Consider the following 55475-nt stretch of genomic DNA (forward strand, 5'->3'; position numbering starts at 1 on the left):
ACTCAATTCGCAAGAGCGGCAAAGCCGCGCCTTGCCGCTTCCCAGGCCAAACCGCCGGCGCACACGAGCGCGCGGCGATGTTCCTGCTGGCCCCGTGCGCAACTCCGCTCCTTTCGTCCTGCACGCCTTCATCCGAGCGGCCGGGTGAATGCCGGCAATAGAGGACTTCGGCATTGCCGGCTCCTTCGTCCGGCCTTATTGCTAGGTTTCGTCCAGATTTCAGGCCGCTCACACATTGGGGCGTATCCCGCCAAATCTGAATTGGATTTGGCGACAAGGATATGCTCAAGATATTGATCCTGGAGCGATTTCTCATCACGAAAGCGGCCCCGCTTTCGTGGAAAGCGCTCTGGCTGCGCGTGCTCCGCGAGGCTTCCATGCCCTTCTTTCGTTTCGTGGTCGAAAACTTCCGCTGGCTTGCGGCCGGTCTGCTGCTGACCTTCTTCTCGAGCTTCGGCCAGACCTTCTTCATCTCGCTCTTCGCCGGTGAGATCCGCGCCGAGTTCTCGCTGTCGCACGGCGATTTCGGCGGCATCTACATGGCCGCGACGCTGTTTTCGGCCGGCACGCTGACGGTGATCGGCAAGGTGGTGGACGACCATACGATCGCCGCCGTGGCCGTCGGCGTGATCCTGGGGCTCACCGCCTTCTGCATCGCCATGGCGAACGTCGCCAATGTGTGGATGCTGTTTGCCGTCATCTACGGCTTGCGGCTGTTCGGCCAGGGCATGATGACCCATACCGCCTTCACTGCGATGGGCCGCTGGTATTCCGCCCAGCGCGGGCGTGCCGTCTCGGTCGCGACGCTCGGTCATCAGGTGGGGGAGGCGCTGCTGCCGATCCTCTTCGTCGCGCTGATCGGTCTCGTCGGCTGGCGGGCGGGCTGGTGGATCGCCGCTTCTGCCCTGTTCCTCGGTGCGCTGCCGGCAATCCTGTGGCTGCTGCAGGTCGAGCGCACGCCACGGGCGCGCAAGGTGACGGGCGCGCCGGAAACCGGCCGGCAGTGGACGCGGGGCGAGGTGTTGCGCGATCCGGCCTTCTGGATCATCTCCTGCGGCACGCTGGCGCCGCCCTTCATCGGCACGACGATCTTCTTCCATCAGGTCTATCTGGTGGAACTCAGGGGCTGGACGCGCGAGCTGTTCGCCGCCGCCTTCATCGCCATGTCGAGCATGACGGTGGTCTTCGCGCTGGCAACCGGATTGGCGATCGACCGCTATTCGGCGCTGAAGATGCTGCCGTTCTTCCTGCTGCCCCTGTCGCTCGCCTGCCTGGTGCTGGCCGGCGTGACGCATCCGGCCGCGGCTTTTATCTTCATGATGCTGCTGGGGGCGAGCTACGGCATTTCATCGACGCTGTTCGGTGCCCTGTGGCCGGAGGTCTACGGCACCAGGCATCTGGGTGCGATTCGATCGGTCGTCGTCGCGCTGATGGTGCTGTCCTCGGCACTGGGGCCGGGCGTGACCGGCTGGCTGATCGATCTCGGCGTCGCATACGAGTATCAGATGGTGGCGATGGCCGGCTATTGCATGGTGATGATCGCGCTGATGACGGTCGTCTCCGGTTCCGTCTCGCGGCGGCTTGCCGGTGCGGCCGGGTTCTAGTAGGGACTCGCCCATGACCGTTACCGTTCGCTTCGCTCCTTCGCCGACTGGCTATCTCCATATCGGCAATGCCCGTCCGGCGCTGATGAACTGGCTGTTTGCCCTGAAGAACAGCGGCCAGTTCATCCTGCGCTACGACGATACCGACATCGAGCGCTCCAGGGCGGAATATGCCGCCGCGATCGCCGAGGATCTCGCCTGGCTCGGCATCAAGCCGCACCGGGTGGAGCGGCAATCGGACCGCGTGGCGCGCTACGAAGCGGCGGCGGAAGGGCTGCGCGAGCAAGGCCTGCTCTACGCCTGCTACGAGACGCCGGACGAGCTGGAGCGCCGCCGCAACCGGGCGCGCGCACTCGGAAGACCGCCGGTCTACGACCGTGCCGCGCTGAAGCTCTCGGCCGAGGAAAAGGCGGCCTTCGAAGCGCAGGGACGCAAGCCGCACTGGCGCTTCCTGCTCCCCAATTTCGACGGCGATCCCTTCGCCACGAGACGCACGGAAGTGCAGTGGGACGACTTGTGCCGGGGGCCGGAAACGGTCGATCTCGCCTCGCTTTCCGATCCGGTGCTGGTGCGCGAGGACGGCAGCTTCCTCTATACGCTTTGTTCGATCCTCGACGACATCGAGATGGGCGTCAGCCATATCATTCGCGGGGAAGACCACATCGCCAATACCGGCGTGCAGATCGCGATTTTCCGCGCGCTTGGCGCCGAGCCGCCCGTCTTCGGCCATTTGAACCTGCTGACGACGATCCACGGCGAAGGCCTTTCCAAGCGCACCGGTGCGCTGTCGCTGCGCTCGCTGCGCGAAGCGGGCCTGGAACCGATGGCGGTCGCTTCGCTCGCCGTGCTGACGGGCACCAGTCATGCGATCGAGCCGGCGGCATCGCTGGAAGCGCTGGCTGACATGGTGGATCTTGCTTCGGTTTCCAAGTCGGCAGCGAAATTCGATCCGGCCGACCTGAAGCCTCTGAACGCCAGGCTCGTCCATGCCATGCCCTTCGAAGCGGTGCGGGAGCGGCTTGCGGCACAGGGCATCAGTGGCGACGAGGCCTTCTGGCTGGCGATCCGCGAGAATTGCGGGACGGTAAGCGATGCCGCCGACTGGTGGCATGTGGTGCAGGGCCCGATCTCGGCGGCAATCGACGCGCAAGACCGGGAGTATATCGCCGAAGCACGCGCCCTGCTGCCGGATGAGCCCTGGAGCGAGGCGACGTGGGGGGACTGGGCATCCGCGTTGAAGGAAAAGACCGGGCGCAAGGGCAAGAACCTGTTCCTGCCGCTGCGCCGGGCTCTGACCGGGCTCGATCACGGACCGGACATGAAAGTCCTGCTTCCGGTCATTGGGCGACGTAATACCTTGGCCCGACTATCCTGACTGCCCGTTTTTCGGCGGGAATCTGCGGCTCGGCCGCCGGCTGGGCCTCGTTCTTGCGGTCTTCGCCGCCGATGACGCCGAGCGTGGCGATGGACGGCGAGCCGCGCTGCGGCGCGTAGCCGAGCGTGAGGTTCAGTTCCGTGTCCGGGTCCGAGCCATCGGGAACCTCGATTGCGGGAGGGTCTATCGTGTCGCGCAGGCTCGTCGACAGGATGTTCGGTTCCAGCGTATCGGAGCGCAGGTAGCTGCCGGCCTCAGCCTCGCCGCTGCGGATGAGGCTGGTGATCGTCTGCCGCGCGCCCGGATCGCCCTGGCAGGTGCAGTTTTCGACGAACTGGGTGCGGAAGAGATTGGCGTTCGGCATTTCGCCATAGGGCTCGCCCCCGAGCGAGACGAGGGCATCGATCGTCTCTCCGGGATTGCGATGCACATAGAGCTGGGTCTCCGCCGCCGGGCACATGGAGCGGCAGACCGCCTCGTCACGGCCGAAACCGTATTTGGTCGTCGAGAAACTGACCGGGAAATAGAAGCCGTCGCAGGTGCGCACGCACAGCGTACGGTACTGGCCGGGGCCGAAGCGGGCCGAAACGAGCCCGTCGTCGGCATCCGGATCGCCGTATTGCACCCGCTGCACATATTGGACGCGCGACCGGCTGCCGTTGTCGTCGCCGTGGCGGGAGGATGCGGTGATGGGTGCGGATTGCGGCTGTGCTTGCGCCTGCCGCTCGCGCCCGAAGCCTAGGAAGGAGAGAAGGCCGCCACCTGAGGGGCGCACGCTTTCCCGCACCGCCGCGTGGGCTTCGCCGCCGCAGTTCTTGGCGCGCATTTCGGCGCGAATCTGTAGGGCACGGCCCGACTTGCCGAGCCGGTCGCGCTTCGCCTCGATCTTGGCGAGATTGGCGCGCATGCGCTTGATCTTGTCCGGAAGGCCGGCGCAGGAAGCCGAAGCCGGGGAACCGCCGCAACCAAGCAGCGAGGCGTCGCGCTCCGCGGCTTTCAATGCACCTGCCTGGCGTCTGGCGGCGTCATCCCACTTGCGGTATTCGGAATTGCCGGAGGCAAGCGAAGCAAGTTCCGCGCGGAGATCGCCGCAAGTTGCCGCAAGCGCTCCGGAAGGCAATGCGAACGCAATGCCCGCCAGAAGCGCGGCGGCGGCAGCTTTCCCTGCGGGCGTCCTGCGGTCCATGCCTGTCATCCGGCTTTGTTGCCGGCCCTGTCGCCAGCGGGTTATTCTGCGTCCCGCATCTTCTCGACGGGCGTGTGATGTTCGACGGAGGGTCGAGTATCGAAGTATTTGAATTATTTCAGTTGGGCCTGCCGATCTCAAGCAAGAGTGGTGGAGGTGGTAAACCGAACGACAATCAAAGATCGCCTTAACACTTTGGAAAGATGCGAAGATTCCTGAATTAATCAGATTTTATGAAATTTTCCGCAAGGGCAATCGAGCGGTCCGTCAAGCGTGTCAGGATGATTTCGAGTGCCGCCTTTTCGTCCGCATCCAGCGCATCGAGCAGCGCGTCGGAAAAGGCGAGGGCATCCGGCGCAAGAGCCTTGTAGACGTCCTCGCCGCGCGGGGTGAGCTGCAGGAACGCCTCGCGCATGTCTTCGTCATTCGGCGTACGGGCAAGCAGGCCCTTGGCCTCCAGCGCGGCAACGGCGCGGCTTACCTTTGTCTTGTGCATGTGGCTGTGGGCGCCAATTTCCTTGGCGGTCATGCGCCGATACTGGCCGAGCGTCGCCACGATCCGCCATTCGGGAATTGCGATGCCGAAGCGGCTTTCGTACAAGCGCGACAAGGACTGGCTGACGACTTCCGCCAGCACGTTGAGTCGATAGGGCAGGAATTTCTCAAGCTCCAGCCGTTCGCTCGCGCTGCTGCCTGTGGTCTTCGCCATCCGGTATTCCTCGTCGCCGGCCGGCTGTTCATCCGGCCCGTTTCGAAGGTAGCAAGTCCGGCATTACGGGTGAAGTTGGCTGTAGGTGAAATCAGTCGATGCGTGACAGAATAAACAGGAAAGTCGGGTCTTCGAACGATCGTCGGACGGCTGCGAAAAATACCCCTGTCAGTCCGATTTTCTTCTGGTTGGTACTTGCTCAAATATTCATTCTACCCCTTTCAGGCTTCCTGATACCTGTGATTTTTACGAAAGTCTTTGCAATTTCAGCAGAATTGCAGAAGATAACTATTTATGCCGTTACGTTAGGTTTAGCCAGCCTATCAATTGCCTTGCATGCCTGGCTTTGGCGGATGGCACGGGCAGGGGGGCATACGGCTCTTCAGGCAGTGGTCCTGGGTCTTGGAGCGGCGAGCCTTGTCTGTCTCGCGCTTTTCGGCCGGGTGGCACCGCTTGGCGTTGCAGCGGGTCTGCTGGCGCGTCTCATCTGAGCGCCCGCCGCCGGATACCCGCCGCATGACGGAGGGTAGGTAATGGGCGAGAGTTTCGCATCCGTCGGGGATACCGAAGAAAGAAGTACGAACTTCCGGGAAGTCGGCAGGGATTGCTACGCCTATACGGCGGTCGGCGATCCCAGCAGCGGCGTCGTGGTCGGCGAAAAGGAGGTTGTCGTCATCGACACCCAGCCGACGCCGGCCCGCGCAGAGATATTGCTGGCGCGTATTCGTGAGATCGCGGATGTGCCGGTCCGGCGAGTGGTTCTGACCCATTTCCATGCGACGCGTACGCTTGGCGCGACTGTCTTCGGTGCTTCGGAAATCCTGTGTTCCGACCTGACAAGGCATTTGATCAGCGAGCGCGGCAAGCAGGATCTTGAAAGCGAGGCGGGCCGGTTTCCCCGCCTCTTTCGTGATGCGAAGACGATACCCGGCCTGACCTGGCCGACGACGACATTCTCCTCCTCGCTGACAATGTGGCTCGGCAACCGGGAAGTGCGCCTGATGAATCTCGGGCGCGGGCATACGATGGGCGATATCGTCTGCTTCGTGCCGGATGCCGGCGTGCTCTATGCCGGAGATCTCGTCGAGAACGCTTCGGCGCCCTATTGCGGCGATGGGCATATCGCCGACTGGCTGCGAACGCTTGAGCGGCTGAGGGCGTTCAAGGCGGAGGCGCTGGTGCCGGGAAGGGGAGAGCCGATCCGCGGAACGGAGGCGGTCCACGAGGCGATCGACCTCACGCGCGACTATCTTGAAACGCTGCAGGAGACGGTGAAGGGCGCTGTCGAGCGCAAGTTTTCGCTGGAAGATACCTATCGCGCCGCTGAGCAGGTGATGGGACCGGACTTTTCGGGATTGGCACTTTTCGGCCATCGGTTGCCCTTCAATGTTGCGCGGGCCTATGACGAGGCGAAGAAGATAGGGCACCCGAGAATCTGGACCGCAGAGCGCGATCGCGAGATCTGGCACCTCTTCCAGACGGTAGCGGCGATGGACGATGTCGTCCCGGAAGAGGACTACGAAGTGACAGGCGAGGAAGCGGGAAATACGCAGGGTCGAGACGACAAGAGCGAGAAAGCCCTGAAGGCGCTTGAGGAGGAATTCGAGGAGGACGCCCGCGAAGCGGTCGATTGAGGCGCCGCATGCAGATACGGGGTCGCATAGCAGAGACAGGTTTCCTATATCGCGATTGAACGCCATTCATGCCCAGTCCTCGCGGGAGATCTCCATGCGCCTTCGACATTGCCTTCTGCCGGCCCTTGTCTTGGCGGCTGCCTTTGTTGCAGCGCCAGTCCTGGCGGCGGATGAGCCGGACCTGATCTTCAAGAAGTCGACCGTGTGGAAATTCCTCACCCCCGACCACAAGCTGGCGACCTATGCGGTGGACGATCCGCTGGTGGAGGGCGTTGCCTGCCATTTCACGGTGCCGGAAAAAGGCGGCATCAGCGGCTGGGTCGGCGTGGCGGAGGAAGTCTCCGACATATCGCTGGCCTGCCGGCAGGTTGGCCCCGTGGTCTTCAAGGAAAAATTCGAGCAGGGGGACGAGATGTTCCGCCAGCGCCGCTCTTTCCTGTTCAAGAAGATGCGGATCGTGCGCGGCTGCGACATCAAGCGCAACGTGCTGGTCTATCTGGTCTATTCCGACAAGATCATCGAGGGCAGCCCCAAGAACTCCACCTCCACAGTGCCGATCATGCCTTGGGGCACATCAGAGGCACCGCGCTGCGCGGACTGGCTGGACGAGTGAAGCGTCAGTCGGCCGCCATCGACGCGGCGGCCGGCGCCTTGAGCAGTTCCGGCGGGCAGAAATGCCGCTGCAGGAGCTGCAGAACCTCGCGCGCAACCTCGCTGGCCAGGCGATAATAGATCGTCGTCCCGTCGCGCCTTGTGGCCACAAGGCCCTGGGCACGCAGAAGCGCGAGTTGCTGGGATACAGTGGGCATGCGCATGCCGGTCAGCTGGGCAAGTTCGCTCACGCTGATTTCCTGGTCGGTCATATGGCAGATCAGCATCAGCCGCGGCCCGGAGGCCAGCATCTTGAGGAATGCCGCGGCTTCTTCCGCATTCTGCTCAAGCGTATTCACTGCCAGTTCTCCTATCCGTCCCATAGGATGCGTCCTTGGCGCTTGCAGAGCTCGGCTGATTTCCGGCGGCCGCCCATCCTCTAGTCAGGCCGAATCCGAAAAACTACGCATTTCCAGCAATAGCCCTTCGGACTTGATAGGAAAAGCTTGTTTTAGCCGCGACGTCAGCTGAGGCGAGAAAGGTACCTCAATTCACGCGCCACGCAAAGGAAGGGCCTGTCATGGAGGCCGCGCAAGTCGTACCGGCGCAGGCGAGGCTGGCGCTCGTATCGCCTCTGGCCTGCGCGGAAAGGAGCACCGTGACGCCCGCGAGCAGGAAGGGGCCGAGCAGGATGGCAAGCACCAGAAGGCGGCAGGCGAAGCGGAGGCAGAAGGGGCGCATGGGACTTCCTCGAAACGCGCGATACTCAGGATGGAAGCACTTTGCATCCTGCGCCTTGAATGCGGCCTGAGGCCCGGGTTCAGCCTGCGTTCAGGAAGGTAAACGCCGTTTACGGCTTGACCGGAAAGCCCAATCGCGTCAGAAGCTATGTCCCATGACAACGGCGACGCGGAAAATCATTCCGGTTCAGATTATTTGCAGCTAGCGACACCGCTGGCTGTGGCCGTTCCCCTCATGCGCAAGCACCCCCAAGGGATCTGAGACGAACGCCCCGGCCAAGCGGCCAGAGCGCTTTCCACGAAAGCGGAATCGCTTTCGTGGTTAGAAATCGCTCCAGGATCAATATCTTGAGCATATCCTTGTCGCCAAATCCGATTCAGATTTGGCGGGGTATGCTCCAGGAGAGGCATAGGCGCATGGACAGGTTCCCGGCGGACAAACCGACGCTGCGGCTGACGAACACGCTCAGCAGGCAGAAAGAAGACTTCGTGCCCGAAGATCCGGCCAACGTGCGCATGTATGTCTGCGGTCCGACCGTCTACGACTATGCCCATATCGGCAATGCGCGGCCCGTCGTCGTTTTCGACGTGCTCTATCGGCTGCTGCGGCACCTCTATGGTGCCGAACACGTCAAATACGTTCGCAACATCACCGACGTGGACGACAAGATCAACGCGCGGGCCGCAGCCGAAGGCATCTCCATCCGCGAGCTGACGGAAAAGACGGCGGCGCAGTTCCACGCCGACATGCGCGCGCTGGGCGCGCTCGATCCGGATATCGAGCCGCGCGCCACCGAGCATATCGGCGAGATGAAGGAATTGATCGAGACGCTGGTGGAAAAGGGCCACGCTTATGTGGCCGAGGACCACGTGCTCTTCGATGTCGGTTCGATGGAGGATTACGGCAAGCTCTCCGGCCGGTCGCTGGAGGACATGCAGGCCGGTGCTCGCGTCGAGGTGGCTCCCTACAAGAAGGGGCCGATGGATTTCGTGCTCTGGAAGCCTTCGGCCGGAAACGAGCCGGGCTGGCCGAGTCCCTGCAGCATCGAAAGGTCAGGACGCCCCGGCTGGCATATCGAATGCTCGGCGATGGCCGGCAAGCATCTGGGCAAGACCTTCGACATCCATGGCGGTGGCGTCGACCTCGTTTTCCCGCACCATGAGAACGAAGTAGCGCAATCGCGTTGCAGCCACGATGCGCCCTTAATGGCACATTACTGGCTGCATAACGGTTTCCTGCAGGTCGAAGGTGAGAAGATGTCGAAGTCGCTCGGCAACTTCGTCACCGTGCACGAATTGCTGGAGACGCAGAAGATCGGAGGACGAGCCTGGGACGGACGGACGATCCGTCTTGTGCTGCTGATGACCCAGTATCGGCAACCGCTCGATTTCACCGAGAAATCGCTTCAGGAAGCCGACCGGCTGCTCGACCGCTGGGCGGAACTGATTGCGGCGAACGAATCCGAATGCGGTCCGGCGAACGATCTGCCGGTCGAGGTGGTGGAAGCGCTGTGCGACGATCTCAATACGCCGCGCGCGATCGCCGCATTGCACGGCTTTGCCCGCGAAGGTCGACAAGGAGACGCGCTCGCCGTTCGCAGGCTTGCGGCGAGCCTTGCCTTCCTTGGCTTCGAGACTGAAGCGATGCTGACCCGTGCCGCGAAGGGCGAAGAAGCAAAGCAGGCAGACCCGGAACTTGCTATCCGGGTCGAGGGCAGGATCGCCGACCGCCTCGCCGCGCGCGCGGCCAGGAACTGGGCGGAAGCCGATCGCATTCGTGATGAGCTTGCAGGCGAAGGAATTGTCCTAAAGGATTACAAGGACGGAGATACCGGTGAGATCCGGACGTCCTGGGAGGTCAAGCGGTGAGCGAGAGCGACGACATCCATACCGGCGGCTGCCAGTGCGGCGCGATCCGGTTTCGCGTCGAAGGACAACTCGGCACGGCTTCCATCTGCCATTGCCGCATGTGCCAGAAGGCGTTCGGCAACTACTTCGCTCCGCTCGTCTCCGTGCCCGCTGGCGGCTTCACCTGGACGCGGGGCATGCCGCGCCGCTTCCAGAGTTCCAATCACGTCGCGCGGGGCTTCTGCGCCGATTGCGGCACGCCACTGACCTACGAGGCGCCGAACGACGACGTGGCGATCGCGATCGGGGCCTTCGATCATCCGGAGGAGATCGCACCGGTGATCCAGTTCGGCACCGAAGGGCGGATGCCGTACTTCCAGGCACTTGCCGCCCTGCCTGAGCGACGCACCGAGGAGGACGTGGCGAGCGCGGAATTCCTGCTGTCGATCCGCTCCTATCAGCATCCCGACCACGATACGCCGGCCTGGCCCGCCAAGGACTCCGCGAAATGACCCGTGAACGCCTCTATCTCTTCGACACCACCCTGCGCGATGGGCAGCAGACGAACGGTATCGACTTCTCGGTGGACGAGAAGATCGCCATCGTGGAACTGCTGGAACGGCTGGGTGTCGACTATGTCGAGGGCGGCTATCCGGGCGCCAATCCCACCGACACGGCCTTTTTCTCCGAAAAGCGCACGAAGAGCGCCGTCTTCACCGCGTTCGGCATGACCAAGCGTGCGGGGCGCTCGGTCTCCAACGATCCGGGTGTGCAGGCGCTGCTCGACGCGCGTTCCGATGCGATCTGCTTCGTCGCCAAGGCCTGGGACTATCACGTCCGCGTGGCGCTGGAGACGACGAACGAGGAAAACCTCGTCTCGATCAGCGAAAGCGTCGAGGCGGCAACCGCGGCCGGGCGCGAGGCGCTCGTCGATTGCGAGCACTTCTTCGACGGCTACAAGGCCAACCGGGACTATGCGCTGGCCTGCGCCAAGGCCGCCTACGACGCCGGCGCGCGCTGGGTGGTGTTGTGCGACACCAATGGCGGCACGCTGCCGAACGAGGTGCGCGAGATCGTCGCCGACGTGGCGCGCGTGGTGCCGGGCGACCATCTCGGCATCCATGCCCATGACGACACGGGGCAGGCGGTGGCCAATTCGCTGGCGGCGGTGGAGGCGGGCTGCCGCCACATCCAGGGCACGCTGAACGGCATCGGCGAGCGCTGCGGCAACGCCAACCTGACGACGCTGATCCCCACGCTGCTGCTGAAGCCAGCCTATGCGGAACGCTTCGAGACCGGCGTCGGCGAGGCCGCGCTCAAGGACGTCACCGCGATCTCCCGCGCCTTCGACGAGATCGTCAACCGGACGCCGGATATTCACGCGCCTTACGTCGGTGCGAGCGCCTTCGCCACCAAGGCCGGAATCCATGCCTCGGCGCTGCTGAAGGATCCGCAGACCTATGAACACGTTGCGCCGGAAACGGTGGGCAACCGCCGCCGGGTGCTGGTATCCGACCAGGCAGGAAAGTCGAACCTGATCGGCGAGCTGAAGCGGCTCGGCATCGAGGTCGACCGCAAGGATCCGCGGCTCGATACCCTGCTTGCCGATGTCAAGGAGCGCGAGGCGCTGGGGTACGCCTATGAGGCGGCCGATGCTTCGTTCGAACTGCTCGCGCGGCGCCGGCTTGGCGAGGTCGCCGGCTATTTCGACGTGAAATCCTTCCGCGTCATGGTGGAGCGGCGCTTCAACGCCATCGGCGAACTCGTGACGGTTTCCGAAGCGGTGGTGAAGGTCGATATCGACGGCGAGACGCGCATGTCGGTCGCCGAGGGCAACGGCCCGGTCAACGCCCTCGACATCGCCCTGCGCAAGGACCTTGGCAAGTATCAGTCCATCATCGACGAGATGGAGTTGATCGACTATAAGGTGCGCATCCTGAACGGAGGCACCGATGCGGTGACGCGGGTTCTGATCGAAAGCCAGAACAAGCGCACGCACAAGCGCTGGTTCACGATCGGCGTGTCGGGAAACATCGTCGATGCCTCATTCCAGGCGCTGATCGATTCCGTTACCTATACCCTGCTGAAAGCCGGCATCTGACAGGACGCCCGCACGGCTTGTTGATCGCGGCGCATTTTGCCGCGCGAAGGAGTTCGCATGGCAGATAGTGCCGCGCCAGATGCCGCCCCTGATGTCGCATCGACCGCGCAGGCGGAATTCCGCCTTGGGCTGACGGCGGGGATTTCAGCCTATCTGCTGTGGGGTTTTCTGCCGCTCTACTACACGCTGACCGATGGCGTGCCGGCCTACATGGTCGTCGCGCACCGCATCATCTGGTCGGTGCTGTCGGTCGGCTTGTTCCTGGTGATCGTGCGTCGCATGGGCGAGGTCAAGGCGATTCTGAAAAGCCGCAAGCCCTTGACGCTGCTTTTTCTTTCGGCGGCGTTGATCTCGGTGAACTGGCTCGTCTTCATCTGGGCGATCGAGGTCGGACGGGTGCTGGAGGTCAGCTTTGGCTATTTCATCAACCCGCTGGTGAACATCGTCATCGGCCTCGTGCTTCTCGGCGAAAAGCTGACCAGGGCACAGACCATTGCGGCCGGGTTGACGGTCGTCGCCATTGCCTCGCAGGGGATATTGCTCGGCAGCCTGCCCTGGGTGTCGCTGGTGCTGGCCTTTTCCTTCGCAGCCTATGGCTATGTCCGCAAGATGACGCCGGTGGGCGCGACGCCCGGCCTGTTCATCGAAACCTTGCTGATGACGCCGTTTTCGCTTGGCTTCATGATCTGGCTTGCTTCCCATGGCGGGACGGTGCTGCCGACCGGAGATCCGGGCCTGCTTGTCGCGCTTCTGGGCACAGGCATCGTGACGGCGCTGCCGCTGATCCTGTTTGCCACCAGTGCCAGGCGTCTGCCGCTGAGCCTCGTCGGCTTCCTGCAGTATATCGCACCGTCGATCCAGTTCCTGCTGGCGATCAGCTACTGGGGCGAACCGCTGTCGACGGTGAAACTCGCCAGCTTCGTGCTGATCTGGATCTCGCTGGCGATCGTGTCCGTCGATGCCATCCGCAGGCGGGAGCGGCGACCGGCCCGGGCCTGATACCCAAAATGCCTAAAGCTTCTCGACGTCGGTGACGCCGGCGCCCTCGTCGCGACCGGCCAGGGCGGCCTCGCGGCAGGCGCGCTGCAGTGCGGGCACGACTTCCGCGATCCGATCGCACATGTGATAGTCGACCTCGAAACCCGGACGGATGAACGCCTCGTCCTGCATATGCTGCAGGAGGCGCTCCAGCGGGTTCCAGAAATCGCCGATATTGGCGAGAATCACCGGGCGTCGGTGGCGGCCGAGTTGGCCCCAGGTCATCATCTCGACGACCTCCTCCAGCGTGCCGATGCCGCCGGGCAATGCCACGAAGGCGTCAGCCCGCTCGAACATGATCCGCTTGCGCTCGTGCATGTCTTCCGTGACGACCAGCTCGGTTACTCGTTCCATCATCACCTCGCGCTCCTTCAGGAAACGCGGGATGACACCGGTGACATGGCCGCCACTCTGAAGCGCGGCGCCAGCGACCGCACCCATCAGCCCGATGGAGCCGCCGCCATAGACGAGCTTGAGCCCGGCACGGGCTATTTCCCGGCCAAGTTCGACGGCGGCCGTTTCATAGGCCGGGTTCTTGCCCGTGCCGGAGCCGCAATAAACGCAGACTGTCTTCAGATCGGTCATGGCAAAGATGTGGCATTGTGGCTTGCGCCCGGTCAAGCATCGATGCGCCTTATCCATGATTACGGGTTTGCTTGCCGCAATGCGCATTCCGGTATAACCATGCGCGGACAAAACAAGACCGCCGCCTGAGGGATTCCGTGATATTCACGGGCGGACGGTCGGGGCAGGCGGGTGGTCCGGCAACAGGCTTTGAGCGCAACGCCGCGAAGCGCCGGACGAAGGAGTTGGGCTGGAATGACGAAGAAGGGTTTGGGAAGGCTGGTCGGCGCCGCTGCGGTGGTTGGTCTGATCGTGCTGGCGTTAGCCTTCTACGAGCGCTCGCAAGAAGCGAAAGCGCCAGGTGATGCCGCTCCGTCGACAGCGCAGGTCGAACCGAAGTCCGGGCCTGATCAACAGCCTGCGCCCGAGGTGAACCAGCCGGAGCAGTCCGCCCCTTCCCAGACGACCGTGGCGGAGAAGTCCACGGATACGAACACGGCTGCTGACCGCATCCAGCCAACCTTCGATATCTTCCGCGTGGAGCCGACGGGCGACGCCGTCGTTGCCGGTCGCTCGGAAGCCGGCGCAATCATCGCTCTGCTTGCCAATGGCGAAGTGGTCGGAAAGGGCATCGCGAACGAATCGGGCGAATTCGCCATCGTGCTGGAAAAGCCGCTGGCGCCCGGTACCCACGACGTGACGATCGAAGCCAAGGTCGGTGACGCCGAACCCGTCATCTCCAATGAAAGCATAGCGGTTTCGGTGCCGGAAAGCGGGCAGGGCGAGGTTCTCGTCGTGCTGAACAAGCCGGGCGAGGCGACTGAAGTGCTGCAGAAGCCGGAGGAAGTCGCCACCGCGGCGCCTGCCGAGCCGAAGCCCGAGGAAACCGTGGTTGCCGCGGCGGAGCCGCAGAGGCCGTCCGAACCTGAAGCCCCGACCCCGGCGCCGGCGACCTCGCAACCCGCTCCTCAGCCGGTCGCGGAAACCCCCGCCGCCGATCCATCCGCGCCGGTGGCGGCAGAGCCGGTTGAACCCGTGAAGACGGAAGAGCAGAAGGTTGCCTCGGCTCCAGCCACGGCAGAACCCGCTCCTGCTCAAGCGCCGGAGACGACGGCGACTGACACCACACCTGCCGGGGAGGCGGCCGATGCGGCCTCCATCACGGTGGATGCGGTGGAGACGGAAAAGGACAAGGTCTTCGTTGCCGGTGCAAGCGAAGCCAACAAGGAAGTGCGCGTCTATGTCGACAACGAACTGATCGGCAAGACGAAGAGCGACGACAAGGGGCGCTGGCTGCTGGAAACGAACAAGGCCATCGAGCCGGGCAGCGTGAATGTGCGCGCCGACCAGGTCGAGGGTGAAGAAGGCAAGGTAGCCGGCCGGGCCGAAGTGACCTTCGAGAAGGTGGCGGAAGCCGTTCAGCTTCGCCCCGTTTCGGTGACGGCCACCGGCTCCGGCACGCAGGGTGCGACTGCGGAAGCCGAGGACGCAGCCATTCCGAACGTCATCATCCGCCGCGGCGACAATCTGTGGACGATTTCCCGCCGTCTCTACGGTCACGGCATCCGCTATACGACGATCTACCAGGCGAACCAGGGCCAGATCCGCAATCCCGACCTGATCTATCCGGGCCAGGTCTTCGTGCTGCCGATCCGCGACGAGAACTGGGAGAAAACCGCCAACTAGAACGGCTTCTGGAGCGGCGCAGTTTCAAAAGCGAAGAATCTTACGCTGCGAAAATTCCAGGCCGGCCTTGCGGTGCGGAAATCCATCGGTTAATTACGATGAATGCCCCGACAAACTCCGCCAGGCGTCGACGACGCAGCTTGCGAGCATCATTGCGACCTGGCCTCCCTGTTCAAGGCGCTCGGCCATCCGGTACGTCTGGAAATCCTGCGCGCGCTCGCTGCCGGGGACGACGCTTGCTGCGGCAAGATCGTCAATTCGCTCCCGCTGGCCCAATCGACGGTTTCGCAGCACCTGGCGGTACTGAAATCCGCCGGTCTCGTCCGCTGTGAAGTGGTGGGCCGCTGCTGCCACTACTCGATCGACCGAAAGGCGATTGCGGCATTCGGGGCAAGCGTCGCCGGTTTCCTGGATAAGCTTCGGCCCTCCCCAACCAGCGTGTCGGAACTCCTGCCGGTCCACGATAACAGCATTCTCAAGGACGTTTCATGACCAGCCGCCGCTCGGGCATCCCGGCTCCGCTTTCGCCGACGGTATCGGCGGAAGAGGGCGACACGCTGAGGACGCTGCAAAATCTCTGGCCCTATATCTGGCCGTCCGACCGCCCCGACCTGAAGGGCAGGGTGCTGCTTGCAATCGCCGCCCTGGTCGTCGCCAAGGTCGTCACGGTCTTCTCGCCCTATTTCTTCAAGTGGGCGACCGACGCGCTGAGCGGCGGGCCGGACGCGATCGTCCCGGCATTTCTGGCCGCACCCGTCATGCTGGTCGTCGCCTATAATGCCGCGCGGGTGACATTCGTCGGCCTGAACCAGCTCCGTGACGCGCTGTTTGCGCGCGTCGGCCAGCATGCGGTGCGCCAGCTCGCATTGATCACGTTCCAGCATCTGCATGCATTGTCGTTGCGCTTTCACCTGATGCGGCGCACGGGCGGTCTTTCGCGGGTGATCGAGCGCGGCGTGAAGGGTATTGAGAATATCGTCCGCTTCACGATCCTCAACGGCGTCCCGACGATCTTTGAGTTCGCCATCATGGCGGGCGTGATCTGGTATCAGTTCGGATTCGGCTACGTCGTCGTCGTGGCCGTGATGATCGTCGCCTATGTCTGGTTCACGGTGAAGACGTCGAACTGGCGCATCGGCATCCGCCGCGAGATGAACGAAAGCGACACGGAAGCCAATTCCAAGGCGGTGGACAGCCTGCTCAATTTCGAGACGGTCAAGTATTTCGGCAACGAGCGCTTGGAAGTAAGCAGGTTCGACAAGTCGATGGCCGGTTACGAGCGGGCGGCGACGAAGACCTGGACCTCGCTGGCCTGGCTGAATTTCGGCCAGTCCTTCATCCTCGGCATCGGCACCGCCATCTGCATGATCCTTTCGGCCCGCGCGGTGATCGCCGGCACGCAGACCATCGGCGATTTCGTGATGATCAATGCGCTGCTGATCCAGCTCGCGATCCCGCTGAATTTCATCGGTTTCCTGTATCGCGAGATTCGCCAGGGCCTCGCCGACATCGAGGCGATGTTCACGCTTCTTGCCGTGCCGGCCGAAATTACCGACAAGCCCGGCGCGCCGGATCTGGCTGTGAAGACGGGCGTCATCCGTTTCGAGGACGTTGCCTTCCACTACGACCATGATCGACCGATCCTGCGGGGCATCAGCTTCGAGGTGCCGGCGGGCGCGACGGTTGCCATCGTCGGCCCGTCCGGGGCGGGCAAGTCCACCATCTCGCGCCTGCTTTTCCGCTTCTACGATGCGACCAGCGGCCGGGTGACGATCGACGGACAGGATCTGCGCGATGTCACGCAGGCAAGCGTGCGCGCGGCGATCGGCATGGTGCCGCAGGACACGGTGCTGTTCAACGAGACGATCGCCTACAACATCCGTTACGGCCGCCCTGACGCGAGTGACGAGGAAGTGCGGGAAGCAGCCCGCATGGCTCAGATCGGCGATTTCATCGCGTCATTGCCGAAGGGCTTCGACACCGAAGTCGGCGAGCGGGGCCTGAAGCTCTCCGGCGGTGAAAAGCAGCGTGTCGCCATCGCGCGTACTATTTTGAAGGCGCCGCCGATCCTCATCCTCGACGAGGCGACGTCGGCGCTCGACACCCATACCGAGCGCGAGATCCAGTCGGCGCTCGATCAGGTGTCGCGGAACCGCACGACGCTGGTGATCGCGCACCGACTTTCCACGGTGGTCAATGCGCGCATCATCCTGGTGCTGGAAAAGGGCCGCATCGTCGAGCGCGGCACCCATGCCGAACTGCTGGCGATGGACGGCCTCTACGCCTCGATGTGGGCCCGTCAGCAGGAGGCGAGCGAGGCCGAAGAGAGGCTGCGCGCCGCGACCGCCGACGAGGAGGGCTATGTGATGCGTGGCCCGCGCGCCGGGGAGGTGGAGCCGGCACAGTAGGACGCATCCGCGCAATTTAGCCGAAAGGATTGATTTTGCGCGTGGCTCTGGTGCAAATGGGGCGCCTGCCGGACCATCAGGCAGGCCCTGTTGCACGAATGACCGAAAGGCTCCCATGTCGCTTGCCGATACGATCTCGAAGACCCTCGTCCCGATCCATCGCGAGGGGTGGCCGTTCATCGCCATCGCCGGCGCGGCGACGCTCATCCTTGGCTGGTTCTTCGATCCGCTGTTCTGGATAGGCCTCTTCCTGACCGGTTGGGTCTGCTACTTCTTCCGCGATCCGGCGCGCGTGACGCCCGTGGTCGAGGGGCTCGTGATTTCGCCGGCCGACGGGACGGTTTCCCAGGTCGGCATGGCGCGCCCGCCCGTCGAGCTTGCCCTTGGCGACGAGCCGATGATGCGTGTCTGCGTCTTCATGAACGTGTTCAATTGCCATGTGAACCGTGCGCCGATCGGCGGCCGCGTGGTCCGCGTCGCCTACAAGGCCGGCAAGTTCCTCAATGCCGATCTCGACAAGGCGAGCGAGGACAACGAACGCAACGGTCTTGTCATCGAAAACGGCGACGTGAAGATCGGCGTGGTGCAGATTGCCGGCCTCGTGGCGCGGCGTATCGTCTGTTTCGTGCGCGAGGGCGAGAATGTCGGCATGGGCGAGCGGTTCGGCCTGATCCGCTTCGGTTCGCGCCTCGACGTCTACCTGCCGGAAGGCATCGTGCCGCGAGTGGCCGTGGGCCAGACGATGATCGCCGGCGAAAGCATCATCGCCGATCTCAGGGGTGACCAGACGGCGGCGCCCGTGACCCGGGTCGGCTGAAGAACCGAAAGGTAGAAGACCTTGTCCGCTCCCTTTGCGCCTTACGATCCCGGCCCGACGACACGGCGTAAGGGAAGAGCACCGCGCTTTCGCCGGGTGCCTTTGCGGCTCGTACTGCCGAATCTCGTCACACTGCTGGCACTGTGCGCCGGCCTGACCGCAATCCGCATGGCGCTGGAAGCACGCTGGGAAATGGCGATCGGCGCCATCGTGCTCGCCGCTTTCCTGGATGCAATGGACGGGCGTCTTGCGCGGCTCCTGAAGGGGACGTCGAAATTCGGCGCGGAACTGGATTCGCTCGCCGACTTCGTCAATTTCGGCGTGGCGCCGGCGCTGATTCTCTATTCCTGGCTGCTGCACGAGGTGCGCTCGCTGGGCTGGATCGCCGCGCTGGTCTTCTCGATCTCGGCGGCCCTCCGGCTGGCCCGCTTCAACGTATCGATCGACGATCCGGACAAGCCCGCCTGGTCGGTGAACTTCTTCACCGGGGTGCCGGCGCCCGCGGGGGCGCTGACCGCTCTGTTGCCGGTCTACATGGAGTTCGTCGGGGTCCTGCCGCATTGGGAAGAATTCGCGCCGGTGGTCGCGGTATACGTCGTGGTGGTCGGCCTGCTGATGGTCAGCCGGCTGCCGACCTTTTCCGGCAAGAAGCTCGGCACCCGCATTCGCCGCGATCTCGTGCTGCCGCTCTTCGTGCTGGCGGTGCTCTTCGTGGCCCTGCTCGTCAGCTATCCGTTCGAGGTGCTGATGGTGGGCAGCATCGCCTATCTCGTCTCGATCATTTTCGCCTGGAGAAGCTATCAGCGCTATCTGAAAGGCGATGCGGCAGGCGCGCAGGCGGGCGAGAGTTAGTACACCTACCCTGCGGATTGCCGCGATCCATGCTGCGCTGACGGGTGCGTGAGCCTGAACGGCGGGGTCGCTAACAGGCCCCGCCGTGCTTTCGTCTACTCCGCCGCCTCGGGCAGCGGGCGTTTGTCGCCGTCGACCTTAACGGCAGACTTCTTTGGCAGGGCAACCACCTCTCCGGACGCAGGGGCTTCCGCAGCCGATGCGGCAGGTTCGGCAATCGCTTCCCCGGACTTCGAGAACCTCGCCACGAACGGCCGTGCCAGACGCGATGCCGTCGACGACCACACGCTGGGAAGCGCAAGCATCGTCGGGATGACGACGAGTGTCAGCAGCGTCGAGAAGGCGAGGCCTGCAATGACGGCCGTGGAGAGCTGGATCCACCAGATGGCCGTGATCGAGCCGACCGAGATGACGCGGCCGAAGAAGTCGAAATTGACCTGCGTCGCCATCGGGATGAGGCCGGCAATCGTGGTGACCGTCGTCAGCATGATCGGACGGATGCGCTGCGCCGATGTCTTCAGCGCTGCATCGAGCGGCTCGATGCCGTCCTCGCGGAAGCGATTGTAGGTGTCGATCAGCACGATCGAGTTGTTCACCACGATGCCCGCGAGCGCGACGATGCCGGTACCCGTCATGATGATGGAGAATTTCTGGCCCGTGATCATCATGCCGAGCAGCACGCCCATGACCGACATCACCACCGTCGAGAGCGTCAGGAAGGTCTGGTAGAACGAGTTGAACTGCGTCAGCAGAATGATGAACATCAGGAAGAGCGATGCGATCATCGCCTTCATCAGGAACTCGCCCGACTCCTTCTGATCCTCGTCGGCGCCGCGGAACTTGAAGAGGATGTTGGAAGGCCAACTGCGCTCCTTCAGCCAGACGTCCAGTTCCGTCACCTTGTCGTCGGCCAGCAATCCGCTGTCCGGCTTTACATTGGCCTTCAGCATCATGGAATAGAGGCCGTCGCGTCGGGTGATGGAAGAGACCTTGGGTTGCGGCGTGCGCTCGACGAAATTGGCGAGCGGCACCAGTCCGAGCGGCGTCTGCAGGCGCAACTGGTCGAAGCGGTCGAGCGTGCGCTCGCCTTCCGGCAGTCGGACACGGATGTCCACCTCGTCGTCGGAATCCGTCGGCCGGTATTTGCCGATCAGCACGCCGTTGGTGACGAGCTGCACCATGGAGCCGACCGAGGCGATGCCTGCCTGGTAGCGCCCGGCCTGCTCGCGGTCGATGCCGATCTGCCATTCGATGCCGGGCAGGGGACGGTCGTCCTCCACGTCGATCAGCGTATCGTCGCCATTGAGATGGGCGCGGATATCGGCAACCGTCGCGACCAGCGTGCCGTAGTCGGTAGACTTGACCTCAAGCTGCAGGTCCTTGCCCGAAGGCGGGCCGCCCTCGATCTTGCGAACCTCCACCTTGATGCCGGCAAGGTTGGCCGTGCGGTCGCGGATCTCCTGGAAAATCGCGGTCGCCTTGCGCCGGCAGCAATAGTCGGCAAGCTCGATCTGCAACTCGCCGATCACGTCGGCAGGCTTGTCCTGGACGCCGCCGATGAAGTCGGGACCGCCGCCGCCACCCGGCGAAAAGGCGGCGGTGACGACATTCTCAACGCCCTTGACGCGCAGCACCTCGTGCTCGACTTCGCCGACAAGCGCCAATGCCTCCCGCGAGGAAAGATTGCCGCGGCCGGAGACGAGCACCACCGCCTGGTCCGGTTCCTCGTCGACGAAGAACTCGACGCCGGCATTGTTGGAGCCATAGGCAATGAAAATCGTGCCGCAAATAGCGATCACACCGACGATGACGACGAGGTTGCCAACCACGTTGCCGGCGAGAAGCTTGAGCAACCGCACGTAGAGGCCGGTGGCGCCCCTGATCTTGCGGGCGTCGAAGGCTTCAGCGCCAGAAAGCAGGCGCGCCTGGGCCTGATCCTCTTCCGCGCGCCTTGCCGCCGCCTGCCTGGAGCGGCGGACGATCGGCCTGAGCGCAAGGAAGGAGAGAATGGCGGTTGCGGCAAATGCAAACGCGGCAAGGGCCGAGAGCGCGCCAGCCAGGTTGTCGGCGCCAATGAGCGGGGTGAGGGCGGCCGCAAGCGGCGGCGCCTTCATGACGATCGTGGCCGCAAGCGTTGCGAAGAGCAGCGCCAGGAGGCCGGCCGCGTGGCGGCCGGTCCAGGACGAGATGGAGGCGAAAATGGCACCGGTAACCGGCAGGAACACCATCGCGGTGACCAGAGAGGCCGACAGCACGATGATGACCATGATCGGCAGGTAGCTCATGAACTCGCCCGCCACGCCCGGCCACAGGAGCATGGGCAGGAAGGCGGCGAGCGTCGTCGCCGTGGAGGAGACGATCGGCCAGAACATCAGCTTGGCGGCGCGGATATAGGCCTCGCGCTGTTCCATGCCTTCATGGATCTTGCGGTCGGCATATTCCACGACGACGATAGCGCCGTCGACCAGCATGCCGACGGTGAGCACCAGGCCGAACATCACCATGATGTTGACCGTCATGCCGAGCCCGCCGAGCAGCAGGAAGCCGATCATGAAGGAGGTCGGGATCGCAAGTCCGACCAGCAAGGCGGATTTCAGGCCGAGGGCGGCGATCACCAGCACCATGACAAGGAAGATCGCCGACAGGATCGACGATTGCAGCGAGCCGAGCGTCTCGTTGATGTTGCTCGACATGTCGATCATGAAGTCGACCTTGATCGTCTCCGGCCAGTCCTTCGTGGCATCGGCGACGACGGCGCGCACGGCCTCGTTGTTCTCGATGATGTTGGTGCCGATGCGCTTGGTCACCTTGAGCGCGATCGCCGGCTTGCCGTTGACGCGGGTGAAGCCGGTCGGATCCTTGAAGGTGCGGCGGATTTCCGCGACATCGGTGAGCGTGACGACGCCCTCGCCGCTTTGCTTGATCGGCAGCGAATAGACGTCCTCGGCATTTTCGACGAGGCCCGGCACCTTGACGTTGAAACGTCCGTGGCCGCCGTCGATGAAACCGGCGGGCACAAGCTGGTTATTGCGTGTCAGGGAATCGAGCAGTTCCTGCTGGGTGATTGCGTAGGATTCGAGCTTCAGCGTGTCGATGAGGACTTCCAGCAGCTCTTCCCGGTGGCCGGACAGATCGGCGGAGCGCACGGTGTCGATCGACTCGATTGAATCCTTCAGCCGCCGGGCATGACGGTAGAGCGTGCGTTCGGGAACGTCGCCGGACAGGGCTACCGTGATCGTCGGCAGCAGGGCGAAGTTGGTCTCCTGGATGACCGGTTCCTCGGCCTCCTCGGGCAACTCGCTCTTCGCCTGGTCGACCTTGTCGCGCACGTCGGCAAGGGCTTCGTCCTTGTCGAAGGAGATGTCGAATTCCAGAATGATGCCGGCATGGCCTTCCGAGGCGATCGCCGTGATCTCCTTCAGCCCGTCCAGACCGCGCAGGGTGGTCTCCATCGGCCGTACGAGCAGGCGCTCGGCATCTTCCGGCGACACACCCTGCTGGGCGATCGATACGTAGAAAACCGGCACGTCGATATCGGGGCTGTCTTCCTTCGGGATCGCGATGTAGGTGGCGACGCCGGCGACGACGAGCGCCACCATCAACACGAAGACCGTTTTCGGCCGTCGAAGGATGCCTTCGAGCATGGCTATCATTGGGCGACCTCAGCGGTATCGAGCACAGGTTCGACGGTTTCGCCTTCACTGACGTAGTCCTGGCCGACGACAATGACGCGGGCCTTGTCCGGCAGGCCGTCCACCCACACGCCGTCGGTCTCGCCGCCAAGCACGGTGACGGGTGCGAAAGCGACGCGGTTCTCGTCGTCGACGAGCCGCAGGCCGACGCGGCCTTCGTCGTTGAGCGTCAGCGCTGCCGGGCTGATCTTGTGCGCATGGCCTTCGTTCAGCGGCAGCCGGGTGAGGGCGGTGGTGCCGTCCAGCAGCTTGCCGTCGGCATTGGGCAGTTCGACTTCGATGCGGAAGGTGCGGGTGTCGGCGTCGGCGGAAGGGGCGATGTAGCGCACCTTGCCTTCGGCGGTCGTACCGGTCACCAGTTCCACCCTGGCCGGCTGCCCGAGCGAGGTCTTGGCGATGTCGCGCTCCGATACCTGGCCGATCGCCAGCATCGGGTTGGTGTCGACGATGGTGGCGCAGGCGTCGCCCTTGTCGAGCGTGGTGCCGACCTCCGCCATCGGGCTTTCGACGCGGCCGGCGACGGGCGCCTTGATGACCGTGCGCTCAAGCTCCAGCTCCGCCTCGCTGAGGCGCGCCTTGGCGGCATCGCGCTGCGCCTTCAGCGCGGCGACGCGGGTCTCGGCGGCGAAGCCCTTGGTGTTGAGGCTCGAGGACGCCTGGAAATCCAGTTCCGCCTGCGCGAGAAGTGCCTTCGCCTCCAGAACCTGGGCCTCGCGCACGCCCCGGTCGAGGACGCAAAGCACGGCGCCGGGTTCGACAAGCGCGCCTTCGGTCACGGGGCGCTCGACGATCCGCGCGTCCGTTTCCGCGCGCACCACGACCCTGGCTTCGGCTTCGGTCCGGCCGCGGATCTCCAGGACGGCGCGGCGTGTCTGCGCCTCGACAAGCTTCACCCTGACGGCGAAGGGCTTCTGCGCCGCTTCGGGCGCGCGCTCGGCCGGGGGCGGCGTTGCGCCCTCCGCATCGGCGCGGCCGGCTACGATCACCTTGCCTTCGGCCATCCACAGCGCGACGGCAGCCGTCAGGCCGATGGCAAGGACGTAAGAAAACTTGATACGCATTCAAATTGCTCCGCTGAATTATTGGGCCGTCACTCGGCGGCCTGCGGCAGCCCGGCATCCGCGCCGGAAGCGATCCGGATAAGCCGCTCGCCCTCCCGCTCCAGGAAGGCGAGGTCGTTGGTCATGCAGTTCAACCCGTATTCCACGATGAAGCCGGTGCCGGGATGGCTGGTGGCGTCGCGGATCGCGGTGAGCTTGGCGATTTCGGCCTTCAGGTTGCAGATACGCTCATCGAGCGCCTGGCGGATGACATCCGGGCCGGCAAGTTCGGCCCACATGGCAACCAGCAGGAAAGGCGAGCGGAACGTATCGGGTCCCGGCGGTTCGGCAAGCGCCTCGCGAAAGGCGGCGCGGCCGGCGTCGGTGATGGAATAAACCTTGCGGGCAGGCTTGCCCGGCTGCGGCTCTTCGCGCACCGTGACGAGGCCTTCGGTCTCCAGGCGTGCGAGCGTGGGGTATATCGAGCCGTAGCTCGCATCCTCGAAATAGCAGAAGTCCCCCTCCGTCAGATGCTTGCGGATCTCGTAGCCGGTGGTGTCACCGCAATTCAGGATCGCCAGGCAAAGGGTCTTGACGCTCATGGCCGCTCCGCAAACCTCGTGGCTAGCTCGAAAGATCAAGAAGTTTCAGGCTTTCGAAACCTGCAATATATCGAACCGATATATGACGCATCTATATATCGAGCGACGGCTTGTCAAGAATTCTCACGTAACGGAATTTTTTCATGCGGCTGCGCCATCGCGCCGCGTCGACCTTGACCCGGGCATTTGCGAGATTAGTTTCGGTAAGGGGAATGTTGCATTGCATGCGCATCCCGCAAGCGGGCAGGAGGTTTGAATGGCCGCTCCAGACAAGGCTAGCGCATCCATCTCGAACAAGACCGAAGCCGGCGTCCCGGCGGCGATCCGGCATCTCGCCCGCGAGCCGCTCTTTCGCCTGCTGGCCATCAACTGGCTGATCGGAGCCTTCGCGGCGTTGATCGTCACCGTGGGACTGCTCGCCCTCGACACGGCGGGCCTGCGGACGCTGATGGCGCATACGGAACATCCCGTGCTGCCGGCCGTCGTGCTGTTCTGCGGTCTTCTGATTACCTTCTGTTCGGCTGCTATGGGAGCGGCGATCATGGCGATGCCGAAGGGCGAGGACCAAGACAGGGGCAGGGGATCTCGCCTGCCGGCAGTGCCGCAGATGCTCGAATTGCAGCCGGCGCTTGCGCCTGCGAGGGCCCGCCCGCGCCGCTGATATCCTTTGCTACACTCTATCTTGCGTGCAATTCGGCAGGACGGCGTTGCAACAGGCCGTCCGCTGGGGTTCCATGATGGAAACTCATTGCTTCCAGCAGGATTCGCAGCATGACAGAGACCTATCCCCGTGACCTGATCGGCTACGGACGCGATATTCCCGATCCGAAATGGCCGGGCGGGGCCAATGTCGCCGTGCAGTTCGTCGTGAATTACGAAGAGGGCGGCGAAAACAACATCCTCCATGGCGACAGCCATTCGGAGGCCTTCCTTTCGGAAATCGTCGGCGCGCAGCCCTGGCATCGCCAGCGTCACATGAACATGGAGTCGATCTACGAATACGGCTCGCGTGCCGGTTTCTGGCGGTTGTGGCGTACCTTCACCGGCCGGTCGATCCCGGTCACGGTTTATGGCGTGGCGACGGCCCTTGCCCGCAATCCCGAAGCGGTCGCGGCGATGAAGGAAGCGGACTGGGAGATCGCCTCGCACGGGCTGAAGTGGATCGAGTACAAGGATTTCCCGAAGGAGGAGGAACGCCGCCACATGCAGGAGGCGATCCGCATCCACGAGGAGGTGACGGGCTCCCGTCCGCTCGGCTGGTATACGGGCCGGTCGTCGGAGTTCACCCGGTCGCTTGTGATGGAGGAGGGGGGCTTCCTCTACGATTCCGACAGCTATGCCGACGATCTGCCCTACTGGGTCGACGGCCCGAGCGGGCCGCATCTCGTCATTCCCTATACGCTCGACGCCAACGACATGCGCTTCGCGACGCCGCAGGGCTTCAATTCCGGCGATCAGTTCTTCGCCTACCTGAAGGACAGTTTCGACACGCTCTATGCGGAGGGCGAGGCCGGGAGCCCGAAGATGATGTCGGTGGGCCTGCATTGCCGCCTCGCGGGACGGCCTGGACGGGCCGCGGCCCTGGCGCGCTTTCTCGATTACGTCACCTCGCACGAAAAGGTATGGCTGCCCAGGCGCATCGATATCGCCTGGCACTGGCACGCCCACCACGCGCGCTGACAAAGGGATTCTGAAAGGGTTTTGGGGGCATGGGGGACTGCGTTCGCGCGATCGACAGGCTGGTGGACAGCCTCCATGCCAAGCCGCCCGTCCGGGCCTGGTCGCTGATTGCGACATTCTATGGCGACGCCATCGCGCCGCGTGGCGGGGAAGTCTGGCTGGGCACCATCACCGAACTGATGGCGGCCTTGCGTGTCGACGAGCGCGCCGTGCGGGCTGCGATGTCCCGGCTTGCCCGCGACGGCTGGCTGGAGCGCGCCAAGATCGGCCGCTTGAGCTATTACGGCCTGTCGGAAACCGGCCACGCAACCTTCGCCGAAGCCACGGAACGGATCTACAAGAGCGGACGAAAGACGGACGCGGAGGGCTGGCGGCTCGTACTGCTCGTCGATGGCGACGTGCGTGCCGGACAAAAGGAGCGGCTCGCCCGATCCGGTTTCGGTCAGTTCGCCCCGAATGTGATGATCGGCGCCGCTTCCACGCCGCTTCCTTCCGGCTTCGAAGGGCAGGGAGCGGCCGTACTGCTCGGCAAGCTGGAACTCGGCGACGAAGGCGATCTCGTCGGTCGGGCTTTCGACCTGATCCCGCTTTCGGTGCGCTATCAGGCCTTCCTGGACCGCTACCGGCCGCTGGTGAAGGCTCTGGAGCGTTCGGACCCGCCGGAAGGGCTTGAAGCGATGGTGGCCCGAACCCTGCTCATTCACGACTATCGCCGCATCGTGCTGCGCGATCCGCGCCTGCCGGCCCGGCTCCTCCCGGCGGACTGGCGCGGACACGAGGCGGAAGCGCTTTGCGCCGCGCTTTACAAGCGGTTGCTTGCGCCGTCCGATGCCTGGCTGAAATCGGCGGCTTCCAGCCGGAAAGGGCGCTTGCCCGCTCCCAATCGTGACTACGACAAGCGCTTTTCCTCCTGAAAAATCTATCCTTTTCGACAAGGCGAAACCGGTGCGGCGAGGCTGCGTTCTAATATGTGACGGAAAATCATTGCATATTATAAATACTGTCACTTATAATTATTCCAGGCTGGCAGGCGGTGGACGGCCGTTTGCGGCCAATCAATGCTCCGCGTCGTTCGTTGTGGCAGATGAGGAGCACGCCATCATTCAGGGGCGGCGCGAAGGAGGGAGGCGCGGATGTACACTCAGGCGCTCAACACGGTCGATACGGCGTCGACGGTCGAGGATGCCGAGCGGGAGGCGGCCTTTCAGGGACGCATCGACGCGGAAGAAAAGATCGAGCCCAACGACTGGATGCCTGAGGCCTACCGCAAGACGCTGGTCCGCCAGATTTCCCAGCACGCCCATTCCGAGATCGTCGGCATGCTGCCGGAAGGCAACTGGATCACGCGCGCGCCGACGCTGAAGCGCAAGGCGGCCCTTCTTGCCAAGGTGCAGGACGAAGGGGGCCATGGCCTCTATCTTTATTCCGCCGCAGAAACGCTCGGCGTATCGCGCGAGGAACTGACCGAGCAGCTTCTGTCGGGCAAGGCCAAATACTCGTCGATCTTCAACTATCCGACGCTGACCTGGGCGGATATCGGCGCGATCGGCTGGCTCGTCGACGGGGCAGCGATCATGAACCAGATCCCGCTCTGCCGCTGCTCCTTCGGCCCCTATTCGCGCGCGATGATCCGCATCTGCAAGGAAGAGAGCTTCCACCAGCGCCAGGGCTACGAACTGCTGCTGACCATGTGCCGCTCCTCCGAGGAACAGAAGGCGATGGTGCAGGACGCGCTGAACCGCTGGTGGTGGCCGTCGCTGATGATGTTCGGCCCGTCCGACAAGGACTCGCTGCATTCGGCCCAGTCAATGGCATGGAAGATCAAGCGCTTCACCAATGACGAGCTCAGGCAGAAATTCGTGGATGCGACGGTGCCCCAGGCGCACTTTCTTGGCCTGACGATCCCGGACGAGGATCTGAAGCTCAACGAGGAAACCGGCCATTGGGAGTATGGCGAGATCGACTGGTCGGAATTCGCCCGCGTACTCAAGGGTGATGGCCCCTGCAACAGGCAGCGCATGAAGGCGCGGCGCAAGGCGCATGCGGAAGGCGGATGGGTGCGCGAAGCCGCACTTGCCTATGCCGAGAAACGCGCGGCGCGTCGTGCGGCGAAATCGGCCGCGGCCTGAGCGAACCAGAGTCAAATCAAGGCGCTGCAACAAGGCGCTGAACCGAATTTCGAGGAACGTCCAATGAGCGAGAAAGCAACGCCGCTTTGGGAAGTCTTCATCCGCTCGCGCACCGGCATGGCGCATCGCCATGTCGGCTCCGTCCATGCGGCGGACCCGGAAATGGCGCTTCAGGCGGCGCGCGACGTCTATACGCGGCGCGGCGAGGGGCTATCCGTCTGGGTCGTGCCCTCCAGTGCCATCGTGGCTTCCGATCCGGACGAGAAGGGCATGATGTTCGAGCCCACGGGCACGAAGATCTACCGCCATCCGACCTTCTACGAGATCCCGGACGAAGTCGGCAACATGTGAACCTGCGGGTTGCTTCCGACAATTCCGAAGGACAGGAAACGACCGATGAAGGATCAGCTCTTCGCTTATGTCTTGCGCCTTGCCGACGACGCGGCGATCCTCGGACAGCGCCTTGGCGAGTGGTGCGGCCACGCGCCGACGCTTGAGGAGGATATCGGTCTGGCCAATATCGGCCTCGACTATATCGGGCAGGCGCGCGCGCTTTACACCTATGCAGGCGAGATCGAGGGCAAGGGCCGCGACGAGGACCAGCTTTGCTTTCTCAGGCATGAGCGGGAGTTTTCCAACTGCCTGCTGGTCGAGCAGCCGAACGGCGATTTCGCCGAGACGATTGCCCGGGAGTTCTTCTTTGCCGCCTTCATGCTGCCTTTCTGGACGCGGCTGAAGGCGTCGCGCGACGAGACGCTGGCGGCGATTGCCGCGAAGGCGGAGAAGGAAGCCGCCTATCACCTGCGCCACTCCGCCGAATGGGTGATCCGCCTTGGCGACGGCACCGGGGAAAGCCACGAGCGCATGCAGGACGCCGTCGAGGCGCTGTGGATCTATACGGGCGAGCTTTTCGAGGTCGACGATACGCTCGCCACACTGATCGCGGACGGTATTGCCGTCGATCCGGAGCCGATCCGCACGGAATGGCGCGAAACCGTTGCCAGAGTATTGAGCGAGGCGACGCTTGCCATACCGGAAGAAGGCTACGCGCAGACCGGCGGGCGTTCCGGCATCCATACCGAGCATTTCGGCCATCTGCTGTCAGAGATGCAGTACATGCAGCGGGCCTATCCTGGCCTGAAGTGGTGAGCGCCATGTCCGCAACGGCCAAGTTTCGCGAGAATGTCGAGGGTCTGCGCCGCATCGCCTGGGATGTCGCGGCAAAGGTGGTCGATCCGGAAGTGCCGGTGCTGACCATCGAGGATCTTGGCGTGTTGCGCGACGTGCGTATCGCGGATGACGGTGTGGTCGAGGTCGACATCACGCCGACCTATACCGGCTGCCCGGCGATGGGCGTGTTCACCATGGATATCGAGACGGAACTTGCCAAGGCGGGCTTCGGAGAGGTGCGCATCAACACGGTGCTTTCGCCGGCCTGGACGACGGACTGGCTCTCCGAGGAAGCGCGCGAAAAGCTGCGCGACTACGGCATCGCTCCGCCGGCCGGCAAGGCTTCGCGCCGCGCGCTGTTCGGCGACGACGAGGTGACCTGCCCCCGTTGCGGCTCGAAGAACACCGAAAAGGTCTCCGAGTTCGGCTCCACCGCCTGCAAGGCGCTCTGGCGCTGCTGCGACTGCGCGGAGCCTTTCGACTATTTCAAATGCATCTAGGGTCTGTTGGGGATCGAACCGAATGTCGCCTCGCTTTCACACGCTGAAGATCAAGGATGTCCGCCGCGAGACGCAGGATGCCGTGACGGTCTCCTTCGATGTGCCTGAAGGATTGAGGGAAGACTACCGGTTTTCCGCCGGTCAGTACCTGACGTTGAAGACCCTGATCCAAGGCAGCGAAGTGCGGCGCTCCTATTCGATCTGCGCGGGAGAAGGCGACGGCGAACTGCGCGTTGCGATCAAGAAGATCGACGGCGGACTGTTCTCGAATTTCGCCAACGAGAACCTGGCGCCCGGCGCGGAGATCGAGGTGATGAGCCCGTCCGGCCGCTTCGCCGTTCCGGCAGGCGAGGGCGGACCGCGCACGCTGGTGGCGATTGCCGCCGGATCCGGTATCACGCCGATCCTTGCAATGATCCGCACCGTGATGGCGCGCGAGCCGGAGACGCAATTCTTCCTCTTCTACGGCAACCGCACCTCGCAATCGATCATCTTCAAGGGAGAGCTCGAGGATCTGAAGGACCGCTACCCGACGAGGCTTGCCGTCTATCACGTGCTGTCGCGCGAGGCGCAGGACGTGTCGCTGCTCTCGGGCCGGCTCGACGCGGAGAAGCTGCGGACGCTGTTGACCAGCATCGTGCCGGCTGCCGACGTCGATCACTTCTTTCTTTGCGGACCGGGCGAGTTGATCGAGATGGCAAGGACGAGCCTTTCTACGCTCGGCGTTCCGGTTGAGAAGGTCCACCAGGAATTCTTCACCCCGGCCGACGGCACCGCGCCGCATGCGCCGAAGCCGGCTCACAAGGGCGCCCATGTCGATCACGCGGCGCTGGCCGAACTCGTCATCGATGGCGCGCGCTATTCCGTTCCGGTCGCGGCGGGCGAGACGATCATCGACGCGGCGGCGCGTGCGGGCGTCGAGGCGCCGTTCTCCTGCAAGGGCGGCATGTGCTGCACCTGCCGGGCAAAGGTGGTCGAGGGCGAGGTGGATATGGCCGTGAATTACTCGCTCGAACCTTGGGAACTGGAAGCCGGCTTCGTGCTTTCCTGCCAGTCGCGGCCCGTCAGCGAACGGGTGGTGCTGGATTACGACGAGATTTGAGCGAGTCCGCAATCACCCTGCCAAACTTCTTGCCCCGTTGAGCAGGATCGTCGTTGCGATGTCGGCATAGTCGTCGCGGCTGACAGGGCCACCTTCGCGAAACCAGAGGTAATGCCAGTTGACCATGCCAAAGAGGCTCATGGTCACCGGCTTCAGGAGCAGCGAGCCGGAGCCGAGTTCCGGCACCGCTTTTGCGATCGCATCGGCGAAGAGGCGCACGAGGTGGCGTTCGCGCGCCTTCAGCTCTTCCTGCTGGTCGGGGGGCAGGCGCTTCATCTCGTTGATCTGGATCTTGTGCTCCGCATTGGCGTCGCGATAGGCCTCCAGCAGGGCGGCCACATAATCGCGCAGTAGCGCTTCGGCCGGCTTTGAAGTGTCGACTGCCAGCTCCACGCCCTGGATCAGTTCGTCTAGGTGGTCACGGATGATGTCGAAGAGAAGCTGATCCTTGTTGGTATAGTAGTGGTAGAGCAGCGCCTTGGAGACGCCGCAGCCCTGCGCGATCTGGCTCATCGAGGCACGGTCGAAGCCATGTTCGGCGAAGAGCTCCGCCGACGTCTTCAGAATGGCCTTGCGTTTCTCGTCGTAATCTTCCGCGCGCGGCCGCGCCATCGTGCTCTCCTGTCGTCCGCTGCTTCCATTCGATCCTGAATCAGCCGAAGCGCCGCCCGGATATCAGTCTTTCGGCCGCCGGTCGACCACGCGCTTCGCCTTGCCCATCGACCGCTCGATGGATTGCGGGGCGGCCACGACGACCTTCACCGAAATGCCGATAGTGTCCTTGATGTGCTTCCTGAGTTCTGCCGCGCTCGCCTCGCGGCCGGCCGCATCCGCCGAGGAGGGCGCCGCTTCCACATGCACGGCCATGTCGTCCATGCGGCCCTCGCGGGTGAGCTCCACGTAGTAATGCGGCGACAGGCCCGGCGAGCGCAGGATCTGCTCCTCGATCTGGGTCGGGAAGACGTTCACGCCGCGCACGATCATCATGTCGTCGGAGCGGCCGGTCACCTTTTCCATCCGCCGCATGGAGCGGGCGGTGCCCGGCAACAGCCGCGTCAGGTCGCGCGTGCGATAGCGGATGACGGGCATCGCTTCCTTGCTCAGCGAGGTGAAGACCAGTTCGCCCTTCTCGCCGTCCGGCAGCACGTCGCCGGTCACCGGGTCGATCACCTCCGGATAGAAATGATCTTCCCAGATGTGCAGGCCGTCCTTGGTCTCCACGCATTCGTTGGCGACGCCCGGGCCGATCACTTCCGACAGGCCGTAGATGTCGACCGCGTGCATGTCGAAATCCTGCTCGATCTCTTCGCGCATGGCGTTGGTCCACGGCTCGGCACCGAAAATGCCGACCTTCAGCGAGGTCGTGCGCGGATCGATGCCGCGATGGCGGAATTCGTCGAGGATCGCCAGCATATAGGAAGGCGTCACCATGATGATGTCGGGCTGGAAGTCCTGGATCAGCGACACCTGGCGCTCCGTCATGCCGCCGGACATCGGGATGACCGTGCAGCCGAGTTCCTCCGCGCCGTAATGGGCGCCGAGGCCGCCGGTGAAGAGGCCGTAGCCATAGGCCACGTGCACCTTCATGCCGGGCCGGCCGCCGGAGGCGCGAATGGAGCGGGCGACGACCTCGGCCCAGACCTGGATGTCCTTCTTGGTATAGCCGACCACGGTGGGCTTGCCGGTGGTGCCGGAAGACGCATGGACGCGGGCGATCCTGTCGTGCGGCACGGCGAACATGCCGAAGGGATAGTTTTCGCGCAGGGTCTGCTTTGACGTGAAGGGGAAGTGGCGCAGGTCCGCCAGTCCCTTCAGGTCGCCCGGGTGCACGCCCTTCTCGTCGAAGGCCTTGCGGTAGTGCGGCACGTTTTCATAGGCGTGCGAGAGCGTCCATTTCAGCCGCTGCAGCTGTAGGGCCGCTATTTCATCGCGCGATGCGGTTTCGATCGCCGACAGGTCTCCGGGGCGGGGAGAAAGGTCGAGCATCTGGGCATTCCTCCGCGTTTTTCCGATCCGGCCTTATGCGGCCGATTTGTCATTCCGGCACTTCGACGAGCGTTCCGCCGATCGTCCGCGAATTGCCGCGGAACTCCGCGACAATCTCGCCCGCCTCTGTGGCGACGGTCACGTCCGTAATACCCGAGCGGCCCTTGCGGAAGCGCTCCACAGCTTTGGCGATCAGGCGTTCGCCAAGCCGGGCGGGGCGCAGGAACGAGACAGCGCAATGACTTGCAACCGTATTTTCATTGCCGCCGTTGCAGGCGAAGGCGAAGGCGCTGTCCGCCAGCGTGAAGATCAACCCGCCATGGCAGATGTCATGACCGTTGACCATGCTCTCGCGGACGGTCATCGCCAGCGTCGCGCGGCCCGGCCCGACCTCGACGATTTCCATGCCGAGCGCCTGGCTCGCCCGGTCGTTCTTCCACATGGCCTCGGCGCAGGCCCTTGCGAGATCGTCAGGCGTCATCCGGTCTTCTCCGTTGGCTCCTTGCCGGTAAAGGCGGGTGTGCGCTTTTCCATGAAGGCGCGCACGCCCTCGGCATAGTCGGGCGAAAAGCCGGCTTTCTGCTGCAGGTCGCGCTCGAGATCGAGCTGGGTGTCGAGATCGGCGGTCGCGGATGCCTCCAGCGCCTGCTTGATGAGGCCGAGACCATAGGTCGGCGCCCTGGCGAGAGCGGCAGCGAGTTTCCGCGCCGTCGGCATCAGATCGGCATCGGGCAGAGCTTGCCAGATCATACCCCAGTCTGCGGCCTGCCGGGCCGAAACGGGTTCGGCGAGCATTGCAAGCGCCTTGGCCCGCGCCATGCCGACGAGGCGGGGCAGGGCCCAGGTGCCGCCTGAATCCGGCAGGAGGCCGATCCTGGCGAAGGCCTGGATGAATTTCGCGCTTTCCGCAGCAAGCACGATATCGCAGGCAAGCGCGATATTTGCGCCGGCGCCGGCCGCAACGCCGTTCACCGCCGCGACGACGGGCTTGGGCAGCGCCTTGATGCGGCGTATGAGCGGATTGTAGTAACTCTCTATGGTAACGGCGAGATCGGGTGGGGTGCCATCCTTCGGCGTAACGCGATCCGACAAGTCCTGGCCGGCGGAAAATGCACGTCCGGCTCCCGTAATCAGCACAGCCCTGATACCATCGTCCCGTTCGGCCCGTTCAAAGGCGTCGGCGAGGCGTTCATGCATGGCAACGGTGAAGGAATTCAGCTTGTCGGGCCGGTTCAGCGTTATCGTCAACACGCCGTCCGCAACCTGGGAAAGCACGACTTCGCTCTCCATCGTCCAGATCTCCTCCCTTTCGACCGCTGGCGATCCGCGTTGAGCGTTCGTTACGTCAATTTGACCGGCCATGTGTTTTTTCTCTTGACTGACCGTCCGGTCGGTTAATTATTATGACCTGACAAATGGCGCTGTCAATCGCGCCGATAAACGGAAAACGAAGAGGCGCGAAGACGCCCGTCGGCAGGGATGCCGGCCTTTGCAGGCCAACGGCTGTCTGCTGGCAAATGGGAGGAGAATTTCCATGGCCGATTTCTTCCCGGCGCATAAGGCGACGCTCGAAAAGGCGCTGGAGACGATCCGCAGTCGCGAATACTGGTCGGCCTATCCGGAGATGCCGTCCGGCAAGATCTATGGCGAGACGGCGAAGGATGATCAGCAGGCGGCCTTTGACGGGCTGCTCGGCAAGCCCTTCGATCTGGATCAGCCTTCGGACGCCGGCAGGATTGGCGGCGAAAGGAGCCCGTTCGGGCCTGTGCTGGGCGTGACCTATCCGGCGGCAAAGCCGGCGACGCTCGTCGCCACAGCGAAGGCGGCGATGAAGAGCTGGGCGAAGGCGAGCCCCGAGGCGCGAGCGGGCGTCTGCCTCGAAATCCTGTCGCGGCTGAACAGGCAGAGTTTCCTGATCGCCAATGCGGTGATGCACACGTCCGGTCAGGCCTTCATGATGGCCTTCCAGGCGGGCGGGCCGCATGCCCAGGATCGCGGCCTCGAGGCGGTTGCCTATGCCTATGACGAGATGAGCCGGGTGCCATCGCATGTGCGCTGGCAAAAGCCGCAGGGTCCCAAGGATCCGCTTGTCCTGGACAAGACCTTCCGCATTGTGCCGCGCGGAGTGGCGCTGGTGATCGGTTGCGCGACCTTCCCGACCTGGAATTCCTATCCGGGCTTCTTCGCCAGCCTTGCGACCGGCAACGCGGTGATCGCCAAGCCGCATCCGGGTGCGATCCTGCCGCTCGCGATTACCGTCAAGATCGCCCGCGAGGTGCTGAAGGAAGCCGGTTTCGATCCGAATACCGTGTTGCTGGCTCCTGACAGCGCCGAGAACCCGATCACCAAGGACCTCGTTACCCATCCGGACGTGGCGATCATCGATTTCACCGGATCGCCTGCCTTCGGCGGCTGGGTGCGTGCGCATGGCGCCGGCAAGCTGGTCTATACGGAGGAGGCCGGGGTCAATTCGATCGTCGTCCATTCGACCGATGACCTGCGCGGCATGACCGGCAACATCGCCTTCTCGCTGTCGCTCTACACCGGCCAGATGTGCACCGCGCCGCAGAACATCTTCGTTCCGCGCTCAGGCATCGAGACCGACCAGGGGCACAAGTCCTTCGACGAGGTGGCCGACGCGATCCGCGTGGCGATCGACAAGCTGCTCGGCGATCCGCAGCGCGCAGCCGCGATCCTGGGGGCCGTGCAGAACGACGCCACGATCAAGCGCATCGATGCGGCGCGCAAGCTCGGTAAGGTCGTCCGCGACAGCGGTCCGGTGGAGGGCATGGAAGGCGCGCGCAGCGCAACGCCGCTTGTCGTGGCCGTCGACGGCAAGGACGAAAGCGCCTATCTGGAAGAACGCTTCGGCCCGGTCAGCTTCATCATCGCCACGGACGGCATAGAGGACGCGATCGCGCGCGCCTCGCGTTCCGCAAGGGAGAAGGGTGCGATCACCGCGTCGCTGTATGCGACCGACGAGGCCGTCATCGAGGCGGCGGCTGATGCCTTTGCCGAGGCCGGCGTCTCGCTCTCGGTCAATCTGACCGGCGGCATCTTCGTCAATCAGAGCGCCGCCTTTTCCGACTATCACGTCAGCGGCGCCAATCCGTCCGGCAATGCGAGCCTTTGCGACAGCGCCTTCGTGGCGAACCGCTTCCGCGTGGCCGGCATGCGCCGCACCGCGGCCTGAGGGGGAACGGGCAGGGGGACAGAACTTCGCTTTGAGAGGAAGCAGCCGGAGCAAGGGAAGAGGTGATCCGGCCGCGCTGCATCGTCCGAAAAGGACGTTTCTGGGAGGAAGCCATGCAGAAAAGCAGGAAGTGGATTGGCGGCGTAGCCGCGGCAACCCTGGCGCTCGGCGCCTTCGCCGGCGGCGCCGGCGCGGCCGACACGATCAAGATCGGCGCATCGCTGTCGGTGACCGGCCCCGCCGCCTTTCTCGGCGATCCGGAAGCCAGGACGCTCAAGATGTATGTCGACGACATCAATGCCGCCGGCGGTGTGAACGGCAAGCAGCTTGAGCTGGTGGTCTATGACGATGCGGGCGACGCCAACAATGCGCGCACCTTCGCGACCCGCCTCGTGGAAGACGACGGCGTCATCGCGGTCGTCGGCGGCTCCACCACCGGCACGACCATGGCGATGGTGCCAGTCTACGAGGAAGCCGGGATACCCTTCATCTCGCTCGCCGGCGCGGTGGTGATCATCGACCCGGTGAAGGAGTTCGTCTTCAAGACGCCGCATACCGACAAGATGGCCTGCGAGAAGATCTTCGAGGATATGAAAGGCCGCGGCATTTCGAAGATCGGCATGATCTCGGGCTCCGGCGGCTTCGACAAGTCGATGCGCGAACAGTGCCTCGGCGTCGCCGGCAATTACGGCATCGAGGTCGTGGCCGACGAGACTTACGGTCCGAAGGACGCCGACATGACGCCCCAGCTCACCAAGATCAAGGGCACGGACGGCGTCCAAGCCGTGGTCAATCCGGGCTTCGGCCAGGGGCCGGCGATCGTTACCCGCAACTATCGCCAGCTCGGCATCGACGTGCCGCTCTACCAGAGCCACGGCGTTGCCTCGAAGTCGTTCATCGATCTTGCCGGCGAGGCCGCCGAAGGCGTGCGTCTGCCGGCAGCCGCGCTACTGGTCGGCGACAAGCTCCCCAACAGCGATCCGCAGAAGGCGGTCGTGACCGGCTACAAGTCGAAATACGAGGAGACCACCGGCCAGCCCGTCTCCACCTTCGGCGGTCACGCCTATGACGGCCTGATGATCCTGGTCGAGGCGATGAAGCGGGCGGGCTCGGAAGATCCGGCGGCTATCCGCGACGAGATCGAGAAGACCACGGGCTTCATCGGCACCGGCGGCGAGGTCAACATGTCGGCGACCGACCATCTCGGCCTCGATCTTTCCGCCTTCAAGATGCTGGAAATCAAGGACGGCGACTGGACGATCGTCCAGTAGTCGGAATGCGCGGGGTGAGGGGATGGAAGAGCGCTTCTAATTCCCGGCTGTTCCCCTCACCCTAACCCTCTCCCTGCGGGGAGAGGGAATTATGCCGTGCCATTGGCCAGCCTGTTCGGCGCCCGATTGCGCGTGCAGGCGGTTTGGACCAGGACGGCGGCATGCTCCACCTCTCCCTGAGGGAGAGGTCGGCGCGGAACGCGCCGGGTGAGGGGATGAAGAAGCATTTCGAAGTTCTTCGGCTGTTCCACTCATTCTGGCCCTTTCCCTCAAGGGAGAGGGAACATTGCGGTGCGAATGTCTTATGCGGATGCATCTAAGCCGAATTTCGCAATGGCAACCGAAAAACTCATGCAGGGCACCGGAGCAATTGATTCGGCGAACGACGGAAAAGACCAAGGATTGACATGGCCGAATTCCTGCAATTCTGCGCATCGGGACTGACGGTGGGTGCCGTCTACGCGCTGGTCGCGCTTGGCTTCACGATCATCTACAACGCGTCGGATGTGGTGAACTTCGCGCAGGGCGAGTTCGTCATGATCGGCGGCATGACGACCGTCTTCGCCACCGCCGCCGGCGTGCCGATGCCGCTTGCGATCCTCATCGCCATCGCCGCCGCGATGATCATCGGCCTGCTGCTGCATCGCCTGGCAATCGAGCCGGCGCGCGGCGCATCGCCCGTGACGCTGATCATCATCACAATCGGCGCGTCGATCTTCCTTCGCGGACTGGCGGCGATCGTCTTCGACAAGCAGTTCCATTCGCTGCCGGCCTTTTCCGGCGACACCCCGGTGCTGTTCGGCGGTGCGGCGATCCTGCCGCAAAGCTTCTGGGTGATCGGCGGCGCGCTGGTCATCGTCGTGCTGCTGTGGACGTTCTTCAACCGTACGCTCACCGGCAAGGCAATCCTGGCGACGGCGGCCAATCGGCTCGCAGCGCGGCTTGTCGGCGTCAACACCTCCTTCGTGATCGGCTTGTCCTTCGTCCTCTCGGCCGCCATCGGCGCGATTGCCGGAATTCTGGTCACGCCGATCACGCTGACGAGTTACGACGTCGGCACGCTACTGGCGCTGAAGGGTTTCGCAGCAGCGATGCTGGGCGGCATGGGTAACCCGATCGGTGCAATCCTCGGCGGCCTGCTCGTCGGGTTGCTGGAGGCATTTGGCGCCGGATACCTGTCATCCACCTACAAGGATGCAGTTGCCTTCATCGTCATTCTGGCCGTTCTCTTCGTGATGCCGGGCGGCCTGCTCGGGCGCGCCAGCGTGGAGCGGGTGTGATGATGCGGCGCCTGATGTCCAATCGCCTGGCGGTTCCGGCAATCCTGTCGCTCCTCGTCGTCGGGCTGTTCTTCGTCATGCCGTCGAGTTTCTATCTCAGGGTCGCGGCTCTGGTGTGGATCTCCGCGCTGGCGGTCATCGGGCTGAACCTGCTGATGGGCTATGCCGGACAGGTCAGCCTCGGCCATGCCGGGTTCTTCGGCGTTGGCGCCTATTCCGTTGCGATCCTGCCGGCGCAGTTCGGCCTGCATCCGCTCGTCTCGCTGATAGTCGGAGCGCTGGCGGCGGCGCTGCTGGCCTTTCTCGTCGGGCGGCCGATCCTCAAGCTCAAGGGCCACTACCTGGCCGTGGCGACGCTCGGCTTCGGCATCCTCGTGTTCATGGTGATCGGCAACGAGGCCTGGTTGACCGGAGGGCCGGACGGCATGCCGGTGCCGCGGCTGGTGCTCGGCGACTGGCGGGTGAGGGGCGGGGAAGCGTGGTACTGGATAACCGGCGCCCTGATGGTTGTCGGCAGCTGGATTGCCGTCAATCTGGTCGCGAGCCCGACCGGACGGGCACTGAGGGCCCTGCACGATTCCGAGGTGGCCGCGCGCGTCGTCGGTGTCGACGTCGCCCGCTACAAGCTGATCGTCTTCGTCATTTCCGCCGTCTATGCCTCGGTGGCCGGTTCGACACTGGCGTTGGTCAACGGCTTCATCACCCCGGATGCGGCCGGCTTCCTGCATTCCATCCAGCTCGTCACCATGGTGGTGCTTGGGGGGATGGGGTCGGTTCTCGGCTCGGTGGTGGGGGCTGCCGTGCTCATCGTCCTGCCGCAGGTGCTCACCGCTTTCCACGACTACGAACACCTGCTGCTCGGCTTCCTGATGATGGCCTTCATGATCCTCCTGCGCGCCGGCATCGTGCCGAGCCTTTCAGCGGCATTCGCGGGGAGGCGGGCATGAGCATCCTGCATGTGGAGGATATCGGCATCGCCTTCGGCGGCGTGAAGGCCGTCGATCACGTCACCTTCCATGTCGAAAAGGGCGAGGTCTTCTCGATCATCGGGCCGAACGGCGCGGGAAAGACCACGCTGTTCAACCTGATGTCCGGCGTCTACCGCCCGAAATTCGGCAAGGTGCTGCTTTCGGGCGAGGACGTGACGGGGCGTGAACCGCAGGAACTGGCGCGGCGCGGCATGTCACGCACCTTCCAGAACCTGCAGGTCTTCTTCCGGATGACGGCGCGCGAAAACGTCATGGTCGGCAGACACCTCCTGGAAAAGCGCGGCCTTTTCGCCCATCTTTTCGCCCTGCCGGCGACCGCCCGCCAGAACAGGGAGAGCGCGGAAGCGGCCGACCGGTTCCTCGATCGCGTCGGCTTGGCTGCCTATGCGGACATGCCGGCCTCCGCCATGCCTTATGGCGCGTTGAAGCGGCTGGAGATTGCCCGTGCGCTCGCCGCTCAGCCTTCGGTGCTGCTGCTCGACGAACCGGCGGCCGGCTGCAATCCGGTGGAGACGGAAGAAATCGAACGGCTCGTTCGCAGCATTGCCGACGAAGGCGTCACCGTCGTGCTCGTCGAACACGATATGAAGATGGTCATGCGGATCTCGAACCGCATTCATGTGCTGGAGTTCGGCCGTACCCTCGCTCAGGGAACTTCGGCGGAAATCCGTGCCAATCCGAAGGTCATCGAGGCCTATCTCGGCACTCACGGCTCGAAGGAGGCTTCCGTTGCGTGTCGATGACGCCCTGCTTCAGGTCGATGGCCTCCATTCGTCCTATGGTCGCATCGAGGCGCTGCACGGCGTGTCGCTTGCGGTCAATCGCGGCGAGATCGTCGCACTCGTCGGCGGCAACGGTGCCGGCAAGACGACGCTGCTGCGCTCCATCTCCGGTGTGCAGCCGGTCAATGGCGGCAAGGTGTCGCTGAAAGGCGAGGATATCACCCGTTCCTCGCCGCACGAGCGAGTGAGGCGCGGCATCGCCCAGGTGCCCGAGGGACGGCAGATCTTCGCGCCGCTGTCGATCGAGGACAATCTCCGCCTCGGCGCCTACCTGCGCAAGGACCGCAAGGTCGGGGAAGACCTCGAGCAGGTCTATGGTCTGTTTCCGGTACTGAAGGAGCGCCGTTTCAATCCGGCCGGCGGACTTTCGGGCGGACAGCAGCAGATGCTGGCGATCGGCCGCGCATTGATGAGCCGCCCAAGCCTGCTTCTTCTCGACGAGCCGTCGATGGGCCTGGCACCTATCCTCGTCGATCAGGTGTTCGAGATCATCGTCAGGCTGCGCGAGGAAAGCGGCGTCACAGTCTTCCTCGTCGAGCAGAACGCCTTCGCGGCGCTGTCGATCGCAGATCGTGGCTATGTAATCGAGACCGGTGACATTGCCCTTTCGGGTACCGGCAAGGCGCTGCTCGAAGACCCGAGAGTGAGGGAAGCCTATCTCGGCGTCTGAGGCTTGCCGGGCCCCTTCCCAGATCGGCTAGACTGCCGGCAACGGCGACGAGTCGCGGGTCATGACCGCGCAACCGACAGGGCAAGACGATGCTGCAACTGGATCAGGCGACGACGCGGGCGATGCTGGAGTGGCGGCCGCTCATCGAAGCGCTGCGTGCGATGTTCGACGACGGTTGCGAGATGCCGGTTCGCCATCATCACGATGTCGCCGTGCCGGGCGAGGCGGACGCGACCTTGCTGCTGATGCCGGCCTGGGTGCCAGGCCGCTATATCGGCGTGAAACTGGCCACGGTCGTGCCGGGCAACGGTGCGCGGGGCCTGCCCGCCGTGATGGCGACTTATTGCCTTTCCAGCGGCAGGACAGGCGAGATGCTGGCGCTGATCGATGGCGGCGAGCTCACGGCAAGACGGACAGCCGCCGCCTCGGCCCTTGCAGCCGACTACCTGGCCCGCAAGGACGCGTCCGACCTGCTGCTGATCGGTACGGGCCGGGTGGTCGAAAACCTGATCGGCGCCCACTGCGCCGTCCGCCCGATCCGGAAGGTGTCGGTGTGGGGACGGGACATGGCGAAGGCGGAGGCGCTGGCGGAAGCCGCGGCCCGTGAACATGGCGTCGAGGCGGAGGCCGCCGGCGACCTGGGCAAGGCGCTGGAGACGGCCGATATCGTCAGCGCGGCTACCCTGTCCGAAATACCGCTGATCGAGGGGGTACGGCTTTCGCCCGGCTGCCATGTCGATCTGGTCGGTGCCTTCAAGCCCTCCATGCGGGAGAGCGACGACGAGGCGATCCGCCGGGCGTCCGTCTTCGTCGACACACTGGCCGGCGCAACCAGGGAAGGCGGCGACATCGTCCAGCCGCTCCAGTCCGGCGTGCTCAAGATGGAGGACATTCGGGGCGATCTCTTTTCCCTCGCCACCGGAACCGTGCCCGGCAGGGTATCGGAGGACGAGATCACTCTCTTCAAGTCGGTCGGCGCAGCGCTTGAGGATCTCGCCGGCGCCATCCTCGCCTACGAAACGGCGATGGCCCGGCCACAGGGCGCCGGCTGAATTCAGTTCAGGCTCGCCGCTTCGTCTTCGATTGTCTTGAGCATTCCAAATCTCAGCATGCGCTCAAGCCGCATCTCGACAGCCCTCCTCCAGTCGGTGGAGGCCATGAGCTCATCCGGAAACAGGTTATCCAGCCCATGCAGCGCCCGCGAGATTGCTGTTGCGTCATCGCTTGCAGCGCTCAAGGCAGTTCGGATGTCCTCCTCGCGCGGGTCCCGCAGGGCATAGGATTCGCCTTGGTCGTCGCGGCCGAGGCAATAGCGCATCCAGCTTGCGGCGGCGAAGGCGAAAGAGGCGATGTTCTGCCCGTCGAGCAAGGCGGAAACGGCGGGAACGAGCAGTCGCTGCGGCAGCTTTTCCGTGCCGTCCATGGCGATCTGGTAGGTTTCGTGGGCGATTGCCGGGTTCTCGAAACGGCGGCCGAGATCTTCTGCATAGGATCTGAGATTGATGCCTTCAAGCGGCTGCAATGTCGCCGCCGCGGCATCGAAATGCCGCCGGACGAGGCGGGTAAGCCCCGGCGATGCCATCGCGTCTCGGACATAGCGGTAGCCTGAGAGAAAGCCGGCATAGGCGATCAGCGAATGCGTGCCGTTCAGCATCCGGAGTTTCATGTTCTCGTAGGGGGCAACGTCCTTGACCAGAAGGGCGCCGCCGATTTCCCACGTGGGACGTCCGGCGACGAAGTCGTCCTCGATCACCCATTGCGAAAAGGGTTCGGTCTCGATCGCGGCATGATCGCTGAAGCCGGTCAGGGCTTCGGCATCCACTAAGGTGCGCTCACTCGCCGCCGGGGTAATACGGTCGACCATGGTGGAGGGAAAGGACGCGTTCGCCTCGATCCACCGAGCGAGATCGGGGTCGATGCGCCTCGCATAGTCGAGCGTGCCGGAACGGATGAGTTTACCGTTTTCCGGCAGGTTGTCGCAGCAAAGCACGGTGAAGGCGGGAAGCCCTGCCTCGCGCCTCAGGCGCAGCGCCTCGACGATGTAGCCGAGCGCACCTTCGGGAGAACGTGGGTTCGCGAGATCATGGGCGATTGCCGGATGCGACGGCATGACGGCGCCGCTTGACCGGTCTATGCCATAGGCCTTTTCGGTGACGGTCAGGCTGACGATCCTGATTGCCGGAGCGGCGAGGGCAGCCAGCGCGGCTTCCCTGCCGCGGGCCGCTGCAATGACGCCCGCGATACTGCCGATTATACGGGCCTTGGTTCCTTCGCCGTCGCGTTCCAGCAGGGTGTAGAGCCCGTGTTGCGGGTTGAGGGCGTCGGCAACGTCCAAGCCGCGCAGGCTGATGCCGCGGATGCGCCAATCGCCGCCGTGCTGCGCAAGAGCGTCGTCGGTATAGACGGCCTGATGCGCACGGTGGAAAGCGCCGCAGCCGATATGGACGATGCCGACGCCATGATCCGACGGCCTATAGGCGGGCAGGCGAACCGGCGCGCGAATCCCGTCCAGCGACGACAGTCTTTCTCTTCCGCTCATGCCGGCAACCCGTGCCTTTCGTGCGAAAGGGCGGTCATGATGCCCCTCAGTTCGGCGAGCCCCTTCAGCCGGCCGATCGACGGGTAGCCCGGCTGCGCCCGGCGGGTCAGGTCGTCGAGGATGTCCTGACCGTGGTCGGGCCGCATGGGGATCTGGTGATCCTTGCGACCTGCTTTCCTGCGCCGTGCCTCTTCCTTCAGTGCCGCCGCGACAAGAGCGACCATGTCGGTGTCGCCGCCAAGATGCTCCGCCTCGTGGAAGGAGCCGAACAGGCCGTTGCTTTCGCGCTTGACGTTGCGCAGGTGCAGGAAATGAATGCGGTCGCCGAAGCGCTCCATTATGCCAGGCAGGTCGTTGTCGGCGCGAGCGCCGAGCGATCCCGAACAAAGCGTCATGCCGTTGGCGGGCAGATCGACCGCATCCAGGGTCGCCTTGTAGTCGGCTTCCGTCGACATGATGCGCGGCAGGCCGAGGAGCGGGACGGGAGGGTCGTCCGGGTGGCAGCACATGCGGATGCCCACCTCCTCGGCAACCGGCACGACTTCCTCAAGGAAATCGATGAAGTGTCGCCGCAGCCGACCGGCGTCGATAGCGCCGTATTCGGCAAGGTGAGCACGTACGTCGTCCAGCGTCAGGTGTTCGGCGGCGCCCGGCAGGCCGAAGGCGACATTGCCGGCGAGCGCGGTTTTCGCTTCGTCGCTCATGGCGCGGAAGCGGTCGCCGGCAGCCTCCGCCACATCGGCCGCAAAATCGGCCGCGGCGCCGGGGCGCTTGAGGATATGAATGTCGAATGCGGCGAAATCGACGAGGTCGAAACGCATGCAGGTGCCGCCATGCGAAACCCGGTAGGCGAGGTCCGTCCGCGTCCAGTCGAGGACCGGCATGAAGTTGTAGCAAAGGACCTCGATGCCGCAGGCGGCGATGTTGCGCAGGCTTGCCTTGTAGGCCTCGATGTGGGCGCGCCAGTCGCCCTTCTGTTTCTTGATGTCCTCGGATACCGGGAGACTTTCGACAACTTCCCAGGCGAGGCCGGATGGCGAGCCGTCACGGCGGCGGGCGATCTCGGCCTTGCGTTTCTCGATCTCGGCGACGCTCCACACCTCGCCGCTCGGGACATGATGAAGGGCGGAAACGACGCCCTCGACGCCTGCCTGGAGCATATCGTCGACAGAGACAAGGTCCTTCGGGCCGAACCAGCGCCACGTCTGTCTCATTTCGTCCTCTTGTGCGCCAAACGCGATTTTCTTTCGATTTTCGAAGTTATGGCTCGCGCCGTACGGGCTGGATATAGGGCGTCCGCCTCGGGCTGCCCGGGATCAGGCCTGTCTTATCACCGCCTGCGTAAGTTGACTAGTATGGAAGTATGGTGATATGCATGCCGCAAAGGGAGGAACACATCCGGTGAACAATCAGGACCGTGCCGAATTGATCATCGCGCAAGGGGCGCCGGTCGGGCCGCAGGTCTACCGGATCCTCCGGGCGAAGATCATTCGCGGCGACCTGGCGCCCGGCGCCCGGATTTCGGAGTCCGAGATCGCCCGCACCTTCGCCCTGAGCCGCCAGCCCGTGAGGGAGGCTTTCATCAAGCTCAGCGAGGAAGGGCTGGTTGAGGTGCGGCCGCAGCGTGGTACGCTGGTGACCAAGATCTCGACTGCAGCAGTGCTCGATGCCCGCTTCGTGCGCGAGGCGATCGAGGCGGATGTGGTTCGCCTCGTGGCCCGGTCCGTCGACCCGGCGGTGCTTGCCGACCTGCGGGGGCAGATCGAGCTGCAGAAGGCGATCGCCGGCGGCGACCCGGATCAGTTCATGCGCCTCGACGAGCGCTTCCATCGCACGCTCTCGGAGGCCGCCGGCAAGCCCTATGCCTGGAAGGTGATCGAGGACGTCAAGGCGCAGATGGACCGGGTGCGGTTCCTGAGCTTCATCCAGTTTCCGGTTCCGACGCTGATCAAGCAGCACGAGGCGGTGGTCGATGCCATCGCGGCCGAAGCACCCGATGCCGCTGAAGCGGCGATGCGGCGGCACCTTCGGGAAATCATCACGGCCCTTCCGGCGATTGCCGAAGCGCGTCCGGCCTTCTTCGCCGACGCGGATGCAAACAGCGAAAGCTGATGAAACCCACGACAGGGAGGAAAGAATGACTGCACTACGCGTGTTCGGGAAAACGCTGGCGGCCGGCCTCGCCGGCATGCTTCTGGCAGGATCGGCGCTTGCCGCCGACGTGACGCTGAAGCTCGGCCACCTCGCCAATGAGGACAATATCTGGCACAAGGCGGCGATGAAGTTCGGCGAGGAAGTGACGACGCTGAGCGACGGCCGCATCGAGGTCGAAATCTATCCTAACGAATCGCTGGGCAAGGAAATCGACCTGATCAACGGCATGCAGCTTGGCACCGCTGACATGACGATTTCCGGCGAAAGCCTGCAGAACTGGGCGCCGAAAGCCGCTCTCCTGGCGGTTCCCTACGCCTACAAGTCGCTGGAGCACATGGACTCCGTCGCCAGCGGCGATATCGGCCAGGAAATCGAGGCGCAGATCGTCGAGAAGGCGCAGGTGCGCCCGATCGCCTATTTCGCCCGGGGTCCGCGCAATCTCACCTCCAACCGGCCGATCGAGTCGCCCGATGCCCTCGACGGGCTGAAGCTGCGCGTGCCGAACGTTCCGCTGTTCGTCGGCGTGTGGAAGGCGCTCGGTGCCCAGCCGACCCCGATGGCCTTCTCCGAAGTCTTCACCTCGCTGCAGAACGGCACGATCGATGCCCAGGAAAATCCGCTGGCGCTGATCAAGTCGGCGAATTTCAACGAGGTGCAGAAATACGTCAACAAGACCGAGCACGTTCGTTCGTGGATTTACCTGGTGATCTCCGAGCTGACCTGGTCGAAGCTCTCCGACGCCGACAAGGCCGCTGTTCTGGAGGCTGCCAAGCGGGCGCAGGCCTATGAGCGCGAGCTCTTCCTGGAAGACGAGGGCAAGCTGGTCCAGGAACTGAAGGACAAGGGCATGACCTTCGTCGACGTCGACAATGTCGCCTTCGCCGCCAAGGCCAAGGACGCGGTGCTTGCCAATGTCAGCGAGGAGATCCGCCCGACCGTCGAGCAGCTCTTCAATCAGTAACGGGCAATCGGGCAGGGCGCGGACAGGCTTCGCGCCCCTGCCTCGCATTGCGGGAAGCAGGGTTTGCGGATGGACTGGCAGAAGACGATCGGCAGGCTGGAGCGCGTGGCGCGGGTCGCGACCGGCATCGCCTTCATGGTGATGATCGGGGCGGTGCTGGTGCAGGTGCTCGGCCGCTCGGTGGTGGGCAATTCTCCGGTTTGGACCGAGGAACTGACCCGCTTCGCGCTGCTCTATCTGGCCGCGTTCGGAGCGGGCCTTTCGTTCCGCAGCGGCGATCTCGTCAATGTGGACCTCGTTTGCGAGGCGCTGCCCGGCCGCTGGCCGAAGGTCCTGCGCTTCGTCTCGGCACTTCTGACGTCGCTGCTTTGCCTGATGCTGCTGCTGCCCGCGTGGACCTATACCTCGATCGGCCGGCTGCAGACCTCGCCGGCGCTTGCCTGGCGGATGGATTTCATCCACGCGAGCATCTTCGTCTGCATACTTTCGCTGTTCGTTTTCTCCCTGGCGCGCGTGCTCGCCGTGCTTGCCGGCCGCTCCGACGGTCTTCCCGCCAATTCGCAGAACCAAGCATCATGAGCCTTGCAATCCTGATCGGGGTTTTCATCCTCGGCCTCGTCATCGGTGTTCCCGTCGCCGTAACGCTGGGCCTGTCCTCGCTCTGCTACCTCCTGTTCAAGGGCATTCCGCTCGTGGTGATGCCGCAGAAGATGTATGCGGGCATCGACGTCTTCGTGCTGCTGTGCATTCCGGGCTTCATCCTCGCCGGCAACCTGATGAACAGCGGCGGCATCACCGAGCGCATCATCCGCTTCGCCAATGCGATGGTGGGCTGGATGCGCGGTGGCCTCGGCCTTACCAATATCGCCGGCTCCATGCTGTTCGGCGGCATTTCCGGAACGGCGGTAGCGGATGCAGCCTCCATCGGCGGCGTGATGATCCCCGGCATGAAGAAGGCCGGTTATCCCGGCGATTTCTCGGCAGCCGTCACGGCGGCCTCCTCGACAGTCGGGCCGATCATCCCGCCGAGCGTGCCGATGATCATCGTCGGAGCGCTGTCGGGCATTTCCGTGGGCAAGATGTTTCTGGCCGGCGCGGTGCCGGGCGTGCTGATGGGCGTGGCGATGATGGTGACCTGCTACATCATCTCGACGAAGCGCGACTATCCGCGCCAGGCCTGGCAGGGCTTCCGCGAGCTGGCTGGCTCCTTCTTCGGCGCCTTCTGGGCGATCGCCATGACGGCGCTGATCATCGGCGGGCTGCTGAGCGGCCTGGCGACGCCGACCGAAACGGCGATCGTGGCGAGCGTCTACGCCTTCGTCGTCGGCTGTTTCATCTACCGCGAACTGCCGCTGAGGCAGGTGCCGCGTATCCTGATCGACAGCGCCGTATCTTCGGCCGCGATCCTTGCGCTGGTGGGTTTTGCCAATGTCTTCGGCTGGATCCTCGTTTCCGAGCGCATTCCGCAGACGATCGCCAATGCCGTATTATCGATCACGGAAAACAAGATCCTGGTGATCCTGCTCATCAACCTGCTGCTGCTCTTCGTCGGCATGTTCATGGAGACGATCGCCGCGCTGATCATCCTGTTCGTGCCGCTGCTGACGCTGGCGCAGAGCGTCGGCATCGAGCCGCTGCATTTCGCCACTTTTGCGGTGCTCAACCTGATGATCGGGCTCACCACGCCGCCGGTCGGCGTCTGCCTCTTCATCTGCGCCAATATCGCCAAGCTGCCGCTGTCGCCGGTGGTGCGGGCCATCGCCCCCTTCCTGCTGACGAACATCATCGTCCTGTTTCTGGTATCCTATATCCCGGTGCTGGCAACGGGGCTCCCTTCGCTTCTGCTCGATTAGGCATTTGCCATGAAGACACGCGTCTGCCGCCTCTATGGCCAAAACGACATCCGCATCGAAACCGACACGGTGGCCGAGCCCGGCAAGGGCCAGGTGCTGGTCCGCGTCGGTGCGGGCGGGATCTGCGGATCGGACCTGCATTATTTCCACGATGGCGGCTTCGGCCCGATCCGGGTGCGTGAACCGATCATCCTGGGCCACGAGGTGGCCGGCACGATCGAGGTGCTCGGCGAAGGCGTGTCGGATCTCGCCGTCGGCGACCGGGTGGCGCTGAACCCCAGCCGCCCCTGCGGGCAATGCGCCTACTGCCGGGAGGGGTTGTTCAATCACTGCCTGTCGATGCGCTTCTACGGTTCGGCCATGCGCTTTCCCCACGAACAGGGAGGCTTCCGCGACCTGATCGTCGCCGACGCCTTTCAGTGCGAGAAGGTGGGACCGGGCACCAGTATCGCCGAGGCCGCCTGCGCCGAACCGCTGGCCGTCTGCCTGCACGCCGCCAATCAGGCAGGAGAGCTTGCGGGCAAGCGCGTGCTGGTCACCGGCGCCGGCCCGATTGGTTCCCTTTGCGTCGCCGTCGCCCGGCATCGCGGGGCGGAGCAGGTCGTCGTCACCGACCTGCACGACGCGACGCTGGATGTCGCCTGGGCGATGGGTGCAACCGAGACAGTCAATGTCATGATGCATGCCGAAAAGCTGGAGCCCTATGCCGCCGACAAAGGCAAATTCGACGTGACTTTCGAGTGTTCGGCTGCCGCACCGGCCATGCGCACCGCTCTGGCGACGACGCGGCCTCGCGGCACGATCGTGCAGGTTGGCGTAACCGGTGACATGGCAATCCCGCTCAACATGCTGGTGGGCAAGGAACTGGTGCTGCGCGGCACCCACCGCTTCCACGAGGAATACGCCGAAGCCGTCCGCCTGATCGACAGCGGGGCCATCGACGTGAAGCCGATCATCACCGGCACCTATCCGCTTGAACGGGCTCTCGACGCCTTCCGCAAGGCTGGCGACCGCACGCAGGCGGTCAAGGTGCAGATTTCCTTTGCGGAAGAGTGAGGTGCGGCAGTTCGTGCTGACGAATGGGCGGTCAGGCCTGTCCCGTCCACTACACGGACCGCGCCCCTCGCGGCCGAGGTTCCGATCTCGGTTCGGCCTTCGGCGCGGCGCTGACCTTGCGAGTGGGTGGTGGGGCCGGAATAAACCGCATTCCATGACCCAGATCATGGCGCGGCGGAGCGGAGTGCACGAAGGTTCGTTCGCGCATGGGGGGCTTCTTACGGGAGGCCGCACATGAAAATCTCTGAAGTCATGCACCGGGGCGCTTCCAGCGTCGGCCCGGACGCCGCGATCACGAAGATCGCCAAGATAATGTCCGACATGGATGTCGGTTCAATTCCCGTGGCGGAAAACGGCCGGGTCATCGGCATCGTGACCGACCGCGACATCGCGCTTCGCGCGGTGGCCAATGGCAAGGATGTTTCCCGGCTGACGGCGCGAGATATCATGAGCAGCAAGGTGAACTGCTGCCGCGAGCTGGAAGATCTGGACACGGCGGCACGGATGATGGAACGCAATCACATCCGCCGCCTGCCGGTCCTGGATGACAATGACAGGCTCGTCGGCATGGTGAGCCTGGGCGACGTCTGCCACGCGGCCTCGCAACGCCTGACGGCCGACGTGGTGAAGGCGGTGTCCGCCCATCACGCCTGACGGGAAATGACACAATGGGTCGGTCGCGGCATGGCGGTGCCATGTCGTGGCCGGGCACGCCTTCTTGGAGAGGGATAATGGGTGCGCATTCGGCCGGTAACATGCCGGGAGCGGTGCCGGCCGCAGCGCGCCGATCCTTCGGCGTCGGCCAGGTCAATGTCCGGGGCGCGCCACATATCGTGTCGACGCATGAACTGGCCGAGTTTCCATTCGCTGTCCTCACGCAATTCAGAAGGCTGGAGCACGAGGCGGACTGTCCCGGCGAGGCCCTGGTCGTGGTGCCGCTTGCCGGTGCCTTTCCCATGCTGATGCGCGACCTCGTCGTCGGGCTGCTTGGCCTGTTCCCGCGGGTGTCAATCACCGAATGGTTCGACGCCCGTCATGTGCCGCTGTCGCACGGGCGGTTCAGCCTGAGCGAGAATATCGCCCATACGGCGGACATGCTCGGCCTCCTCGGCAAGGGGGTGCATCTCTTCGGCGTCTGCCAGGGCGCGGTTGCGGCCCTCGGAGCGGCGGCGCTGCAAGGCATCCGTCACCGGCAGGAAGTCCCATCCTCCGTCATTCTGCTCGGCGGGCCGATCGCGCCGCTTGCCAATCCCACTCGGATCGTCCGTATCATGCGGGCAAAGCCGCTCGGCTGGTTCGCCGACAAGCTGGAGCGCGTGCCGGAAGGAAATGCCGGCGCCGGGCGGCTGGTCTATCCGGCTTCCAGCCAGCGGGTTCTGGCAACCGCCTACGCCTGGCGGCATGTGCTGAGCGGGGATGAGATTTTCCGCAAGTTCGTGCAGGATGACGGCGACGACCCGCTGCACTACTCCTTTGCGAAGCTGTTCTTCTCCCTGATGGACCTGCCCGGGGAACTTTTCCTCGACACGGTCGCCCATGTCTATCAGGCAAGCGATGCGTTGAGCGGTGGCGTGAGCGTCGAGGGCCACCCGGTCGATCCGGCGTGCATTGTGCAGGGCGGCCTGATGGTGGTGGAGGGGGCGGATGACGACATCGCCGCGCCGGGTCAGACGGCTGCAGCACTCCAACTCTGCCGCAACCTGCCTGAAAACAGGAAGGCTTATCTGGCGTTAGATGGCTGCAGTCACTTCTCGCTGTTTCACGGGCAGACGATGCGGCACAAGGTCCTTCCCGAAGTCAGTCGCTTCGTCCAGGCAGTCTGTTGAACCGCGCAAGGATATCCGTCACCTCGACATCGGCCAGTTGCGGGAAATCCCGATAGGAACGGCTTATCGCCTCGAAGGCGGCCGGAGTTTCGAGACAGACGATCTCGTCAACCTCGCTTCGCAGATCCTCGATTGCTTCCATCGGCGCGACCGGCACGGCCAGGACAATCCTTTGAGGCTGCCGAAGCCGGAGACCGCGGATCGCCGCCTTGACGGTTGCGCCGGTCGCGATACCGTCATCGACGAGGATCGCCACGCGTCCCCGCACGGGAACCGGGGGACGATCCCCGCAATAGGCCTGGCGCCGCCTGGCTATCTCGGCAAGCTCGCTCTTGCAGGTGGCGGCGAACTGCTCCTCACGGATGAATTCATGGCGTAGGATGTCGTCATTGCGGACGACGATCGGTTCCTCGGCGTCGACGATCGCGCCCATGGCAAGCTCGGGTTGCCAGGGAACGCCGATCTTGCGCACGATCAAAAGGTCCAGCCGCGCCTTGAGCTTCCTTGCGACTTCGGCCGCGACCGGCACGCCGCCGCGCGGCAACGCGAGCACGACCACGTCCTCGCGCGCGTATTCCTGCAGAGCCTGGCCCAGGCGACGGCCTGCCTCGGCGCGATCAAGAAAGGGCATTGTGCCTGCCTCCCGTGTCGCTGTCGGCGCGAATGCCCTAACCCGCATGGCACCGGTTGTCGTTGACGATGGTCAATGACCCGAAAGTCTTGCTGCGCGAGCCTTGGCGTCGGCTGGGGAAGGGAGGAAGCAATGGCTATGTTGAAGGTGATCGAAGTCCTGGCCGAATCCGACGAGAGCTGGGAGCAGGCGGCAAGGCAGGCGGTTGCGGACGCCTCGCGCTCGGTGCGAAACGTCAAATCGATTTACATCAAGAATTTCGAGGCGACGGTCGACCAGAACAAGATCCAGCGCTATCGCGTCAACGCCAAGATCTCGTTCGTTCTGGAGTAGAGCGTTCAGGCGGGTGCGACCGCCGAAGCATAGGGGCCTTTTTCTCCCGTATGCTCCGTGAAGCGCACCTGCGTTCCCACGCCGATACCCGACCAGAGGTCGTCGGAGACGAGGCTCTCGCGGCGAAAGAAGAACTCGCGCCCGTCCGCGGCGCCGATGAAGCCGAAGCCCTCGTCGGCGACGAGGCGGACGACCTTGCCCTGCAGCTTGACCGGCACCGGCTTGACGAGGTGGCCGTTCTTCCTGCGCGACGTATCCTCAAGGCGCCGCTCGGCGGCGTTGAAGCTGTCGCGAATGGCGATCAGCACGTCTTCGTGCGCGCGGTTTTCCTCCGGCTCGCGGCCGACGAAGATGTCGCCGCCCGGCACCTTGATGTCGATATGGACGTGGTAGATCTGCCCCTTGTGGCTGCGCTGATGCGGCGCCTCCACCACCACGTGGCAGGATGTGATGCGCCCGTGGAAACGCTCCAGCCTTTCCAGCCGCTTGCGCAGCGCCTCCTCGATCCTCGGGGTGGAGTCGAGACCGCGAAAGGTGATTTGCGGAGCGACCTGCATGGCGACCTCCAGATCCGTTGGCGGGAACATGCCAATTGTAACCTATGGCAGCCTTCAATGCAGTCCAGAACGTCGCCGGAGGGGCGGTTCAGGCCGCAAAGATCGCCTTGTCGTCGGCGAAGGCCTTGAATTCCAGCGCATTGCCCGACGGGTCGAAGACGAAAAGCGTCTGCTGCTCGCCGGGCCCGCCGGCAAAGCGGGTCTGCGGTCGGATATGCCAGCGGGTATCGGGTGCCTGTTCCAGCCGGTCGACAAGCTCGGCGAATTCGTCGGGCGCGAGGATGACGCCGAAATGCGGGATCGGCACCGGGACGCCGTCGACGGTACCGGTGGCGCCGCCCTCGGTGGCGGGCTTGCCCAGATGGGCGGACAACTGGTTGCCGAAGAGATCAAAATCGATCCACTTTCCGGCCAGTTCGCGACCGATGCGGCAGCCGAGCACGGTACCGTAGAAATGGCGCGTCGCCTCGAGATCGGTCACGGGGAAGGCGAAATGGAAGGGGCGCATCGGGGCTCTCCTGAAGCAGGATTTCGGTTGCCCCTGTTTAAGCGATTGCCAAGGGGAGAGAAACAGGGAAGGGCGCGGCCTGTCGCAAAGATGTTGGTGCAAGGCCCGCGCTGAAGTGGCAGAGTTCGCAGCGTCATCCTTAAATGGAGAGGCGCCATGACTGAAAGGGTTCTCGTTCTCATCGGCACCAACAAGGGCGCGTTCGTGCTGGAAAGCGACAGGAACCGCGCCGACTGGAAATTGCGCGGCCCCTATTGCGACCACTGGGTGATCCATCATGTGATCGCGGACCCCGCGAGCGGCACGCTCTATGCCGGCGGTGGCAACGGCTGGACCGGAGCCGGGGTGTGGCGCTCCGACGATCTCGGCCACAACTGGCGGCTCTCCGGCGAGGGGCTTGCCTATGACGAGGACGAGCCGAAGCTCACGTCCGTATGGAGCCTGGCGAAATCGAACGGCCAGCTGCTTGCGGGCGTCGAACCGGCGGGCCTGTTCGAAAGCCGCGACGGCGGAGAGAGCTTCACCCATGTCGAGGGCCTGCGGGCACACCCCTCGCGGCCTGAATGGCAAAGCGGCGGCGGCGGTATGATCCTGCATTCGCTGGTCGCCGATCCGCGAGACGGCGACGAGATCTGGGTGGGCATTTCGGTTGCCGGCGTGTTCCACTCCGCAGACGGCGGCGGGACATGGGCTCCGCGCAATCGCGGCACGCGGGCCGACTACAACCCGGAAGACCAGCGCTATCCCGAATACGGACAGTGTGTACATTCGCTGGTGCGGGCTGCGGGCGACAAGGTCCGCCTCTATCAGCAGAACCATTGCGGCATGTACCGCAGCGATGACGGCGGCATCGAGTGGCAGAGCATCGAGGACGGATTGCCGTCGAGCTTCGGATTTCCGGCCGCCGCCCACCCGCGTGATCCCGATACCCTTTATCTGGTGCCGCTTAATGGCGACAGCGCCGGGCGCTATATGCCGGAGGGCCGGGCGGCGGTCTGGCGCAGCCGCGACGGCGGACGGAGCTGGGCCGATCTTCGCAACGGCCTGCCGCAGGAAAACGCCTTCCTCTGCATCCTGCGCCAGGCCTTGACGACGGATAGCCTGGATCCGGTCGGCGTCTATTTCGGCTCAAATTCGGGGAGCCTGTTCGCCAGTCGCGACGAAGGGGAGAACTGGACGATGATCGCCCAGCATCTGCCCATCATCTTTTCGCTGGAAACCGTGGTGCTGGACACGTGATCGGCGTCAGTCGAAGTCGAAGAGGCGGGCTGGGCTGTCCACCAGAACGGACTGCAATGCGCTTTGCGGCGCCCACCCGAGCACCAGGTCGAGCAGTCCGGCGTCATCGGGGTAGTCCTCGGTACGCCTCACCTGGTTATGCGGCCAGTTGGTGCCCCAGATGATCCGTTCGGGTGCATAAGCCGCGATCTTGCGGGCCACCGCCGCGATGTCCGAATAATCCGGCCCGCCGGTGCGGGAGGACTCATAGCAGCCGGCGAATTTAAACCAGCAGTTGCCGCGGTCGATGAGGCGCTTCACCGCATCGACCTCGGCGCTGTCCGGCGTCGTGCCGGAGAAGAACTTGCCATGGTGGTCGATGATGTAGCGGCTTTCTATCGCCTCGAGCTTCGGCATGTGTGCTAGGATACGGCTGCCATCGAACTGGACGGCGACCGTCCAGCCGAAGTCATGTGCGCGGGCGTCGACGCCGGCCAGACCGTCGAGACCGACGGCACCGCCGGCCAAGTCCATGATGCGGGCGCCGCGAATGCCGCCCTCGTGCAGGCGCTTCATCTCCGCATCGGGCGTGTCGCTGGT

56 protein-coding genes (1 of these 56 running past the window's edge) are annotated in these 55475 nt (G+C 64.1%); 38 read left to right on the forward strand and 18 right to left on the reverse strand.

The features are described 5' to 3' along the window. Positions 1-281 precede the first annotated feature (281 nt). Both H2509_RS19765 and gltX read left to right on the forward strand, forming a co-directional pair. The gene (locus H2509_RS19765) at positions 282-1604 is read left to right on the forward strand and encodes an MFS transporter (RefSeq protein ID WP_328805134.1); all 1323 of its coding nucleotides are present in this window, start codon (positions 282-284) and stop codon (positions 1602-1604) included. Positions 1605-1617: 13 nt separating this feature from the next. Beyond that, a complete protein-coding gene (gene gltX / locus H2509_RS19770; protein WP_182168196.1) occupies positions 1618-2979 on the forward strand; it encodes a glutamate--tRNA ligase in 1362 nt (453 codons plus the stop codon). Here gltX and H2509_RS19775 read toward each other — a convergent pair. Together H2509_RS19775 and H2509_RS19780 are read right to left on the reverse strand one after the other, a co-directional pair. Then, complete coding sequence (locus H2509_RS19775) at positions 2942-4165, reverse strand: DUF2865 domain-containing protein (RefSeq protein WP_182168197.1); 1224 nt, start codon at positions 4163-4165, stop codon at positions 2942-2944. The genes gltX and H2509_RS19775 overlap by 38 nt on opposite strands. Before the next feature lie 220 nt (positions 4166-4385). Continuing rightward, on the reverse strand, positions 4386-4874 hold the full coding sequence (locus tag H2509_RS19780; protein ID WP_182168198.1) for a MarR family winged helix-turn-helix transcriptional regulator: 489 nt from the start codon (positions 4872-4874) through the stop codon (positions 4386-4388). Positions 4875-4972: 98 nt separating this feature from the next. Here H2509_RS19780 and H2509_RS19785 point away from each other — a divergent pair, with 98 nt between their 5' ends. From H2509_RS19785 to H2509_RS19795, 3 genes are all read left to right on the forward strand, one after another. Next, the gene (locus tag H2509_RS19785; RefSeq protein WP_182168199.1) at positions 4973-5365 is read left to right on the forward strand and encodes a hypothetical protein; all 393 of its coding nucleotides are present in this window, start codon (positions 4973-4975) and stop codon (positions 5363-5365) included. Between the two features lie 42 nt (positions 5366-5407). Next, positions 5408-6508 (forward strand): MBL fold metallo-hydrolase, encoded by a 1101-nt coding sequence (locus tag H2509_RS19790; protein ID WP_182168200.1) that lies wholly within the window; start codon positions 5408-5410, stop codon positions 6506-6508. Positions 6509-6602: 94 nt separating this feature from the next. After that, entirely contained in the window at positions 6603-7121 is a 519-nt protein-coding gene (locus tag H2509_RS19795) for a CreA family protein (protein ID WP_182168201.1), read from the forward strand. 4 nt (positions 7122-7125) lie between these two features. On the opposite strand, the gene H2509_RS19800 is transcribed toward H2509_RS19795, so the two are convergent. Continuing rightward, the gene (locus tag H2509_RS19800) at positions 7126-7482 is read right to left on the reverse strand and encodes an ArsR/SmtB family transcription factor (RefSeq protein ID WP_182168202.1); all 357 of its coding nucleotides are present in this window, start codon (positions 7480-7482) and stop codon (positions 7126-7128) included. A gap of 163 nt (positions 7483-7645) precedes the next feature. After that, a complete protein-coding gene (locus tag H2509_RS19805; RefSeq protein ID WP_182168203.1) occupies positions 7646-7840 on the reverse strand; it encodes a hypothetical protein in 195 nt (64 codons plus the stop codon). Between the two features lie 416 nt (positions 7841-8256). Between H2509_RS19805 and cysS the strand changes: the two genes are divergently transcribed. From cysS to rarD, 4 genes are read left to right on the forward strand one after another with little or no spacing between them, the layout of a single operon-like run. Further along, positions 8257-9708 carry a cysteine--tRNA ligase gene (cysS, locus tag H2509_RS19810; RefSeq protein ID WP_182168204.1) on the forward strand — a complete coding sequence of 484 codons (1452 nt, stop codon included), beginning with the start codon at positions 8257-8259 and terminating at the stop codon, positions 9706-9708. Further along, positions 9705-10199: a GFA family protein gene (locus tag H2509_RS19815; protein ID WP_328805135.1), complete on the forward strand. Its 495-nt coding sequence runs from the start codon at positions 9705-9707 to the stop codon at positions 10197-10199. Before cysS ends, H2509_RS19815 begins: the two co-directional genes overlap by 4 nt. Continuing rightward, positions 10196-11788, forward strand: a complete 1593-nt coding sequence (gene cimA / locus H2509_RS19820) for a citramalate synthase (RefSeq protein ID WP_182168205.1) — start codon at positions 10196-10198, stop codon at positions 11786-11788. The genes H2509_RS19815 and cimA overlap by 4 nt, the downstream gene beginning before the upstream one ends. A 57-nt stretch (positions 11789-11845) precedes the next feature. Beyond that, positions 11846-12787 (forward strand): EamA family transporter RarD, encoded by a 942-nt coding sequence (gene rarD, locus H2509_RS19825; RefSeq protein WP_182168206.1) that lies wholly within the window; start codon positions 11846-11848, stop codon positions 12785-12787. Between the two features lie 12 nt (positions 12788-12799). Here rarD and H2509_RS19830 read toward each other — a convergent pair whose 3' ends face one another. Then, positions 12800-13411, reverse strand: coding sequence for an LOG family protein (locus H2509_RS19830; protein WP_182168207.1), 612 nt, complete (start codon positions 13409-13411; stop codon positions 12800-12802). A 234-nt stretch (positions 13412-13645) separates the two neighbouring features. Here H2509_RS19830 and H2509_RS19835 point away from each other — a divergent pair, with 234 nt between their 5' ends. The 5 genes from H2509_RS19835 to pssA all read left to right on the forward strand — a co-directional run bounded on the left by H2509_RS19835 (position 13646) and on the right by pssA (position 19153). Continuing rightward, positions 13646-15076 (forward strand): LysM peptidoglycan-binding domain-containing protein, encoded by a 1431-nt coding sequence (locus H2509_RS19835; RefSeq protein ID WP_182168208.1) that lies wholly within the window; start codon positions 13646-13648, stop codon positions 15074-15076. A 102-nt stretch (positions 15077-15178) separates the two neighbouring features. Then, positions 15179-15568 (forward strand): ArsR/SmtB family transcription factor, encoded by a 390-nt coding sequence (locus H2509_RS19840; RefSeq protein WP_182168209.1) that lies wholly within the window; start codon positions 15179-15181, stop codon positions 15566-15568. Then, a complete protein-coding gene (locus H2509_RS19845; RefSeq protein ID WP_182168210.1) occupies positions 15565-17484 on the forward strand; it encodes an ABCB family ABC transporter ATP-binding protein/permease in 1920 nt (639 codons plus the stop codon). Before H2509_RS19840 ends, H2509_RS19845 begins: the two co-directional genes overlap by 4 nt. Continuing rightward, complete coding sequence (locus tag H2509_RS19850) at positions 17447-18301, forward strand: phosphatidylserine decarboxylase (protein WP_328805136.1); 855 nt, start codon at positions 17447-17449, stop codon at positions 18299-18301. Before H2509_RS19845 ends, H2509_RS19850 begins: the two co-directional genes overlap by 38 nt. Before the next feature lie 21 nt (positions 18302-18322). After that, entirely contained in the window at positions 18323-19153 is an 831-nt protein-coding gene (gene pssA / locus H2509_RS19855; protein WP_213085679.1) for a CDP-diacylglycerol--serine O-phosphatidyltransferase, read from the forward strand. 95 nt (positions 19154-19248) lie between these two features. Here pssA and H2509_RS20820 read toward each other — a convergent pair whose 3' ends face one another. From H2509_RS20820 to H2509_RS19870, 3 genes are read right to left on the reverse strand one after another with little or no spacing between them, the layout of a single operon-like run. After that, the gene (locus tag H2509_RS20820; RefSeq protein ID WP_182168212.1) at positions 19249-22806 is read right to left on the reverse strand and encodes an efflux RND transporter permease subunit; all 3558 of its coding nucleotides are present in this window, start codon (positions 22804-22806) and stop codon (positions 19249-19251) included. After that, a complete protein-coding gene (locus tag H2509_RS19865) occupies positions 22803-23906 on the reverse strand; it encodes an efflux RND transporter periplasmic adaptor subunit (protein ID WP_182168213.1) in 1104 nt (367 codons plus the stop codon). Before H2509_RS19865 ends, H2509_RS20820 begins: the two co-directional genes overlap by 4 nt. A gap of 29 nt (positions 23907-23935) precedes the next feature. Then, positions 23936-24487, reverse strand: a complete 552-nt coding sequence (locus H2509_RS19870; protein ID WP_182168214.1) for a PadR family transcriptional regulator — start codon at positions 24485-24487, stop codon at positions 23936-23938. A gap of 256 nt (positions 24488-24743) precedes the next feature. Between H2509_RS19870 and H2509_RS19875 the strand changes: the two genes are divergently transcribed. The 8 genes from H2509_RS19875 to paaE all read left to right on the forward strand — a co-directional run bounded on the left by H2509_RS19875 (position 24744) and on the right by paaE (position 31068). Continuing rightward, positions 24744-25148, forward strand: coding sequence for a hypothetical protein (locus H2509_RS19875; protein WP_182168215.1), 405 nt, complete (start codon positions 24744-24746; stop codon positions 25146-25148). 110 nt (positions 25149-25258) lie between these two features. Then, positions 25259-26167 carry an allantoinase PuuE gene (puuE, locus tag H2509_RS19880; protein WP_182168216.1) on the forward strand — a complete coding sequence of 303 codons (909 nt, stop codon included), beginning with the start codon at positions 25259-25261 and terminating at the stop codon, positions 26165-26167. Between the two features lie 29 nt (positions 26168-26196). Beyond that, complete coding sequence (locus H2509_RS19885; RefSeq protein WP_182168217.1) at positions 26197-27081, forward strand: PaaX family transcriptional regulator; 885 nt, start codon at positions 26197-26199, stop codon at positions 27079-27081. Positions 27082-27300: 219 nt separating this feature from the next. After that, the gene (paaA, locus tag H2509_RS19890) at positions 27301-28296 is read left to right on the forward strand and encodes a 1,2-phenylacetyl-CoA epoxidase subunit PaaA (protein WP_182168218.1); all 996 of its coding nucleotides are present in this window, start codon (positions 27301-27303) and stop codon (positions 28294-28296) included. 63 nt (positions 28297-28359) lie between these two features. Then, a complete protein-coding gene (paaB, locus tag H2509_RS19895; protein ID WP_182168219.1) occupies positions 28360-28647 on the forward strand; it encodes a 1,2-phenylacetyl-CoA epoxidase subunit PaaB in 288 nt (95 codons plus the stop codon). A 45-nt stretch (positions 28648-28692) separates the two neighbouring features. Beyond that, the gene (gene paaC / locus H2509_RS19900) at positions 28693-29445 is read left to right on the forward strand and encodes a 1,2-phenylacetyl-CoA epoxidase subunit PaaC (protein ID WP_182168220.1); all 753 of its coding nucleotides are present in this window, start codon (positions 28693-28695) and stop codon (positions 29443-29445) included. A 5-nt stretch (positions 29446-29450) separates the two neighbouring features. Further along, positions 29451-29966 (forward strand): 1,2-phenylacetyl-CoA epoxidase subunit PaaD, encoded by a 516-nt coding sequence (gene paaD / locus H2509_RS19905; RefSeq protein WP_182168221.1) that lies wholly within the window; start codon positions 29451-29453, stop codon positions 29964-29966. Between the two features lie 22 nt (positions 29967-29988). Then, positions 29989-31068 (forward strand): 1,2-phenylacetyl-CoA epoxidase subunit PaaE, encoded by a 1080-nt coding sequence (gene paaE / locus H2509_RS19910; protein WP_182168222.1) that lies wholly within the window; start codon positions 29989-29991, stop codon positions 31066-31068. Positions 31069-31080: 12 nt separating this feature from the next. Here the strand turns inward: paaE and H2509_RS19915 are convergent, their stop codons facing one another. From H2509_RS19915 to paaG, 4 genes are all read right to left on the reverse strand, one after another. After that, on the reverse strand, positions 31081-31680 hold the full coding sequence (locus tag H2509_RS19915) for a TetR/AcrR family transcriptional regulator (protein ID WP_182168223.1): 600 nt from the start codon (positions 31678-31680) through the stop codon (positions 31081-31083). Between the two features lie 63 nt (positions 31681-31743). After that, positions 31744-33054 carry a phenylacetate--CoA ligase PaaK gene (paaK, locus tag H2509_RS19920; protein WP_182168224.1) on the reverse strand — a complete coding sequence of 437 codons (1311 nt, stop codon included), beginning with the start codon at positions 33052-33054 and terminating at the stop codon, positions 31744-31746. Between the two features lie 49 nt (positions 33055-33103). Further along, entirely contained in the window at positions 33104-33535 is a 432-nt protein-coding gene (gene paaI / locus H2509_RS19925; protein WP_182168225.1) for a hydroxyphenylacetyl-CoA thioesterase PaaI, read from the reverse strand. Continuing rightward, positions 33532-34344, reverse strand: coding sequence for a 2-(1,2-epoxy-1,2-dihydrophenyl)acetyl-CoA isomerase PaaG (gene paaG, locus H2509_RS19930; protein ID WP_182168226.1), 813 nt, complete (start codon positions 34342-34344; stop codon positions 33532-33534). Before paaG ends, paaI begins: the two co-directional genes overlap by 4 nt. Positions 34345-34588: 244 nt before the next feature. On the opposite strand from paaG, the gene paaN reads away from it, so the two are divergent. From paaN to lhpI, 7 genes are all read left to right on the forward strand, one after another. Then, a complete protein-coding gene (gene paaN, locus H2509_RS19935) occupies positions 34589-36247 on the forward strand; it encodes a phenylacetic acid degradation protein PaaN (protein WP_182168227.1) in 1659 nt (552 codons plus the stop codon). 113 nt (positions 36248-36360) lie between these two features. Next, positions 36361-37518: an ABC transporter substrate-binding protein gene (locus H2509_RS19940; protein ID WP_182168228.1), complete on the forward strand. Its 1158-nt coding sequence runs from the start codon at positions 36361-36363 to the stop codon at positions 37516-37518. A 407-nt stretch (positions 37519-37925) separates the two neighbouring features. Then, entirely contained in the window at positions 37926-38798 is an 873-nt protein-coding gene (locus tag H2509_RS19945) for a branched-chain amino acid ABC transporter permease (RefSeq protein WP_182168229.1), read from the forward strand. A 2-nt stretch (positions 38799-38800) separates the two neighbouring features. Continuing rightward, positions 38801-39745, forward strand: a complete 945-nt coding sequence (locus tag H2509_RS19950; protein WP_182168303.1) for a branched-chain amino acid ABC transporter permease — start codon at positions 38801-38803, stop codon at positions 39743-39745. Continuing rightward, positions 39742-40530, forward strand: coding sequence for an ABC transporter ATP-binding protein (locus H2509_RS19955; RefSeq protein WP_182168230.1), 789 nt, complete (start codon positions 39742-39744; stop codon positions 40528-40530). Before H2509_RS19950 ends, H2509_RS19955 begins: the two co-directional genes overlap by 4 nt. Before the next feature lie 4 nt (positions 40531-40534). Continuing rightward, the gene (locus H2509_RS19960) at positions 40535-41239 is read left to right on the forward strand and encodes an ABC transporter ATP-binding protein (RefSeq protein ID WP_182168304.1); all 705 of its coding nucleotides are present in this window, start codon (positions 40535-40537) and stop codon (positions 41237-41239) included. A gap of 89 nt (positions 41240-41328) precedes the next feature. After that, the gene (lhpI, locus tag H2509_RS19965) at positions 41329-42291 is read left to right on the forward strand and encodes a bifunctional Delta(1)-pyrroline-2-carboxylate/Delta(1)-piperideine-2-carboxylate reductase (RefSeq protein WP_182168231.1); all 963 of its coding nucleotides are present in this window, start codon (positions 41329-41331) and stop codon (positions 42289-42291) included. A gap of 2 nt (positions 42292-42293) precedes the next feature. On the opposite strand, the gene H2509_RS19970 is transcribed toward lhpI, so the two are convergent. Then, the gene (locus tag H2509_RS19970; RefSeq protein ID WP_182168232.1) at positions 42294-43778 is read right to left on the reverse strand and encodes a mannitol dehydrogenase family protein; all 1485 of its coding nucleotides are present in this window, start codon (positions 43776-43778) and stop codon (positions 42294-42296) included. Beyond that, positions 43775-44992 carry a mannonate dehydratase gene (gene uxuA, locus H2509_RS19975; RefSeq protein ID WP_182168233.1) on the reverse strand — a complete coding sequence of 406 codons (1218 nt, stop codon included), beginning with the start codon at positions 44990-44992 and terminating at the stop codon, positions 43775-43777. The genes H2509_RS19970 and uxuA overlap by 4 nt, the downstream gene beginning before the upstream one ends. 187 nt (positions 44993-45179) lie before the next feature. Between uxuA and H2509_RS19980 the strand changes: the two genes are divergently transcribed. The 7 genes from H2509_RS19980 (at position 45180) to H2509_RS20010 (ending at position 51628) form a co-directional block, all read left to right on the forward strand. After that, the gene (locus tag H2509_RS19980) at positions 45180-45890 is read left to right on the forward strand and encodes a GntR family transcriptional regulator (protein ID WP_328805138.1); all 711 of its coding nucleotides are present in this window, start codon (positions 45180-45182) and stop codon (positions 45888-45890) included. A 25-nt stretch (positions 45891-45915) separates the two neighbouring features. Beyond that, positions 45916-46893, forward strand: a complete 978-nt coding sequence (locus H2509_RS19985; protein ID WP_182168235.1) for a TRAP transporter substrate-binding protein — start codon at positions 45916-45918, stop codon at positions 46891-46893. 69 nt (positions 46894-46962) lie between these two features. After that, positions 46963-47472: a TRAP transporter small permease gene (locus H2509_RS19990; RefSeq protein WP_182168236.1), complete on the forward strand. Its 510-nt coding sequence runs from the start codon at positions 46963-46965 to the stop codon at positions 47470-47472. Continuing rightward, entirely contained in the window at positions 47469-48746 is a 1278-nt protein-coding gene (locus H2509_RS19995; RefSeq protein WP_182168237.1) for a TRAP transporter large permease, read from the forward strand. The genes H2509_RS19990 and H2509_RS19995 overlap by 4 nt, the downstream gene beginning before the upstream one ends. Positions 48747-48755: 9 nt before the next feature. Beyond that, positions 48756-49802: an L-idonate 5-dehydrogenase gene (locus H2509_RS20000; RefSeq protein WP_182168238.1), complete on the forward strand. Its 1047-nt coding sequence runs from the start codon at positions 48756-48758 to the stop codon at positions 49800-49802. Between the two features lie 234 nt (positions 49803-50036). After that, positions 50037-50456: a CBS domain-containing protein gene (locus tag H2509_RS20005; protein ID WP_182168239.1), complete on the forward strand. Its 420-nt coding sequence runs from the start codon at positions 50037-50039 to the stop codon at positions 50454-50456. Between the two features lie 77 nt (positions 50457-50533). Continuing rightward, entirely contained in the window at positions 50534-51628 is a 1095-nt protein-coding gene (locus H2509_RS20010) for an alpha/beta hydrolase family protein (protein WP_182168240.1), read from the forward strand. Here the strand turns inward: H2509_RS20010 and H2509_RS20015 are convergent. Beyond that, a complete protein-coding gene (locus tag H2509_RS20015) occupies positions 51600-52259 on the reverse strand; it encodes a phosphoribosyltransferase (protein WP_182168241.1) in 660 nt (219 codons plus the stop codon). The two genes, H2509_RS20010 and H2509_RS20015, sit on opposite strands and share 29 nt — an antisense overlap. A gap of 132 nt (positions 52260-52391) precedes the next feature. On the opposite strand from H2509_RS20015, the gene H2509_RS20020 reads away from it, so the two are divergent. After that, a complete protein-coding gene (locus H2509_RS20020; protein WP_182168242.1) occupies positions 52392-52592 on the forward strand; it encodes a dodecin family protein in 201 nt (66 codons plus the stop codon). Between the two features lie 5 nt (positions 52593-52597). On the opposite strand, the gene H2509_RS20025 is transcribed toward H2509_RS20020, so the two are convergent. Next, positions 52598-53179 (reverse strand): HPF/RaiA family ribosome-associated protein, encoded by a 582-nt coding sequence (locus H2509_RS20025; RefSeq protein WP_235975129.1) that lies wholly within the window; start codon positions 53177-53179, stop codon positions 52598-52600. Between the two features lie 58 nt (positions 53180-53237). Next, the gene (locus H2509_RS20030) at positions 53238-53657 is read right to left on the reverse strand and encodes a VOC family protein (protein ID WP_182168243.1); all 420 of its coding nucleotides are present in this window, start codon (positions 53655-53657) and stop codon (positions 53238-53240) included. Positions 53658-53813: 156 nt separating this feature from the next. Between H2509_RS20030 and H2509_RS20035 the strand changes: the two genes are divergently transcribed. Continuing rightward, positions 53814-54896, forward strand: coding sequence for a WD40/YVTN/BNR-like repeat-containing protein (locus tag H2509_RS20035; RefSeq protein WP_182168244.1), 1083 nt, complete (start codon positions 53814-53816; stop codon positions 54894-54896). Positions 54897-54902: 6 nt separating this feature from the next. On the opposite strand, the gene H2509_RS20040 is transcribed toward H2509_RS20035, so the two are convergent. Next, on the reverse strand, positions 54903-55475 hold the 3' portion of the coding sequence (locus H2509_RS20040; RefSeq protein ID WP_182168245.1) for an amidohydrolase family protein. It continues 282 nt past the right edge of the window; only the last 573 of its 855 coding nucleotides appear in the window; its start codon lies off the right edge, out of view; its stop codon occupies positions 54903-54905.

This window comes from Stappia albiluteola, assembly GCF_014050225.1.
Classification (GTDB): Bacteria; Pseudomonadota; Alphaproteobacteria; order Rhizobiales; family Stappiaceae; genus Hongsoonwoonella; species Hongsoonwoonella albiluteola.

Bases quoted from the DNA above. Each gene is read 5' to 3' on its own strand.
- paaN (WP_182168227.1), top strand. From the start codon at position 34,589: ATGGCCGATTTCTTCCCGGCGCATAAGGCGACGCTCGAAAAGGCGCTG.
- H2509_RS19775 (WP_182168197.1), bottom strand. From the start codon at position 4,165: ATGGACCGCAGGACGCCCGCAGGGAAAGCTGCCGCCGCCGCGCTTCTG.
- H2509_RS19940 (WP_182168228.1), top strand. From the start codon at position 36,361: ATGCAGAAAAGCAGGAAGTGGATTGGCGGCGTAGCCGCGGCAACCCTG.
- H2509_RS19950 (WP_182168303.1), top strand. From the start codon at position 38,801: ATGCGGCGCCTGATGTCCAATCGCCTGGCGGTTCCGGCAATCCTGTCG.
- H2509_RS19870 (WP_182168214.1), bottom strand. From the start codon at position 24,487: ATGAGCGTCAAGACCCTTTGCCTGGCGATCCTGAATTGCGGTGACACC.
- H2509_RS19970 (WP_182168232.1), bottom strand. From the start codon at position 43,778: ATGAGCGGAAGAGAAAGACTGTCGTCGCTGGACGGGATTCGCGCGCCG.
- paaD (WP_182168221.1), top strand. From the start codon at position 29,451: ATGTCCGCAACGGCCAAGTTTCGCGAGAATGTCGAGGGTCTGCGCCGC.
- uxuA (WP_182168233.1), bottom strand. From the start codon at position 44,992: ATGAGACAGACGTGGCGCTGGTTCGGCCCGAAGGACCTTGTCTCTGTC.
- lhpI (WP_182168231.1), top strand. From the start codon at position 41,329: ATGCTGCAACTGGATCAGGCGACGACGCGGGCGATGCTGGAGTGGCGG.
- paaA (WP_182168218.1), top strand. From the start codon at position 27,301: ATGTACACTCAGGCGCTCAACACGGTCGATACGGCGTCGACGGTCGAG.
- gltX (WP_182168196.1), top strand. From the start codon at position 1,618: ATGACCGTTACCGTTCGCTTCGCTCCTTCGCCGACTGGCTATCTCCAT.
- cysS (WP_182168204.1), top strand. From the start codon at position 8,257: ATGGACAGGTTCCCGGCGGACAAACCGACGCTGCGGCTGACGAACACG.
- cimA (WP_182168205.1), top strand. From the start codon at position 10,196: ATGACCCGTGAACGCCTCTATCTCTTCGACACCACCCTGCGCGATGGG.
- H2509_RS20030 (WP_182168243.1), bottom strand. From the start codon at position 53,657: ATGCGCCCCTTCCATTTCGCCTTCCCCGTGACCGATCTCGAGGCGACG.
- H2509_RS19785 (WP_182168199.1), top strand. From the start codon at position 4,973: ATGCGTGACAGAATAAACAGGAAAGTCGGGTCTTCGAACGATCGTCGG.
- H2509_RS20025 (WP_235975129.1), bottom strand. From the start codon at position 53,179: ATGTTCCCGCCAACGGATCTGGAGGTCGCCATGCAGGTCGCTCCGCAA.
- H2509_RS20035 (WP_182168244.1), top strand. From the start codon at position 53,814: ATGACTGAAAGGGTTCTCGTTCTCATCGGCACCAACAAGGGCGCGTTC.
- H2509_RS19805 (WP_182168203.1), bottom strand. From the start codon at position 7,840: ATGCGCCCCTTCTGCCTCCGCTTCGCCTGCCGCCTTCTGGTGCTTGCC.
- H2509_RS19995 (WP_182168237.1), top strand. From the start codon at position 47,469: ATGAGCCTTGCAATCCTGATCGGGGTTTTCATCCTCGGCCTCGTCATC.
- H2509_RS20020 (WP_182168242.1), top strand. From the start codon at position 52,392: ATGGCTATGTTGAAGGTGATCGAAGTCCTGGCCGAATCCGACGAGAGC.
- H2509_RS19830 (WP_182168207.1), bottom strand. From the start codon at position 13,411: ATGACCGATCTGAAGACAGTCTGCGTTTATTGCGGCTCCGGCACGGGC.
- paaE (WP_182168222.1), top strand. From the start codon at position 29,989: ATGTCGCCTCGCTTTCACACGCTGAAGATCAAGGATGTCCGCCGCGAG.
- H2509_RS19790 (WP_182168200.1), top strand. From the start codon at position 5,408: ATGGGCGAGAGTTTCGCATCCGTCGGGGATACCGAAGAAAGAAGTACG.
- paaI (WP_182168225.1), bottom strand. From the start codon at position 33,535: ATGACGCCTGACGATCTCGCAAGGGCCTGCGCCGAGGCCATGTGGAAG.
- H2509_RS19915 (WP_182168223.1), bottom strand. From the start codon at position 31,680: ATGGCGCGGCCGCGCGCGGAAGATTACGACGAGAAACGCAAGGCCATT.
- paaG (WP_182168226.1), bottom strand. From the start codon at position 34,344: ATGGAGAGCGAAGTCGTGCTTTCCCAGGTTGCGGACGGCGTGTTGACG.
- rarD (WP_182168206.1), top strand. From the start codon at position 11,846: ATGGCAGATAGTGCCGCGCCAGATGCCGCCCCTGATGTCGCATCGACC.
- H2509_RS20010 (WP_182168240.1), top strand. From the start codon at position 50,534: ATGGGTGCGCATTCGGCCGGTAACATGCCGGGAGCGGTGCCGGCCGCA.
- H2509_RS19765 (WP_328805134.1), top strand. From the start codon at position 282: ATGCTCAAGATATTGATCCTGGAGCGATTTCTCATCACGAAAGCGGCC.
- H2509_RS20005 (WP_182168239.1), top strand. From the start codon at position 50,037: ATGAAAATCTCTGAAGTCATGCACCGGGGCGCTTCCAGCGTCGGCCCG.
- H2509_RS19840 (WP_182168209.1), top strand. From the start codon at position 15,179: ATGCCCCGACAAACTCCGCCAGGCGTCGACGACGCAGCTTGCGAGCAT.
- puuE (WP_182168216.1), top strand. From the start codon at position 25,259: ATGACAGAGACCTATCCCCGTGACCTGATCGGCTACGGACGCGATATT.
- H2509_RS19845 (WP_182168210.1), top strand. From the start codon at position 15,565: ATGACCAGCCGCCGCTCGGGCATCCCGGCTCCGCTTTCGCCGACGGTA.
- paaC (WP_182168220.1), top strand. From the start codon at position 28,693: ATGAAGGATCAGCTCTTCGCTTATGTCTTGCGCCTTGCCGACGACGCG.
- H2509_RS19875 (WP_182168215.1), top strand. From the start codon at position 24,744: ATGGCCGCTCCAGACAAGGCTAGCGCATCCATCTCGAACAAGACCGAA.
- H2509_RS19780 (WP_182168198.1), bottom strand. From the start codon at position 4,874: ATGGCGAAGACCACAGGCAGCAGCGCGAGCGAACGGCTGGAGCTTGAG.
- H2509_RS19800 (WP_182168202.1), bottom strand. From the start codon at position 7,482: ATGGGACGGATAGGAGAACTGGCAGTGAATACGCTTGAGCAGAATGCG.
- H2509_RS19985 (WP_182168235.1), top strand. From the start codon at position 45,916: ATGACTGCACTACGCGTGTTCGGGAAAACGCTGGCGGCCGGCCTCGCC.
- H2509_RS20015 (WP_182168241.1), bottom strand. From the start codon at position 52,259: ATGCCCTTTCTTGATCGCGCCGAGGCAGGCCGTCGCCTGGGCCAGGCT.
- H2509_RS20820 (WP_182168212.1), bottom strand. From the start codon at position 22,806: ATGATAGCCATGCTCGAAGGCATCCTTCGACGGCCGAAAACGGTCTTC.
- paaK (WP_182168224.1), bottom strand. From the start codon at position 33,054: ATGCTCGACCTTTCTCCCCGCCCCGGAGACCTGTCGGCGATCGAAACC.
- H2509_RS19955 (WP_182168230.1), top strand. From the start codon at position 39,742: ATGAGCATCCTGCATGTGGAGGATATCGGCATCGCCTTCGGCGGCGTG.
- H2509_RS19865 (WP_182168213.1), bottom strand. From the start codon at position 23,906: ATGCGTATCAAGTTTTCTTACGTCCTTGCCATCGGCCTGACGGCTGCC.
- H2509_RS19795 (WP_182168201.1), top strand. From the start codon at position 6,603: ATGCGCCTTCGACATTGCCTTCTGCCGGCCCTTGTCTTGGCGGCTGCC.
- H2509_RS20000 (WP_182168238.1), top strand. From the start codon at position 48,756: ATGAAGACACGCGTCTGCCGCCTCTATGGCCAAAACGACATCCGCATC.
- H2509_RS19990 (WP_182168236.1), top strand. From the start codon at position 46,963: ATGGACTGGCAGAAGACGATCGGCAGGCTGGAGCGCGTGGCGCGGGTC.
- H2509_RS19945 (WP_182168229.1), top strand. From the start codon at position 37,926: ATGGCCGAATTCCTGCAATTCTGCGCATCGGGACTGACGGTGGGTGCC.
- paaB (WP_182168219.1), top strand. From the start codon at position 28,360: ATGAGCGAGAAAGCAACGCCGCTTTGGGAAGTCTTCATCCGCTCGCGC.
- H2509_RS19835 (WP_182168208.1), top strand. From the start codon at position 13,646: ATGACGAAGAAGGGTTTGGGAAGGCTGGTCGGCGCCGCTGCGGTGGTT.
- H2509_RS19885 (WP_182168217.1), top strand. From the start codon at position 26,197: ATGGGGGACTGCGTTCGCGCGATCGACAGGCTGGTGGACAGCCTCCAT.